The organism is Roseateles sp. YR242 (genome assembly GCF_900109745.1).
Lineage (GTDB): Bacteria > Pseudomonadota > Gammaproteobacteria > Burkholderiales > Burkholderiaceae_C > Roseateles.
This window is the reverse complement of record NZ_FOAV01000017.1, coordinates 1-56653: the sequence shown is the minus strand read 5'-3', so window position 1 is coordinate 56653 and position 56653 is coordinate 1. Positions and strand designations below refer to the sequence as shown.

Annotated in this window: 47 protein-coding genes and 1 tRNA gene (1 of these 48 cut by a window edge); 21 read left to right on the top strand and 27 right to left on the bottom strand. The window is 66.0% G+C overall.

Annotation, left to right across the window (positions count from 1 at the left end; all coding sequences use genetic code 11):
- The 3 genes from BMY53_RS22680 to BMY53_RS22670 form a co-directional block, all read right to left on the bottom strand.
- Positions 1 to 1341, bottom strand: partial view of a 3-hydroxyacyl-CoA dehydrogenase gene (locus BMY53_RS22680; protein ID WP_092948985.1) — the 5' portion only. Its footprint begins 192 nt before the window's first position; the window shows 1341 of its 1533 coding nt (coding positions 1-1341); it begins with the start codon at positions 1339 to 1341; the stop codon falls past the left edge of the window.
- Positions 1338 to 2138 carry an enoyl-CoA hydratase-related protein gene (locus BMY53_RS22675; RefSeq protein ID WP_092948983.1) on the bottom strand — a complete coding sequence of 267 codons (801 nt, stop codon included), beginning with the start codon at positions 2136 to 2138 and terminating at the stop codon, positions 1338 to 1340. Before BMY53_RS22675 ends, BMY53_RS22680 begins: the two co-directional genes overlap by 4 nt.
- A gap of 91 nt (positions 2139 to 2229) precedes the next feature.
- A complete protein-coding gene (locus BMY53_RS22670) occupies positions 2230 to 3108 on the bottom strand; it encodes a LysR family transcriptional regulator (protein WP_177201006.1) in 879 nt (292 codons plus the stop codon).
- 127 nt (positions 3109 to 3235) lie between these two features.
- On the opposite strand from BMY53_RS22670, the gene BMY53_RS22665 reads away from it, so the two are divergent.
- Positions 3236 to 4180, top strand: a complete 945-nt coding sequence (locus BMY53_RS22665) for a DMT family transporter (RefSeq protein ID WP_092948979.1) — start codon at positions 3236 to 3238, stop codon at positions 4178 to 4180.
- Between the two features lie 222 nt (positions 4181 to 4402).
- Complete coding sequence (locus BMY53_RS22660; RefSeq protein WP_092948977.1) at positions 4403 to 6421, top strand: M13 family metallopeptidase; 2019 nt, start codon at positions 4403 to 4405, stop codon at positions 6419 to 6421.
- Positions 6422 to 6481: 60 nt separating this feature from the next.
- Here the strand turns inward: BMY53_RS22660 and BMY53_RS22655 are convergent, their stop codons facing one another.
- Together BMY53_RS22655 and BMY53_RS22650 are read right to left on the bottom strand one after the other, a co-directional pair.
- A complete protein-coding gene (locus tag BMY53_RS22655) occupies positions 6482 to 7855 on the bottom strand; it encodes a GH1 family beta-glucosidase (protein WP_092948975.1) in 1374 nt (457 codons plus the stop codon).
- 101 nt (positions 7856 to 7956) lie between these two features.
- Complete coding sequence (locus BMY53_RS22650) at positions 7957 to 10428, bottom strand: TonB-dependent receptor (RefSeq protein WP_092948973.1); 2472 nt, start codon at positions 10426 to 10428, stop codon at positions 7957 to 7959.
- 297 nt (positions 10429 to 10725) lie between these two features.
- Here BMY53_RS22650 and BMY53_RS22645 point away from each other — a divergent pair, with 297 nt between their 5' ends.
- The gene (locus BMY53_RS22645) at positions 10726 to 12282 is read left to right on the top strand and encodes a tryptophan halogenase family protein (RefSeq protein ID WP_092948971.1); all 1557 of its coding nucleotides are present in this window, start codon (positions 10726 to 10728) and stop codon (positions 12280 to 12282) included.
- A 28-nt stretch (positions 12283 to 12310) separates the two neighbouring features.
- On the opposite strand, the gene BMY53_RS22640 is transcribed toward BMY53_RS22645, so the two are convergent.
- From BMY53_RS22640 to BMY53_RS22615, 6 genes are all read right to left on the bottom strand, one after another.
- Positions 12311 to 13378 carry a LacI family DNA-binding transcriptional regulator gene (locus BMY53_RS22640; RefSeq protein ID WP_092948969.1) on the bottom strand — a complete coding sequence of 356 codons (1068 nt, stop codon included), beginning with the start codon at positions 13376 to 13378 and terminating at the stop codon, positions 12311 to 12313.
- A 250-nt stretch (positions 13379 to 13628) separates the two neighbouring features.
- Positions 13629 to 13713 (bottom strand) — tRNA-Leu (locus tag BMY53_RS22635).
- Between the two features lie 136 nt (positions 13714 to 13849).
- A complete protein-coding gene (locus BMY53_RS22630; protein WP_092948967.1) occupies positions 13850 to 15259 on the bottom strand; it encodes an FAD-binding oxidoreductase in 1410 nt (469 codons plus the stop codon).
- Positions 15253 to 16305 (bottom strand): 2-oxoadipate dioxygenase/decarboxylase family protein, encoded by a 1053-nt coding sequence (locus tag BMY53_RS22625; RefSeq protein ID WP_092948965.1) that lies wholly within the window; start codon positions 16303 to 16305, stop codon positions 15253 to 15255. The genes BMY53_RS22630 and BMY53_RS22625 overlap by 7 nt, the downstream gene beginning before the upstream one ends.
- Positions 16298 to 17803: an L-piperidine-6-carboxylate dehydrogenase gene (locus tag BMY53_RS22620; RefSeq protein ID WP_092948963.1), complete on the bottom strand. Its 1506-nt coding sequence runs from the start codon at positions 17801 to 17803 to the stop codon at positions 16298 to 16300. Before BMY53_RS22620 ends, BMY53_RS22625 begins: the two co-directional genes overlap by 8 nt.
- Positions 17804 to 17817: 14 nt before the next feature.
- Positions 17818 to 18912: a saccharopine dehydrogenase family protein gene (locus BMY53_RS22615; protein ID WP_092948961.1), complete on the bottom strand. Its 1095-nt coding sequence runs from the start codon at positions 18910 to 18912 to the stop codon at positions 17818 to 17820.
- A 226-nt stretch (positions 18913 to 19138) separates the two neighbouring features.
- Between BMY53_RS22615 and BMY53_RS22610 the strand changes: the two genes are divergently transcribed.
- The 3 genes from BMY53_RS22610 (at position 19139) to BMY53_RS25715 (ending at position 20119) form a co-directional block, all read left to right on the top strand.
- The gene (locus BMY53_RS22610) at positions 19139 to 19576 is read left to right on the top strand and encodes an Lrp/AsnC family transcriptional regulator (RefSeq protein WP_092949047.1); all 438 of its coding nucleotides are present in this window, start codon (positions 19139 to 19141) and stop codon (positions 19574 to 19576) included.
- A 147-nt stretch (positions 19577 to 19723) separates the two neighbouring features.
- Positions 19724 to 19858, top strand: a complete 135-nt coding sequence (locus BMY53_RS26550) for a hypothetical protein (protein WP_255370337.1) — start codon at positions 19724 to 19726, stop codon at positions 19856 to 19858.
- 36 nt (positions 19859 to 19894) lie between these two features.
- Positions 19895 to 20119: a hypothetical protein gene (locus BMY53_RS25715; protein ID WP_143074194.1), complete on the top strand. Its 225-nt coding sequence runs from the start codon at positions 19895 to 19897 to the stop codon at positions 20117 to 20119.
- Positions 20120 to 20221: 102 nt separating this feature from the next.
- Here the strand turns inward: BMY53_RS25715 and BMY53_RS22605 are convergent, their stop codons facing one another.
- The 3 genes from BMY53_RS22605 to BMY53_RS22595 are packed head-to-tail and all read right to left on the bottom strand — an operon-like array spanning position 20222 to position 22375.
- Positions 20222 to 21109, bottom strand: a complete 888-nt coding sequence (locus BMY53_RS22605; RefSeq protein WP_092948959.1) for a hypothetical protein — start codon at positions 21107 to 21109, stop codon at positions 20222 to 20224.
- Between the two features lie 16 nt (positions 21110 to 21125).
- On the bottom strand, positions 21126 to 21998 hold the full coding sequence (locus BMY53_RS22600; RefSeq protein WP_177201005.1) for an ABC transporter ATP-binding protein: 873 nt from the start codon (positions 21996 to 21998) through the stop codon (positions 21126 to 21128).
- 26 nt (positions 21999 to 22024) lie between these two features.
- Positions 22025 to 22375: a GntR family transcriptional regulator gene (locus BMY53_RS22595; RefSeq protein WP_092948955.1), complete on the bottom strand. Its 351-nt coding sequence runs from the start codon at positions 22373 to 22375 to the stop codon at positions 22025 to 22027.
- Between the two features lie 274 nt (positions 22376 to 22649).
- Here BMY53_RS22595 and BMY53_RS22590 point away from each other — a divergent pair, with 274 nt between their 5' ends.
- The gene (locus BMY53_RS22590; RefSeq protein WP_092948953.1) at positions 22650 to 23903 is read left to right on the top strand and encodes a DUF6161 domain-containing protein; all 1254 of its coding nucleotides are present in this window, start codon (positions 22650 to 22652) and stop codon (positions 23901 to 23903) included.
- Between the two features lie 44 nt (positions 23904 to 23947).
- Here BMY53_RS22590 and BMY53_RS25710 read toward each other — a convergent pair whose 3' ends face one another.
- A complete protein-coding gene (locus tag BMY53_RS25710; RefSeq protein WP_143074193.1) occupies positions 23948 to 24094 on the bottom strand; it encodes a transposase domain-containing protein in 147 nt (48 codons plus the stop codon).
- A 386-nt stretch (positions 24095 to 24480) separates the two neighbouring features.
- On the opposite strand from BMY53_RS25710, the gene BMY53_RS22585 reads away from it, so the two are divergent.
- The 3 genes from BMY53_RS22585 (at position 24481) to BMY53_RS22575 (ending at position 26978) form a co-directional block, all read left to right on the top strand.
- On the top strand, positions 24481 to 25089 hold the full coding sequence (locus BMY53_RS22585; protein WP_143074192.1) for a hypothetical protein: 609 nt from the start codon (positions 24481 to 24483) through the stop codon (positions 25087 to 25089).
- A 5-nt stretch (positions 25090 to 25094) separates the two neighbouring features.
- Positions 25095 to 25472, top strand: coding sequence for a DUF7079 family protein (locus BMY53_RS22580; RefSeq protein WP_143074191.1), 378 nt, complete (start codon positions 25095 to 25097; stop codon positions 25470 to 25472).
- A 639-nt stretch (positions 25473 to 26111) separates the two neighbouring features.
- Positions 26112 to 26978, top strand: coding sequence for a hypothetical protein (locus BMY53_RS22575; RefSeq protein WP_092948947.1), 867 nt, complete (start codon positions 26112 to 26114; stop codon positions 26976 to 26978).
- A gap of 60 nt (positions 26979 to 27038) precedes the next feature.
- Here the strand turns inward: BMY53_RS22575 and BMY53_RS22570 are convergent, their stop codons facing one another.
- The 4 genes from BMY53_RS22570 to BMY53_RS22555 all read right to left on the bottom strand — a co-directional run bounded on the left by BMY53_RS22570 (position 27039) and on the right by BMY53_RS22555 (position 32257).
- Positions 27039 to 27947, bottom strand: a complete 909-nt coding sequence (locus tag BMY53_RS22570; RefSeq protein ID WP_092948945.1) for a S1/P1 nuclease — start codon at positions 27945 to 27947, stop codon at positions 27039 to 27041.
- Between the two features lie 123 nt (positions 27948 to 28070).
- A complete protein-coding gene (locus BMY53_RS22565) occupies positions 28071 to 29534 on the bottom strand; it encodes a lamin tail domain-containing protein (protein ID WP_177201004.1) in 1464 nt (487 codons plus the stop codon).
- 114 nt (positions 29535 to 29648) lie between these two features.
- A complete protein-coding gene (locus BMY53_RS22560) occupies positions 29649 to 30917 on the bottom strand; it encodes a TonB-dependent receptor (RefSeq protein WP_255370343.1) in 1269 nt (422 codons plus the stop codon).
- Positions 30918 to 30943: 26 nt separating this feature from the next.
- A complete protein-coding gene (locus BMY53_RS22555; RefSeq protein WP_177201003.1) occupies positions 30944 to 32257 on the bottom strand; it encodes a TonB-dependent receptor plug domain-containing protein in 1314 nt (437 codons plus the stop codon).
- A gap of 810 nt (positions 32258 to 33067) precedes the next feature.
- Between BMY53_RS22555 and BMY53_RS22550 the strand changes: the two genes are divergently transcribed.
- The 6 genes from BMY53_RS22550 to BMY53_RS26750 all read left to right on the top strand — a co-directional run bounded on the left by BMY53_RS22550 (position 33068) and on the right by BMY53_RS26750 (position 36988).
- Positions 33068 to 33394, top strand: a complete 327-nt coding sequence (locus BMY53_RS22550; protein ID WP_092948937.1) for an ArsR/SmtB family transcription factor — start codon at positions 33068 to 33070, stop codon at positions 33392 to 33394.
- Between the two features lie 13 nt (positions 33395 to 33407).
- Positions 33408 to 33911 (top strand): arsenate reductase ArsC, encoded by a 504-nt coding sequence (locus tag BMY53_RS22545; RefSeq protein WP_092948935.1) that lies wholly within the window; start codon positions 33408 to 33410, stop codon positions 33909 to 33911.
- Between the two features lie 2 nt (positions 33912 to 33913).
- Positions 33914 to 34603 carry an aquaporin gene (locus BMY53_RS22540; RefSeq protein WP_092948933.1) on the top strand — a complete coding sequence of 230 codons (690 nt, stop codon included), beginning with the start codon at positions 33914 to 33916 and terminating at the stop codon, positions 34601 to 34603.
- Positions 34596 to 35327, top strand: a complete 732-nt coding sequence (gene arsH / locus BMY53_RS22535) for an arsenical resistance protein ArsH (RefSeq protein WP_092948931.1) — start codon at positions 34596 to 34598, stop codon at positions 35325 to 35327. Before BMY53_RS22540 ends, arsH begins: the two co-directional genes overlap by 8 nt.
- A gap of 114 nt (positions 35328 to 35441) precedes the next feature.
- Entirely contained in the window at positions 35442 to 35930 is a 489-nt protein-coding gene (locus BMY53_RS22530) for a MarR family winged helix-turn-helix transcriptional regulator (protein WP_092948929.1), read from the top strand.
- Complete coding sequence (locus BMY53_RS26750) at positions 35921 to 36988, top strand: arsinothricin resistance N-acetyltransferase ArsN1 family B (protein ID WP_092948927.1); 1068 nt, start codon at positions 35921 to 35923, stop codon at positions 36986 to 36988. Before BMY53_RS22530 ends, BMY53_RS26750 begins: the two co-directional genes overlap by 10 nt.
- Before the next feature lie 133 nt (positions 36989 to 37121).
- Here BMY53_RS26750 and BMY53_RS22520 read toward each other — a convergent pair whose 3' ends face one another.
- The gene (locus BMY53_RS22520; protein ID WP_218151291.1) at positions 37122 to 38006 is read right to left on the bottom strand and encodes a CPBP family intramembrane glutamic endopeptidase; all 885 of its coding nucleotides are present in this window, start codon (positions 38004 to 38006) and stop codon (positions 37122 to 37124) included.
- 219 nt (positions 38007 to 38225) lie between these two features.
- On the opposite strand from BMY53_RS22520, the gene BMY53_RS22515 reads away from it, so the two are divergent.
- Positions 38226 to 38879 carry an isochorismatase family protein gene (locus tag BMY53_RS22515; protein ID WP_092948923.1) on the top strand — a complete coding sequence of 218 codons (654 nt, stop codon included), beginning with the start codon at positions 38226 to 38228 and terminating at the stop codon, positions 38877 to 38879.
- A 31-nt stretch (positions 38880 to 38910) separates the two neighbouring features.
- On the opposite strand, the gene BMY53_RS22510 is transcribed toward BMY53_RS22515, so the two are convergent.
- From BMY53_RS22510 to BMY53_RS22495, 4 genes are all read right to left on the bottom strand, one after another.
- Complete coding sequence (locus BMY53_RS22510; RefSeq protein ID WP_092948921.1) at positions 38911 to 41955, bottom strand: sensor histidine kinase; 3045 nt, start codon at positions 41953 to 41955, stop codon at positions 38911 to 38913.
- Positions 41956 to 42156: 201 nt separating this feature from the next.
- Positions 42157 to 42885 (bottom strand): hypothetical protein, encoded by a 729-nt coding sequence (locus BMY53_RS22505; protein ID WP_143074190.1) that lies wholly within the window; start codon positions 42883 to 42885, stop codon positions 42157 to 42159.
- Positions 42882 to 43517 carry a hypothetical protein gene (locus tag BMY53_RS22500; protein WP_092948917.1) on the bottom strand — a complete coding sequence of 212 codons (636 nt, stop codon included), beginning with the start codon at positions 43515 to 43517 and terminating at the stop codon, positions 42882 to 42884. The genes BMY53_RS22505 and BMY53_RS22500 overlap by 4 nt, the downstream gene beginning before the upstream one ends.
- A 142-nt stretch (positions 43518 to 43659) precedes the next feature.
- On the bottom strand, positions 43660 to 45216 hold the full coding sequence (locus tag BMY53_RS22495) for a DUF4832 domain-containing protein (protein WP_218151290.1): 1557 nt from the start codon (positions 45214 to 45216) through the stop codon (positions 43660 to 43662).
- Positions 45217 to 45636: 420 nt separating this feature from the next.
- On the opposite strand from BMY53_RS22495, the gene BMY53_RS22490 reads away from it, so the two are divergent.
- Positions 45637 to 46272 (top strand): FMN-binding negative transcriptional regulator, encoded by a 636-nt coding sequence (locus tag BMY53_RS22490; RefSeq protein ID WP_092948915.1) that lies wholly within the window; start codon positions 45637 to 45639, stop codon positions 46270 to 46272.
- 2 nt (positions 46273 to 46274) lie between these two features.
- Here the strand turns inward: BMY53_RS22490 and BMY53_RS22485 are convergent, their stop codons facing one another.
- From BMY53_RS22485 to glnE, 3 genes are all read right to left on the bottom strand, one after another.
- Positions 46275 to 46952 carry a CPBP family intramembrane glutamic endopeptidase gene (locus BMY53_RS22485; protein WP_092948913.1) on the bottom strand — a complete coding sequence of 226 codons (678 nt, stop codon included), beginning with the start codon at positions 46950 to 46952 and terminating at the stop codon, positions 46275 to 46277.
- Between the two features lie 64 nt (positions 46953 to 47016).
- Positions 47017 to 47661 (bottom strand): rhombosortase, encoded by a 645-nt coding sequence (rrtA, locus tag BMY53_RS22480; protein WP_143074189.1) that lies wholly within the window; start codon positions 47659 to 47661, stop codon positions 47017 to 47019.
- Between the two features lie 16 nt (positions 47662 to 47677).
- Complete coding sequence (glnE, locus tag BMY53_RS22475) at positions 47678 to 50413, bottom strand: bifunctional [glutamate--ammonia ligase]-adenylyl-L-tyrosine phosphorylase/[glutamate--ammonia-ligase] adenylyltransferase (RefSeq protein WP_092948909.1); 2736 nt, start codon at positions 50411 to 50413, stop codon at positions 47678 to 47680.
- Positions 50414 to 50616: 203 nt separating this feature from the next.
- On the opposite strand from glnE, the gene BMY53_RS22470 reads away from it, so the two are divergent.
- The 3 genes from BMY53_RS22470 to BMY53_RS22460 all read left to right on the top strand — a co-directional run bounded on the left by BMY53_RS22470 (position 50617) and on the right by BMY53_RS22460 (position 56377).
- Positions 50617 to 54804 carry a YhdP family protein gene (locus BMY53_RS22470; RefSeq protein WP_092948907.1) on the top strand — a complete coding sequence of 1396 codons (4188 nt, stop codon included), beginning with the start codon at positions 50617 to 50619 and terminating at the stop codon, positions 54802 to 54804.
- Positions 54801 to 55649, top strand: a complete 849-nt coding sequence (locus BMY53_RS22465; RefSeq protein WP_092948905.1) for a carbon-nitrogen hydrolase family protein — start codon at positions 54801 to 54803, stop codon at positions 55647 to 55649. The genes BMY53_RS22470 and BMY53_RS22465 overlap by 4 nt, the downstream gene beginning before the upstream one ends.
- Positions 55650 to 55921: 272 nt before the next feature.
- Positions 55922 to 56377, top strand: a complete 456-nt coding sequence (locus BMY53_RS22460) for a hypothetical protein (RefSeq protein ID WP_092948903.1) — start codon at positions 55922 to 55924, stop codon at positions 56375 to 56377.
- Positions 56378 to 56653 lie beyond the last annotated feature (276 nt).

Here is a 56653-nt window from a genome sequence, read left to right as displayed (position 1 = left end):
CTGCCACACGGCATCGGCAGCCTCATTGACCAGCATCGCGATGGTGCGGGCGACGACCAGGCCCGGAATGTCGCGCAGCTCCAACGGCTCCCATCCAAGATGACGGAGCAACTGCCGGGCCGCTTCGCGATGCATGCCGTCCACGCGGGGGGCGAAGGCGATGGCCAGGCCGTCGGCCCGGTCCGGCGCCAGCGGCCAATCGATCACTGCCAGGCTGGGCTGGCGGCGTTGCTGCGCCAGCGCCGCCGCACAGCGGCCATCCGTGAGGTGCAGCTCCAGGCCATGGAGCGCCAGGCCCTGCCAGTCCTGGTCCGGCGCGGCCAAGAAATCCAGGCCGCGATGCGTCAGCCAGCCCGCCAGGCGGTCCACCAGCGGCCCCTGCCCCGCAAGCGTGACGCCAGGCGCGGCGCCGATGGGCGCAGCCACCGGTGGCGGCGCCTCGGGCACACCGTCGTAAAAGCCTTTGCCCACCTTGCGGCCCAGGCGTCCGCCATCCACCAGCGCACGCTGCACCAGCGACGGTTGGAAGCGCTTGTCGCCAAAGTTGGCCTCGAAGACCGACTGCGTCACCAGCGCATTCGTGTCGTGCCCGATCAGGTCCATCAGCTCGCAGGGGCCCATCCGGAAGCCGGCACTTCGCAGGGCACGGTCCACCAGTGCCGGTGGCCCCCCCTGCTCCTGCAGCACCTGCAGGGTTTCGGCGTAATAAGGGCGGGCAATCCGGTTGACGATGAAGCCCGGCGTGGACCTGGCATGCACCGGTGTCTTGCCCCAGCGCCGTGCCAGTTGCTCGATGGCTGACGCGGCCGCGGCGTCCGTCTCGGCGCCCCACACCACCTCCACCAGCTTCATGAGGGGCACGGGGTTGAAGAAGTGCATGCCCACGAGGCGCTGCGGCGTGGCCATGCCGTTGGCCAAGGCGGTGATGCTGATGGAGGAAGTGTTGGAGGCGATGAGTGCGTCCGGTGCCAGCAGGGCATCCAATTCCTTGAGCAAAGCCCGTTTGGGCTCCAGTTGCTCGATGATCACTTCCACCACCAGCGCGGCCCCCGCCAGATCGGCGACGCGGTCCGCAGCCTGCAGCCGGGCCATCACGGCGTCACGTTCCTCGGCGGCCATCCGCCCCTTGGCCACCAAACCGGCCAGGGCCTGGCCGATCTTGCCGATCGCCGCCAGGGCTGCGCCTTCGCGCGCGTCCATCAACTGCACGGGATGTCCGGCCTGTGCCGCCACCTGGGCAATGCCAGCCCCCATCACCCCGGCGCCAATCACCGCGACCGGCGCCTCCGCCGAGACAGCGTTCAGCACGCGCCAGGCCGTGGGGGAGGACGCGGCGCTCATGGCGCTTCTCCCGACGGCGGCAGCCAGGGGGCGGGCTGCTTGGCCAGGAAGGCGGTAAAACCGTCACGCGCCTCCGGCCCGGTGCGCACGCGCGCAATGGTCTGTGCCGTCAGTTCACGCACCTGATGCGTGATCGGGCCCACCGCCAACTGCGCGAGCAAGCGCTTGATCTCCGTCTGTGCCTGCGGCCCGCCGGCCAGCAGATCGGTCACCACAGCTTCCACCGCGGTGTCCATCGCCTCCGCAGCCACCACCTGCTGCACCAGCCCCAGTTGCAGCGCTTCCTGCGCATCGATACGGCTGGCCGTCAGCGCCAGCCGACGCGCTTGCCGAGGCCCGACGGCATTCACCACATAGGGCCCGATGACGGCAGGCAAGATACCGAAGCGGGCTTCGCTCACCGCGAACTGCGCCGTGGTCGTGGCCAGGGCCAGATCACAGGCCAGGGTCAGCCCCACGCCACCGCCCAGCGCCACGCCATGCACCTGGGCGATGGTGGGTTTGGGGCAACGCGCCAGCCCATCCAGCATGGCCGCAAAGCGACGCGCGTCCGCCAGGTTCCACTCCTGGGAGGCCTCGGCGGCCCGCTTCATCCACTGGATGTCCGCACCCGCGCTGAAAGCCTTGCCGGCACCGGCCAGCACGATCACCCGAACAGCGGCGTCTTCACCCAACTGGGCAAACGCCTCGGTGAGGTCGGCGATCATGGCCTCGTTGAAGGCGTTGAACACCTCCGGCCGGTTCATCGTCACGCGCGCCACGCCGCGCGCATCGGTCGCGATCTGCAATGTCTCCACACAAGCTCCTGGGCTTTGCAAGGGCCGCCGTGCCAGCACGCAGCACCCTTGGTGTTCTGTTTGACGGGAGTATCGCAGTCCAGGGAGCGCCTCAGCGCCAGACTTCCGTCACCAGCTCCCTCAGCGCGGTCAGGGCCGGCTCTTCATGGGGCGTGTCCTTTTGCATCCAGCACAGCCAGGTGACGGTGGACCAGTGCGGCCAGAGGCGCAGTTCACCCGCCCGTTCGGCGGCTTCAGCCTGGTCCCGGCGCAGCAGCCCCAGTCCCATCCCGCTGGCCACCATGCCGCGTACGGCACCTTCGGTTTCCGCCATGGGTCCTTGCGGGAGTTCGCGAGACCCACTGGCAAACAGCGCTTCCATGGCCGGGCGCAGCCCGCAGTCCGGCGGCGTGTTGATCCAGGGCAACGCCAGCAGGGCCTGCAGATCCTGGGGCCAGGCAGTCTGCGCCAGTTGAAGCGGCATGGCCACCACCACCTCCAGCCGGCTGAGCCGGTGCAGCCGGATGCCCTCCACCGATTCGTCCGCATTCAGCACGTAGGCGCAGTCCACCTCCCCGCGCCGCAGGGCGTGGATGCTCTGCAGCGACAGGCGCTGGTGAAGCTGCAGGGCCACCTCGGGATGCCGCTGCGCCAGCTGCACCATGACCTCGCCCAGCCGCAGCGCGATCGGGTCGCTCACCGTGCCCATGCGCAACACCCCCTGCACCGCGCCACGGATCTGCGCGGCGGCCTGGCGCATGCGCTGGGCGGCGTCCATCGTGCGACGCGCCTCCTCGGCCAGCCGTTCACCCGCGGGTGTGAGCGCCATGCCGCGTGAGCTGCGCTCGAAGAGCAGCACCCCGAGTTCCTCCTCCAGCGCCTTGATCTGGGCACTGACCGCAGGCACGCTGGTGAACACCTTTTCCGCCGCCCGAGTGAGGTTGCGTTCGGCCACCACGGCCAGGAAACTTTTCAGCTGGTAGAGCTCCATGGCGGCGATTGTGCGGCGCGGCCGCCGGGGGCGCGTTCGGTTTCGCCAAAGCCCCGTTCGGAACAAACGCATGGCCCATGACCGACACGGGCGGGAGACTGCACAGCCGTTCCAACCAAAGGCCGCCATGAACGCCTCTGCTGTTCTCGCCCTTCTCTTCGCCGCCTGCTCCTGGGGCAGCATGTTCCTGGTCTGCAAGCCGGTGCTGGCCCATGTGTCGCCCCTGTGGTTCACCACGCTGCGCTACAGCTGCGCGGTGTTGCCGCTGGCGCTGCTGCTGTGGCGCTTTGGCGACCGGCCGGCGCTCAAGCTGCGCCACCATTGGCGCGCCCTGACCGGCCTGGGGGTGCTGGGTTATGGCTTCTTCGGCGTGTTGACGCTGAGCGGCCTGTCGCTCTCCGTTCCCTCACATGGGGCGGTGTTGATGGCCACCATGCCCCTCACCACCTTGCTGCTTCGGTGGGTGCTGGACGGGCAACGTCCGGGGCTGCGCGTAGCCGGCGCTGCTGTGCTGGCCTTGAGCGGTGTGGTGCTGGTCTCCGGCCTGGCCGGCGGCGGCAACGCCACGCCGCACGCCTTGGCGGGGGACGCACTCACCCTGCTGGGTACGGTGGGATGGGTGCTCTACACCCGGGGCGCTGCGCGGTGGCCGGACTTCAGCGCACTGGAATATTCAGCGCTGACGGCGATCACAGGCGTGCCCTGCCTGTTGCTGGTTGCCATCGGTGCCACCCTGGCCGGGGGGTCGCAGGCGCCGAGCCGGGAGGATCTGGCGGCTGTACTGCCTCATCTGGCCTACGTGGCTGCCATTCCCACGATCGCTGCCGTGCTGGCCTTCAACTACGGGGTCCGACAGCTGGGCGCCGCACGGGCCTCGCTGTTCCTGAACGGCGTCCCGGTCTCCGCCCTGCTGATGAGTGTGGCGCTGGGGCAGCATCCGTCAGCCCAGGAATGGCTGGGGGCACTGCTGGTGATCGCCGCGCTCACGCTGGCCAACCGCTCGGCGCCCACAGCCGCCTCACCCGCGCCCGCACCCTTGCCTGCAGGCGTGCCGCCCTGCCCGACCGCCTGAAGCGCGGCCGCCCGCCAGTTCACGCACCTCGCCCCCCCTTGACCGGGGGGGAGCCTCGCCCCGGCACTCAGCCGCCGCACGCGCCATCCGCCCAGCGGACACGGCAACCGTCGGTGGGCGAATGGGGTGTTTCCCGGGGCTCATGGCTTTTGGCAGGGCGTGCCTTTTGGCATAGGCTGAGCGTTCCGTCGGGCCTGGCCCGCACTCCTTCATGCGCCTGTGATGAAAAAAGCAATTCGTCTGACCCTGCTGGCGGCCGCGATGCAGTTCACCGCCTTTGCCATGGCCGCTCCGCCGCAGTCGGGGCTGGACCTGTCCGGTGCGGACAAGACGGTCCGCCCGCAGGACGATCTGTTCCGCGCCGCCAACGGTCACTGGCTCAGCCACACCGCCATCCCCAACGACAAATCTTCCTTCGGCGCCTTCACCGTGCTGAGCGACCTGTCGGACAAGCGGGTCCGCACCATCGCCGAAGATCTGGCCGCCAAGAAGGCCAAGGCTGGCAATGACCAGAAGATCGGCGATTACTTCAGCGCCTACCTGAACACCAACGCCATCGACAAGGCCGGCCTCGCCGGCGTCCGCCCGCTGCTGGACAGCATCAACGCCATCCAGACCCGCGAACAGCTGGCCACCTGGATCGGCCAGGCCACCGGGGTGGTGAGCACGCCGCTAGGCCTGGACATCGAGGCCGACTACCAGGACCCCGGCACCAACCGTCTGCAGGCTGGCCAGGACGGCCTGGGCCTGCCGGACCGCGACTACTACCTCAAGAAGGATGACGAGCGCCTGGCCAAGGCCCTCGGCGCCTACCGCACCTATCTGGAAACGCTGGCCCGCCAGGCTGGCCTGAAGGACCCGGCGGATGCAGCGCAGCGCGTTCTCGCGCTGGAACACACGCTGGCCGAAGCCCAGTGGGACAAGGTGGACCTGCGTGAACCCACCAAGGTCTACAACCCGATGACGCCCGCCGAGCTGGCCGCCAAGGCGCCCGGCTTCGACTGGAAGGCCTACTTCACCGCCGCCTCGGTGCCCCAACTGGACAAGCTGGTGGTGCTGGAGCCGAGCTACTTCACCGCCGCCGCCAAGCTGCTGGGCGAAGCCTCGCTGGACGACTGGAAGCTCTACCTCACCCTGCATGCGCTGGACGAGCATGCCGAAGTGCTGCCCAAGGCTTTCCGCGACGCGCACTTCGCCTTCCACGGCCAGGCCCTCAGCGGCCTGAAGGTGGACCAGCCGCGCTGGCAGAAGGCCGTGGAGCACGTCAACGGCGCGCTTGGCGAAGCCATTGGCCAGGAATATGTGAAGCGCTACTTCCCGGCGGCGGACAAGGCCCGCATGCTGGCTCTGGTCAACAACCTGCTGGAGGCCTACAAGAGCTCCATCGATGGCCTGAGCTGGATGACCCCGGCCACCAAGGCCCAGGCTCAGGACAAGCTGTCCAAGTACATGATCAAGATCGCGTACCCGGACACCTGGCGCGATTACGCTGCGTTGGACGTGCGCGCCGCCGACGCCCTGGGCAACGCGCAGCGGGCCGCCCGCTTCGAATGGCAGCGCAAGGCCGCGCAGGCCAGCAAGCCGGTGGACCGCCGCGACTGGTTGATGACCCCGCAGACGGTCAACGCCTACTACAACCCCACGATGAACGAGATCGTGTTCCCGGCGGCCATCCTGCAACCCCCGTTCTACAGCCCCCAGGCGGATGACGCGGTGAACTATGGCGCCATCGGCGCGGTGATCGGCCACGAGATCAGCCACGGCTTCGATGACCAGGGCAGCCAGTTCGACGGCAACGGCGCCCTGCGCAACTGGTGGACCGATGAAGACCGCAAGGCCTTCGACGCCATCGGTGCACGGCTGGTGGCCCAGTACGAAGGCTACGAGCCCATCCCCGGCAAGCATGTGAACGGCAAGCTCACGCTGGGCGAGAACATCGCGGACCTGTCCGGCCTGCAGATCGCCTACAAGGCCTACCTGCGCTCGCTGGGCGGCAAGCCGTCCCCGGTGATCAACGGCTACACCGGCGAGCAGCGCTTCTTCCTGGGCTGGGCGCAGGCCTGGCGCCAGAAGCGGCGTGAGGAGCGCGAGCTGACGCTGCTGACCATCGACCCGCATGCCCCGACCGAGTTCCGGGCCAACGGCGCGGCGGTGAACCATGACGGCTTCCATCAGGCCTTCAGGACCAAGGAAGGCGACAAGATGTACAAGGCACCGAACGACCGGATCCGGATCTGGTAATCAAAAAAAGGCGCACCAGACGGTGCGCCTTTTTTCTTTCCGGGCGGTTTGAGCCGCGCGTCAGGTCTGCTTGAACTGCGTGATCAGGTCCTTGTACCAATGGGCGCTGTCCTTCGCCAGGCGCTGCTGGCTGGCGTAGTCCACATGAAAGAGGCCGAAGCGCTTGAGGTAGCCGGAGTTCCACTCGAAGTTGTCGAGCAGGCTCCAGTAGAAATAGCCCCGCACATCCGCGCCAAGCGCCACCGCCTGTGACAAGGCCGACAGGTGCCCCCGCAGGTAGGCAATGCGTGCCTGGTCCGGCACGCTGCCGTCCACCACCGCATCGGCGTTGGCCATGCCGTTCTCGGTGATGTAGATGGGCGGCGGTGTGTATTCGCGGGTGATGCGCAGCAAATGCTGCGTCAGTGCCTGCGGGTAGATCTCCCAGCCCATGTCGGTGAAGCCCAGTTCCCCCGGCGGAGTCAGGCCGGGCTGCTTCGTGCTGATGAAGCTGCGGGTGTAGAAGTTCACGCCCAGGAAGTCCAGCGGCTGCTGGATCAGGGCCAGATCGCCGGGCTGGATCTTGGGGGCGTCCGCTCCGAGGTGCTCGATGATGTCGGCCGGGTACTGGCCCCGGAACACCGGATCCATGTACCAGCGCGTGCTGAGGCCATCATCAATGCGCGCCGCGCGCCGGTCTGCTTCCAGCAGCGGTTCCGCTGGGAAGGAGGGCGTGAAGTTCAGCACGATGCCCAACTGCGCCTTGGGGCCGACCGCACGCATCGCCTGGATGGCCGCGCCATGCGCCATCAGCAGATGATGCGAGACCTGCGCGGCCTCGGCCCGGCTGGTGTGGCCCGGCGCGAACTGCGCGGTTTCGTAGCCCAGTGTGGCGGAGCACCACGGCTCGTTGAGCGTGGAGATGCTGGCCAGCCGGTCGCCGAAGCGGCGCGCCACCTCGGCACCGTATTCAGCAAACAGTGGCACCACGTCGCGGGAGAGCCAGCCGCCGATGCCGTCTTCCAGCGCCTGCGGCAGGTCCCAGTGATAGAGCGTGGCATGCGGGCGGATGCCTGCTTCCAGCAGCTTGTCGATCAACCGGTCGTAGAACGCGAAGCCGGCTTCGTTCCAGGCTCCCCGGCCTTGCGGTTGCACGCGCGGCCAGGCGATGGAGAAGCGGTAGGCGTCCAGGCCCAACCAGCGCATGAGGTCCACATCCTCACCGTAGCGGTGGTAGTGGTCACAGGCCACGTCGATGTTGGAGGCGTCCTTGATGCGGCCGGGCTGGGCGCAGAAGCGGTCCCAGATGGACTCCCCCTTGCCGTCCTCCCGGCCCGCGCCCTCGATCTGCGCGGCGCTGGTGGCCGAGCCCCATTGGAAGTCGGTGGGCAGGGTCGCGATCAGGTCACGGATGAGCGCGGTTTCGGTGGCGGGGGTGGCGTCGGTAGGCTGCATGGTCTTTCTGTTCATGGCAAATACAAAAGCAGGGAGTCGCGCGGCCGTGGCGCGCAGTCTGGCGTGAACGATTCCGGCCGGGCGCTCCCATCACCTGCCCGTCAGAAGTTGTAGCCCGCGTTCAGGCCGAAGGTGCGCGGCGCGGCGTACTGCGCCACCCAGATCGGGTTGGCAAAGGTGCCGGCACTGCCCGCGCTGGTCTTGATCTTTTCGTCGCTCACGTTGCGCACGAAGACATCCGCATACCAGTTGCGCTGCGAGCTGTAGCGCACGCTGATGTCGGCCGTGGAATAAGCCTTCTGGCGGTCGCCATCACCCAGGTTGAACACCGACAGCCAGTTCGCGGTCTGATAGTGGTAGCTGATGCGCGGCGCCACGCTGTCCCCGTTGGAGAGCGGGAAGCTGTGCTCATACATCAGCTGCAGCGCGAACTTGGGCGCGTGCGGCAGTTCGTTGCCCGTGACGTTGACGCAGTTGCCACCCAGCGTGGTGTCGAAGCAGGTGGGCAGGGCGTAGTCGTTGGAGGCCGCCACCAGTTGACCCAACTTGGTCTTGGTGTAGCTGGCGCTGAGCTGCAGCTTGTCGTCCGGCGTGATCAGCACGGCGGATTCCAGTTCCAGCCCGGAGACCTTGGCACCTTCCGCATTGCTGTAGGCGAACTGGCGGTTGCCGTTGACGATGACCGGTGCGCTGAACTGGAAGTCCTTGAACTTCATGTGATAGGCGCTGGCGTTGAACGTCATGCGGCCGTCCCACAGCGTGGTCTTGTAGCCCAGCTCGTAGTTGGTCAGTGTTTCGGGGCCGTAGTGCAGGCCACCGTCGCCGGAGCCGCCCGACTTGTAGCCGGTGGAGACACTGCCGTAGACCATCGCCGTCTTGCTCAGGTCATAGGCGGCGCGGCCCAGCCAGGTGGTCTTGTTGCCGGTGTAATGGGCGTCGTTGATGTTGCCGGCGGTGTAGCCATTGGCCGGGATCGTCGGATCCACCGAGGGGTTCAGCGGCACCTGCGGTGCGGTGGCATCACCGGCCCAGAACCAGCCGCGGCCGCCCTTGTTCTTGCGGTCGTCGTGGGTGTAGCGCAGACCGCCGGTGACGTGGAAGGCCTCGGTCAGGTTCCAGGTGGCCTGGCCGAACACGGCCTTGGAATCCACCGTCTCCTTCGGCTGGATGAAGGAACCCTGCCAGCTGACGGTGCCCTGCTGGGTACCGTTCATGATGGGGATGTCGAAGCGGATGCCGTTGTCTTCAGCGGCGTAGTACAGGCCCAGCACCCAGTCGATGGTCTGGCGCTCATTGCTCTGCAGCGTCACTTCATGGCTGTGGCTGGTGTACTTGCTCCAGACGGTGTTGTCCGCCTGTTGCGGACCACCGGTGGTGAAGCTGGTGGGCACGTTGACACCAAAGTCCTGGTCATAGGTGCCAGAGCCCTTGAAGTGCGTGTAGCCCGCCACGTAGGCCAGGGCCATGCCACCGAGGTCATATTCGAGCCGGCTGCGCAGCGAGGTCGAATCGCGCTTGAGCGACGGTGCCGTGTCGATCAGGGCGGACCAGAACTTCTCGCCTTCGCGAGGCGTCTGCATCAGGCTCATCGATGGCGTGCCACGGTCGGCGAACTGCTCCAGCGAGATGTCCCAACGCAGCTTGTCACTGGGCTTCCACAGGAAGCTCACACGTGCAGCGGTCTGGTCCTGGGCGTTGTACTTGGGGCCGCCCTGCACAAAAAGGGCCGTATTGATCGGCTGGAATCCGACCGCAGTGCCGCCATTGGCCACATAGGTGGCATAAGCGGCCTGCTGGTCCGCCAGGGCGACGTTGGGCGCCTTCTGGTAGGACACGTAGCCGTCGTGCTGTTCATGGATGAAGGCCACGCGTGCCGCGGCGGTGTCGCCCAGCGGGATGTTGACCGCCCCCTTCACGCCCAGGCGGCTGTAGTTGCCAGTGCCGCCTTCGACATAACCGGACGTGTCGCGCAGCACCGGCTTGGCCGTCTTCATGTTGATGGTGCCGACGGTGGAGTTGCGGCCCCACAGCGTGCCTTGCGGGCCGCGCAGTACTTCGATGCCATCGAGGTCAAACAGCATCGTGGCGGCGCCCTCGGGGCGCGGCGCAAAGACGCCATCAACGAACAGGGCCACTTCCGGGTCCGCGTATTCGGTCTTGGCGCTGTCGTTGCCGATGCCGCGCAGCGTGATGCTGACGATGCCGTGGTCCCCCTGCCCCGTGCCCTGCATGCTGGGCACCAGGTTGAAGACGTCCAGCATGCTCTTCACGTGCGCATCTTCCAGCGTGCTGGAGTTGATGGCCGTCACGGACACCGGTGTCTTCTGCAGCGAGGTGCTGCGCTTGGTGGCCGTCACCAGCACCTGCGGCAGGGCCTGCTTGCCGTCGGCCTTCACCTCCGCCGTGGCACTGGTGCTGCCCTGCGGCGCCGATTCCTGCTGGGGTGCCGCCTGGGGTGCCGGCGACTCGGGGGCTTGCTGGGCGTGGACCGCGCCAGCCATCAAGGCCAGTACGGCCATCTGGACGGGAGTGACCAGCCCGATGGCGGGCCGGCGGGACGAAGCTGTTGTCATGTTGTCTCCTGGGTGGCTTTCGAGAAGCTCTTGAAGGGTTTGAGAAAGCACTGCATTCCTGGCCCGAGCTGCGGCTGCAAGGGGTACAGAGCTTCCGTTTCTTCTAATTTGGCTGCATCCTAGGCAATGGCTGACAACGTTGTCAACGGAAAGATTGACATCGTTGTCATTCCGGGCACTATCATTTACCCGTAGTCCGCTTTCGGCCCAGGCCAGGCTCAGAGGGCCGATGGCCACGGTGATCGCGAACGACTGATGCCTTTGCACCACAGACAACAAACACGGAGACAGGCAGGCATGAAGGCAATTGACGACATTCTCATCGTCGGCGGCGGCACCGCCGGCTGGCTGACGGCGGCATTCCTGGCGCAGCAGCTGGGCACGGCGCATGGCGGCGTGCGCATCACGTTGGTGGAGTCCAGCGACATCGGGATCATCGGCGTGGGTGAAGGCACCTTTCCCTCCATCCGCGGGACGCTGTCGGCCATCGGCATTCCAGAAGCGCGCTTCCTGCAGGCCTGCTCGGCCACCTTCAAGCAGGGGGTGCGGTTCAACCATTGGGTACGGCCTCCCGGTGCGGAGGGCAGCGACCACTACTTTCATCCGTTCAGCCTGCCCAGCCAGCGACCCGGTGCGCCCGAACTACTGCCCTACTGGCTGATGGGTGAAGCCGGGCCGGAACGCGCTTTCGCCGAAGCCGTGACGCTGCAGAAGGCCGTGGTGGAAGCGCGCCACGGCCCCAAGCGCGTGACGGATGGCGACTACCTGGGCCCGCTGAACTACGCCTACCATTTCGATGCCGGCCGTTTTGCCGGGCTGCTGGCCGAGCAAGCCCAGGTGCTGGGGGTGCAGCGCCTCATTGCAACCGTGGACCGCGTGGACCTCGATGAACAGGGCGCTATTGCGGCCGTTCACACCCGCGAGGCGGGCGTGCTTCGCGCCGGGCTGTATGTGGATTGCAGCGGCTTCCACGCGCGGCTCATCGGCGAGGCGCTTGGATCGCCCTTCACCTCGCTGAACGATGTGCTCTTCGTCGATCGCGCACTCGCAATGCAGGTGCCCTACGACCGGCCTGATGCTCCGATCGCTTCCTGCACCCTGTCAACGGCCCAGGAGAATGGCTGGATCTGGGACATCGGCCTGCAGGAGCGGCGCGGCATCGGCCATGTCTACAGCAGCCGGCACACCGATGACGACGCGGCGGAGCGTGAGCTGCGCCGTTATATCGGCTCGGCGGCGGAGGCATTGAGCCCTCGCAAGCTCACACTCAACGTCGGTTATCGCGAGACCCAGTGGGTGAAGAACTGCGTGGCTGTGGGGCTGTCCGGCGGCTTCCTGGAACCGCTGGAATCCTCCGGCATCGGGTTGATCGAAACAGCGGCTTACCTGATTGCGCAGCTGTTCCCGTTTGATGGCGACACGGCCCCAGTGGCGCGGCATTTCAATCGTTTCATGGCCGATCGCTACGCCCGCATCGTGGATTTCATCAAGATGCACTACGGCCTCACCCAGCGTCGAGACACCGCCTTCTGGCGGGACAACGCCGACCCAGCCTCCTTCCCCGACAGCCTGCGCGACAAGCTCGCCATGTGGCGCCACCGGCCGCCCCAGCGGCTGGACTTCATCACCGACGTGGAGATGTACCTGCCCGCGAGCTGGCAATACGTGCTGTACGGAATGGAGTACGACACGCTGCTGCAAGGTGCGCGGCACGCGTGGCGCCGTGCGGACGAAGCGCGACGGGAGTTCAGCACGATTGCCCAGTTGGGCGCGCATGCGGTACGGGACATGCCCCGCCACCGCGATCTCATCGACCAGATGTTGAACCGCGCGGGCCTGAAGATGGCGGCTTAGGGTGGCTTACGGCGGCTCGGGGCGGCTCTCAGGCACCCTTGCGCGTCCGGGCCGGCTTGTCCACGGAGGCCGCGGTGGAGTCGCGCACGATGAGCTCGTGCTTGAGCACACGGTGCTGCACCGGCTTGGCCGGGATCCCCGAGGCGTTTTCACCCATTCGCGGCGTGGCCACCAGCAGGTCCACCGCCGCTCGGGCCATCTCGTCCATGGGCTGCCGCACGGTGGTCAGCGGCGGCCAGACCCGGGCGGCGGCAGGCGTGTCATCGAAGCCGGTGATCGAGAGGTCACCCGGCACCTCCAGCCCGAGGCGCTGCGCAGCCACCAGGACACCGAGCGCCATTTCATCGTTGCTAGCGAACACGGCGGTTGGCCGCTGCCGGCGGCTCAGCAGCTGATAGGCCGCCTCCACGCCGGAGGGGAAGGTGAAGTCCCCCTGCACCACCAGATCCTTGTCGAGGGCGATGCCATGCGCCTTGAGCGCTGCGGCATAACCCTGGTAGCGCCGCCTGGAAGCGACCTGCTCTTTCGCCCCCTTGATGATCGCGATGCGTTGATGGCCAAGGCTGATCAGCAGGTTGGTGATCTCTTCTGCGGCATGCACGTCATCCATGCGGACGCTGGGATGCTCGGGGTCATCCGCTGCGGGTGAGATGAGCACACACGGCGTGCGGCTGTCCCGCAGTGCCTTGAGCACCTGGGGGTTGTCGCACAGCGGTGGGGTGAGGATCATGCCGTCCGGCCGCAAGGCGGAGACCATGCGGTCCACCTGCACCGGAAGATCGGGCGCGTCGTTGTGCAGGGACTCCACCACCAGGTGGTACCCGGCCTCCCGGCAGCGCAGCGTGGCGCCCTGCTGGACGCCGCCGACGAAGGCGGCACTGGGGTCGTAATACAGCAGACCGATGAGAAAGGAGCGGCCACCGGCGAGGCTGCGGGCGGACTGCTTGGGGCGGTAGTTGAGCCGATCCACCACCTTCTGCACCTGGTCCCGCGTCTCGGCGTGGACACCGGCCTCCCGGTTCACAACACGGGAGACAGTCTTGATCGACACCCCCGCCTCGCGGGCAACGTCGATGATGGTGGCGGGCTTGGGCATGAGCGCGATTCTGTCGCAATGTGCTGCCCGCCGCAGAAGCCTCATGTCTGCAGAGCGTCACTTGTGCAGCGCATGTGCGGCGCATGCATGACGCGCTTGAATAATGTGGAGCGGTGAGCGTCGGGAGGGAGAGCCGCAAAATCAGCCCCGACATCTGCTTCGACGTCAGCCCCAGCATCAACCCTGAAATTGGCACCGGAAAATTGGCGCCGGAAATGGGAAAGGCCAGCTTGCGCTGGCCTTTCAGATTTGGTGCCCAGGAGAGGACTCGAACCTCCACGGAGTTACCCGCTAGTACCTGAAACTAGTGCGTCTACCAATTCCGCCACCTGGGCTTTCAGGATTTATTCGTTGTTCAACTTCTGGCTACTTGCTACGCAAACATATTCACGAGGAATTTGCTTGAAGCTTTTGCTGCGTCGTTCAACGAAGAATTGGACTGTAGCACAGTTTGATTACTTGGCAAGCCATTTACGGCCCCCAATTCGTTGTTCCCAATCGACCGTGCGGATCGAAGAGCATTTGTACGCGGCCCGCCCAATCCAGGACGGAAGGCGCCACCTGCCGCCAATGCGCCCGGTAAGCCTCCTGCAACTGCGGCCCCACGCCATGTTCTGCGCTGATGGAGCCACCATGCGCGGCCACCAACCGGTACAGACCTTCCCGCAGGGCCAGTTCTTGCGCGGGCTCCAGGGGGCCGGCCTGGGCGGGCCACACCATGTTGAAGTGCATGCCACCGTCGCCCAGATGGCCGAAGTCCGCCAGGCGCAGTTCGGGGTGATTCAGCGCCAGCCATGCCAGCCCCTCCTCGCGAAACACCATGAAGGCCCGGCGTGGCAGCGACAGGTCCAGGCCGATCACCTTGCCCTGCGCGCGCAAGCCTTCGCTGATCCGGTGACGCAGGCCCCAGATCGCTTCATCCGCTTCCAGCACCGCATCCGCCACACGGCCGCTCTCGAATTCACCTTCGAGCCACCCCTGCAGCAGGCCATTCAGATCCAGTTGATCGGCCGGCAGGTCACTGCTGAGTTCAATCAGCAGTGCGTACGCCGGCAACTGCCCGCTGAACCAGCGCGCCAGATCCTGCCCATGAAGTCCGGCCTCCAACGCGGCGCGGCTGATACCTTCAAAGGCCGACACCAGGCCACCCCAACGCTGCATCACCGTCTGATAGAGGGGGAACACCGGTGCGAGCCCGCTGGGTGCCACCAGCGCGACGGCCCGCTGGCGCGGCAAGGGGCTGAGCTTGAGCGTGGCCTCGGTGATCACGCCCAGGCTGCCGGACGAGCCGATGAAAAGCTGCCCCAGCGCGAGCGCAGAGTTGTCTTTCTGCAGACCCTGGCCGCAACGCAGCACCTGCCCCGCAGGCTCCGCCAGCACCACTTCCAGGCCCAGCGTGTTGGCCCGCACGTCGCCATACCGCAGCATGCGCGTGCCGCCCGTGTTGTGGGCCAGCATGCCGCCGATGCTGGGGTCCGCACTGAGGTCCACCGGGAACCACAGGCCATGCTCGGCCAGGCGCTCATTCACCTCGGAGAGCCGGAAGCCGGACGAAAGCCGCAAGGTCCGGTCCAGCACATCCAGCTCAAAAACCTGCTTCAGGCGCTCGGTGCTCAGCAGCACGTCCCGCGTGGCATCGCCGGGCGTGCCGGCCCGCACCAGCCCCGTGTGCGCACCTTGCGGCACCACCCGGGCGTCGTGCGCCACCGCCATCTCCATCAATGCGGACACCTCCGCCACCGTGGACGGACGCACCAGCCCGGCCGCCTGTCCTGCCCCGTACCGGGCCGGCTGCAGATAGCGGGGCTCGATGGACGCCCCTTCCTGCACGTTGGCATCGCCACACAGGATGCGCGCCTGGGCCAGCAGGTCCTTCAGCATGCGGCGGGCTCGTCGGCGGCCGCACTGCCGGCGGTCATCTTGAAGATGCCGGTGGCGTTGCCTGCGTCAAAGGCGAGATCCAGCGCCGACGACCCTGGCATGGGTTCACGCTGGATGAACTCATGGAAGCTGCCCGGCACTTCCAGCATCACGCGTTGGCCACGGTCATGGAACTCGCGCATCACCCGAGCGGCGCGGAAGGCCGTCTGGCGCACCCGCCCGGTCGCGGAGGTCTCCACGCTGTCCTTCACCGGCCGGCCCAGCGCACGCTGCGCCTCGGCCACGGCGGCCACGTCCTTCACCCGGTCGGTCGCATGATTGAAGGCATTGCCCTCCGTGGAGATCCAGGCCATCTCGGCGGATTCGCTCAGCAGTTGCTGATAGTCATCCGCCTCAAAGAGCCCATGGTGGCGGGCAAAGCAGGCCATCAGATGCGGCAGCAAGACTTCCGCAGCTGCCAAGGGCAGTTGCCGGTCTCGCGCCAGTTGTTCCAGCAGTGCCACGTCCGCTGGCGAGAGCGGGTCTCGGGCGCTGGCCAGCACCCGCGACACCGTTGCCTGGAAGCCCGCCGAGAACCGTTCCGGATGCAGCTCGGAGACAAAGTACTGCGCAATGTCCTCCGGCAGATCCACATGCCGCCACGCGCGGCCCGTCATCTTGAGCCGCGTGAGGGGATAGGTGGCCGCCAGCTCGAAGCCCAGCGGACGCAGCACCCGCGTGATGGACGCCTCACCCGGTGGCAAGGCGCCACTGGGCCAGGCCACCGTCCGCAAGGCACCGTGGTCGAACACCAGGCGCTCGCCGGTACGCTGTAGGTCAGCCACATAGGCTGACGCCATCGGCACCCGCCGCGTCACGTCCAGGAACAGCGCCATGTTGAGCGCCTGAGCCAACTCGGCCCGGCTCACCTGCTCGCCCACGGGGCGCAGCAGGGCCGGCACCACCTGCAGCTGCGCGAAGGCCTGCCGCGCCGGCACCTCGCCCAGCGCCACGGTCAGCAGCCGGAAGACGCCCGTGTGTTCAAACGCTGCGCTGGCCTCAGACATCGAACTTCACACCCTGCGCCAGCGGCAGCTCGCGCGAATAGTTGACGGTGTTGGTGGTGCGGCGCATGTAGGCCTTCCACGCATCCGAGCCCGATTCCCGGCCGCCGCCGGTTTCCTTCTCGCCACCAAAGGCCCCGCCGATCTCGGCGCCAGAGGTGCCGATGTTGACGTTGGCAATGCCACAGTCCGAGCCGGTGGCGCTCACAAACGTCTCCGCCTCGCGAATGTCGTTGGTGAAGATGGCGGAGGACAGCCCTTGCGGCACGTCGTTCTGCAGGGCAATCGCCTCCTCCAGCGTCTTGTACTTCAGCGTGTAGAGGATGGGCGCAAAGGTCTCCTGGCGCACCACGGCGGTCTGCGCCGGCATGCGCACCAGCGCCGGCACGGCGTACCAAGCCTCCGGATATTGCGCTGCCAATGCACGCTCACCGCCACTTACCTCGCCGCCCTGTTCACGTGCGGCCACCAGCGCCGCCTGCATGGCGTCAAAGGCCGCCTTGTCGATCAGCGGGCCGATCAGGTGGCCGGGTTCGATCGGGCTGCCGATCTTCAGCTGCGCGCGGGCGCGATCCAGGCGGGCCACCAGCTCGTCATGGATGGATTCATGCGCGATCACCCGGCGGGTGGTGGTGCAACGCTGCCCGGCCGTGCCGTAGGCGCCAAACAGGATGCCGCGCACGGCCAGGTCCAGGTCGGCACTGGGCGTCACGACGATGGCGTTGTTGCCGCCCAGTTCCAGCAGGCAACGGCCGAAGCGCGCCGCCACACGCGGGCCCACGGCGCGGCCCATGCGGGTGGAGCCGGTGGCGGAGACCAGCGCCACGCGCGTGTCGTCCACCAGCGCCTCGCCCACCGCCGCGCCGCCCACCACCACCTGCGACAGGTGCGCGGGCGCGTCGGCAAAACGGGCCACGGCCTTGTCGAACAGTGCCTGCGTGGCCAACGCCGTCAGGGGCGTCTTTTCGCTGGGCTTCCAGATGCAGGTGTCGCCGCAGACCAGTGCCAGCGCCGCGTTCCAGGCCCACACGGCCACGGGGAAGTTGAAGGCGGAGATGATGCCCACCACGCCCAGGGGCAGGTACTGCTCCATCATGCGGTGACCGGGCCGCTCGCTGGCGATGGTCAGGCCATGCAGCTGGCGCGACAGGCCGACGGCGAAGTCGCAGATGTCGATCATCTCCTGCACTTCGCCCTCACCTTCACTGGTCACCTTGCCGGCCTCCAGGGACACCAGACGCGCCAGGTCCGCCTTGTGGGCGCGCAGCTCCTCGCCAAACAGGCGCACCAGTTCACCCCGCTTGGGGCCGGGCACCTGGCGCCAGGCCAGGAAGGCCGCCTGGGCGCGGCCCACCGCCTCGGTCATGTCGCCGGCGCCGGCCTCGGACAGCGCGCCAATCACGGCGCCGTCGATGGGGCTGCGGACAGTCAGGGAGCCCCCGGTGAAGGCGGCGGTCGGCACGCCCAGGGCGGCCAGCAGGTCGGTGCTTGAAATGCTCATGGGTGGATTCTCCTTCAGCCGATGGACTCAACCTGACGGGACTGCTGATAAGCCTGCCCGAAACGGTTGGCCAGGAAGTCCGGCAAGGCCACTTCCTCCTGCCGGATGAAGCCGCGCTGCGGCAGCCGGCCTTCACGGAACAGGTCCACCGCCGCGCAGATGCCGGCCGCCGTGGTGATCTGGATGGCGGACAGCGGCTGCTCGCCGTCGCGCTGGGCGAAGATCTTGCGGGCGAACACCTCCTGCATCAGGGTGCCATTCTTCATCCCGGAGACCGTCACAAACACCAGCACCACATCCTGCATGGTGGCCGGCATGCTGCGGCGCATGATGTCCTTGAGCGTCTGCTGGTCATTCTTTAGCTGCAGGTCGTCCAGCAGCAGCATCATCAGGTCGCGGTGTCCGGGGTAGCGAACGGTCTTGTAGTCCAGGTTGCGCACCTGGCCGGACCAGGTCTCGCACAGCGTGCCCAGGCCACCGGAGGTGTTGAAGGCTTCGTACTCCACCCCGTCCAGCGAGAAATGCTCCAGCCCTTCCAGCGGCAGGGCAGAGATGGCCGTGCCGTCGTGAATGGCTTCGCAGGGGTGGCAGTACTCGTTGATCAGACCGTCCACGCTCCAGGTCAGGTTGTACTTCAGCGCATTGGTCGGGAAGGCCGGCAGTGCACCCACCCGCATCTTCACGTCATGCAGCTCGTCAAAGCGCTTGGCCAGGTGGTGCGCCACGATGCCGATGAAGCCCGGCGCCAGGCCGCACTGCGGCATGAACGCCGTCTTGGCGCCTTCGGCAATGCGCTTGATCTCCTTGGTGGCGGCCACGTCCTCGGTCAGGTCGAAGTAGTGGCAACCTGCCTCCAGCGCCATGTGCGCGGCCGGGATGGCCAGGTGATAAGGCAACGCGTTGACGACGCTGTCCTGCCCACGCAGCGCCACGGCCAGGGCGGCTTGCTGTTCGGTATCCACCTGCTGCGTGCCGATGCCTTCGCGGGCCAGCAGCGCCAGCGCCTGTTCGCTGCGGTCCATCACGGTGACCTGATAGTCGCCGCTGGCGTGCAGCAGGCGTGCGATGGTCTGGCCGATGTGTCCGGCGCCCAGCAGTGCCACTTTCATGAGTCGACTCCTTGTTCCTTGTCCGAGGGATGCGATGTGCAGAAATTCACCGCCAGTCTCCCCAGAGCCACTGACGAAAGAAAGCGCCAGATCGTCGATAAAGCCTGCTAGCCTGACGTTTCGTCATCCAGTTCTGTCAGATCGTCGAAACCAAGGGTTTGTCATGAGTGCTCGCAAGACCACCGCCGCCGCGCCGGCCCCTTCCGCCGCCGAGACCCCCACCCCCATGCTGCGAGACCGGGTGGACCGCGACCTGATCACCCTGCTGCAGGCGAATGCGCGTGAATCCACCGCCAACCTGGCACGCAAATTGGGCATCGCCCGCACCACGGTGGTGGCCCGCCTGGCCCGGTTGGAGGCGGACGGCCTGATTGCGGGCTACACCGTGCGGCTGGGGGGCCAGGCGGTGGAGCGTGGCGTGCAGGCATTTGTGGGCATCACGGTGGAGCCGCGTGCAGGCCGGGAGGTGGTGAAGAAGCTTTCACGGCTGCCCGAGCTGCGCCAGCTCGCCTCCGTCAGCGGCGCCTTCGACTACATGGCCACACTGCGTGCGGACAGCACCGCGCGTCTCGATGAACTGCTCGATGAGATTGGCGAGATCGATGGCGTGATCAAGACCAACACCTCGGTGCTGCTGGCGCTGCGGGTGGACCGAAGTGTCTGAAGTCACGGTGGGGGGCGACAGAAGTCGTAAGCACATCCAACACCCCTGTGAGCGTGCGTAACGCACGGCAAGCACACGTGCGGGCGGTCAACGGATCTTGCTGGCACGGCGTTTGCACGATACGTTGGCAAGCTCAAGGAGCGCACCATGTTGAAGATCGCCCCCACCGCCAAGCGCGGACATCCCGTGATGATCGGACTCAAGGCATTGGGCCTCATGGCCCTGGCCTGGGGTGCCGTCTATCCTGCCCTGCTCTGGGGCCTGGGTACGGTGTTGCCCTGACGCTGGCGATTCACGCCCCACACCCAGGGTCCCATAATGAAAGCCCCCCTCCACCTCCACGCCCCCGTGGCTGACGCCACGTCAGACCGGCGCCGGGCTGCCGCTCGCCGCCTTTGGCGACGACGATTGCTGCGCACCGCCAGCATCGTGCTGGCCGTGGCGGTGGTCTGGGCGGCGATGGCCTTGCTGAATGAAGCCGAGGGGGACCTGCGACAGGTCCGCGCCCCGGATACCTCCGCTGGCGCCACCCGGTTGGCCTGAGCGAATCAACGCTCCGCTCCCGCTTCCAGCGTCGCCATCAAGGGTTGGCCCGGGCAGCGAGCGTCTGCCTGACCGCCGCCCCCGGTTGCTCGCATCACCTGCTCACACCACCCGCCGGCGTTGCCACACCATCAGCCCGAAGCAGGCCGCAGCCACCAGCAGCCCGCCGACGAACTGCGGCGCGGCGGCTGACTGAAGGCCCAGCAGCATGTCCTGAGGCGCCCAATCCGGAAAACGGTACAGCGCTTCGTACAGCTCTTCGATCGGAAAGTCGTGCGTCCCCTCCGGAAATGAGGCCAGGCCAGGCGCACCGCTCACGATCGAGATTCGGGCGCCCTCGAACTGACGCACCAGCACGGTCATCGCGCCTTTGCCGTCATACAGCTTGATAAGGCCGCCCACGCCAAACATCAGCAGCGGCGCCCCCCAACGCTTGAGCCAGGCGCCGGCAGCCATCAAGGCCAGCACGAAGGGCGAGAGCCACAACAGCGCCAGGACCAGGCCCAGCGTCAGGCGTGCCAGCAACCAGAGCGCCGCATGGCCCACGCCCAGCCACTGCATCTGGCGCAGGCCGTCAAGCCCCAGTTCCTTGAAGGTCATCGCCACACCCACCACGGCCCCGCCGGCCATGGCCAGGACGAGTGCACACAGGGGCAGAAGCACGCCATGGGCCAGCAGCGGGGCGGCCAGGCTCTGCGAATCACTGCCGGGCAGCGACTTCCAGAACTCGATGGAGCGGTCCTGCTGATCCCGGCGAGGCATGCTCATCAACTGATAGAAGGTGGACGCCAGGGTCAGCGCCATCACCAGGCCCATGGTCAAGGCGGCGCTGATCAGCGCCACGGGCTCGGGCGTGAGCGCATCCAGCCCGCTCACCTGGCTGAAAGGCACCAGGGCCAACAGCACCACGATCGGGATCAGGATGATCGCCATCCAGCCCCAGCGGTATTGCATCCACTCGCGCAGCAGCAGCGTATTGAAGGTTTTCATGAGGGTCTCCGCGCGGTCAGGCTTCACGCGCCTGGATTTCGGGCTTGCGGGTCAGGGCCATGAACAGGTCCACCAGGTTGGGACGCAGCCGCTGGCCGAGGTGGGCGATGGCTTCCGGCGGAGCGCCGTCGAACAAGGCGGCGGGGCGGCCCTGCACCCGGTAGCGCAGCAGCGGGTGGCTGGCGGCCACGGCGGCGGCGGCATCCGGGTCGTGGGAAAGCGCCACGAAGCGGGAGTCGATCTCCGCCAGGCTGATGTTGAGCACCAGCTTGCCTTCGTCCAGCATCATCACATCCGAGAGCAGCGTCTCCACCTCTTCCACCTGGTGGGTGGAGATGATCACGCTGCGCTCGCCGTCGCACCACTCGTCGATCAGCATCTCGTAGAAGCTCTTGCGGGACATCACATCCAGCCCAAGCGTCGGCTCGTCCAGCACCATGAGCCGGGCGTCGATGGCGGCCACCAGGGCCAGGTGCAGCTGGGTGACCATGCCTTTGGAGAGCTGCTTGACCTTGTCGCGCTCGCCTACCGAGGTACGGCGCAGCAACGTGCGGGCCCGGTCGGCTGAGAACTGGGGCTGCAGCCCACTCATCAGGGTGATGAGATCACTGACACGCGCCCAACGCGGCAGCACGGCCACATCCGGGATGTAGCAGAGCGAATCCAGCAACTGGCCGCGATGGGTGTGCGGGTTCACGCCCATCACCTTCAGCTCCCCCTGGAACGGCTTGATGCCGACCAACGCCTTCATCAGCGAAGTCTTGCCGGCGCCGTTGTGGCCCAGCAGGCCGACCACCCGGCCGGGCGGAATGCTGAAACTGGCATCCTGGAGGGCGACCTTGCGGCCGTAACGGAGGCTGAGGTTGTGGGCCTCGATCAGGTGGGTCATGGGTGCTCCCGTAGCGCTGGCTGTCGTCATGCGTCCTCCCAGGAAAGGTCCTCCGGGCGCAGGCCCAGTCGGTGCAGTTTCTCCCGAACACGCGGCCACTCCTCCTGCAGGAAGTGTTCCCGTTCCGTCTCCAACAGGCGGCCCCGGGCGCCGGCGCGGACATACATGCCCATGCCGCGGCGGCTTTCCAGCAGGCCTTCGTCCACCAGGGACTGGAGGGCGCGGCTGACGGTCAGGGGGTTGATCACATAGCGGCTGGCCAATGCCCGGACCGAGGGCATGGCATCGCCTTCATGAGGGTCGCCGTCCAGGAGCTGCGCGGCCAGTTGGTCGGCAAGCTGCTGGTAGATCGGCGCGTGGTCGTTCCAGCTGGTCATCGGGGGAGGCGCCTCCGCGGAGGGGCGCCGGTGTGTTGGTGAGGTAGCACACCATAACGATAAGGGCGGGGGTGGGGCTAATTGAGGGCGACGAAATGCAGGAAGGAGGGGATGAGATGCAAGTCAGGGACCCGGCTCACTGTGGGTTCTCATTCGATCTCGAAGTTTTTGCATTCGAGTCGGAACCGAAGCCCCAACGTGACTTCCAAGCACGCTTACGATGCTGAGTGGACCTATCCTGTATCAAAACAACGAGATCCTGTAGGGAGGACTCATGACTGAAGCTGCCGCACCTAAGCGCGCAAGACCCGAACCCATCATGGAGCTTGATCTGGGAGGCAACGGGGGCTTGCTGGCGCCGTCGGACCTTGCTGAGCTGCAGCGGTGGATCGACACTGAGGTGCAGTTCTGGGCGTGGCTCCCGCTGCGCAATTTCGGTCAGGCAAGCGCGGCCGCCATCGAGGCGTATTCATACCTCGATGAAGCGCAGAGTCACGTCGACGCAGCGATAAGCAAATCCGGCAGCCAGACCAGCGAGTGGATTGCGTCGCAGCTGGAGACCGTGAAGGCTCACCTAACGAGCGCCTTCATTTCCAGAAGGCTCCCGCATAGCAGCACGCCAATCGGGAAACGGGTTCACGCCTTCATGAAAGGGGCTGGCGACGAAGCGGCAAGCTACTACCTCCTGCCATTCTTGGACAACCTGAATCAGTTGCAGGCCCATAGCTACGCGCCATCCACCCTTCAGGGGTGGCATGGAGCAGTTGCAGGCCAAATTGATCGGCACAACCTCATGCGGACCCTCGAGAAGGGGCGCGCCGATGCCGCGGAGCAAGCGGTAGAGCATCTGCGGCAAAAGACAGAAGCGCTTCTGGGCGAGAAGGGGCGCGCCATCGAGCAACTGCACCGCGCCTACGAGGTGACTGAAGACCTCGCTGGAACTTTGATTACAAGGCACGAAGGCGCCTTCGATGAAGCGCAAGCAGGACGTCACGCTGCCTTCGAAGAACTTCAGACCGAGCACACGACCTCGATGGAGACGATCCGCCAGACCTTCATTGACGGCATGGCCATGCGGGCTCCTGCCACCTACTGGACCACCAAGAGGTCACAGCACGCGGCAGCGAAGGCGATGTTCGCCTGGATTACCTTCCTTGGCATTGCGGCCGCGCTGCTCGCTCTATGTGGCGCCGTGGGATTGATGCTGCACGACTTGCCCGCCACCGCTGCACATCCGCCAGCGTGGCAGATCGCGGTCTTGGCCTTGGGGGGCCTCCTCGTCATCTGGGCGCTGCGCCTCATCGTAAGGATGTACCTCAGCCATATTCACCTGGAGCGGGACGCGGATGAGCGGGTTGTGATGGTCCAGACCTACCTAGCGCTCTTGGAGGCGAAGGCGCTCGATAGCAATGAGCACCGCCAGTTGATCCTCAACGCGCTGTTCCGACCCGCGTCCGATGGAATCGTGAAGGACGAGGCTCTGCCGTTCTCGGTGGCAGAAGTGCTAACGCGCTCCGGCAAGTCGTAGGTAAGTATTCGCCCAATCCACCTTGACAGACGCATTCAATGAAGTCAGTTCATCCATCCGAATGGCGTCCAGCGACACGACGGCAACTGTGCAACCCGGCTGGCCGGCTGCGGTGGCAGCATCTCAATCGCGTCGCGGAGGTAGACGTGGGGATCAAGCCCGTCGAGCTTGGCCGACTGGATGCGGCTCATCGCCGCACCTGGCCGCGGTTGCCCACTACGGTGCACACCGATGCAAACCTGAAGACGTTCTACGGCAGAGTCTTCTAACGTGGTCGGTCCGCAGTCAATGAGCAGTTCCAAAAGGGGCTAGGATCTCGAGATAAGCATTTTGGGGAGGGGTGATGAGCGCAAGAACGCCAGGCCCGTTGTGTCACGTCAGTAATCCGCAGATCATCGACCGAGGAACCAACTGCTTATCGCAGTCTCTCGCTCCGTCCGCTATCGGCCGTCAGGCCCCTGACCTAGTGGGCCTCGATCAGGCGCTTGAAGCGTTGCAGGCTACGGCGCTAAACTTTGCCACGCGATATATCCAGGATGCGAAGGCGCGAGCCACGTATGTCCATCGCATCATTGACATGTCCAAAACCATTCGTGCTGATGTTTTGGCAGGAAAGGTTACAGCCGCAGACGGTGCCGCGTTCGCGGTCCAGGCACGAAATGTAATCATGGAAGAGGTTCGTGCCATCACCTCCGCGATCGGCAAGGCTGGCGCCGAGTCGATTAAGGGACAGGGACTGACTTTGGAGAAGGCCCTCGACAAATCGGTAGATAAGTTGTTCCCCGGGAAGAGTTTCGCGGAGCTATCGACGGTCCAAAAACAACGTGTTTTTGTCGAAATCGTCGAGGCCTCGGGGCGCTCAAGTCCGAAGGTCACCGGGCAGATCCCGCGTTGGAGAACAATGGGAAGAGGCCTGCTTGTTGTGACGGTGGCAATTTCGATCTACAACATCTGGGAAGCAAAGAACAAGCTGCGGCAGGGGATCAAGGAGGGGGCGACGTTGGCGGGTGGCGCACTGGGAGGTGCTGCGGCGACCGCTTCCGCCGGCCTCATTTGCGGGCCGGGTGCGCCAGTGTGCGTCACCGCCCTCTTCATCGTCGGTGGTGTCGTCGGTGCGATCTCAGCGGGTGCAGCCACCGACTTGGTGCTGGATCAGCGCGATGTCGTCAAATGGCTGGGCGAGTAAATGGCATGAGCAGGATGGGCCATCCAGCAGACCGCGCCGCGCAACTGGTCATCTCTCGGCTTTTCCTGGACACAGAGCTTGATGACCTCGATCTGAAGGCGATTGCGCGCGACCTCCGGGCCACTGGTTTGTCGAGGTCGGAGCTGCAGCGCATTTACGAGACGGAAGTGGCACCAGCATGCTGGCGGAATTTGAGAGCATTTCCTGGAGGTGCTTGGGCCGGTTTCGATGAGGCGGCGCTCATGGACGCAATTGAACGGCACCGCATCAGCACACCCAGTGCGAGCGGATTTTTTCGGCGGCTGCAGGTGCGGCGCTGGACTGCAGACACCAGGGACCAGTGGGAGCGGGTCTTAGGTTTCCTGGATTTCGATAGGCTCTGAGCCTCCCGCATCAGAGGGCCCGCAGATCGCGTTGGCTCGCGATTGACGAGACCGGCAATGAGTCCTGGCGCTTCAAGCACGGCAGCACGACCGTCGCGGCGGCACGTGCCCGACCCACTCAGCGCAAGATTGGAGAACCCAAGACCTCAGAGATATCCTCAGACGCAGGCTCCCTCGGGTAGCCTTCAGGGGTTGGTCAGTATTGAACGAGCGCCCCGAAATGTTCGCTGCGAGCCTCAACATGCCTGTCTCCGGCATCAGGAGTCCCCCGCGGATGTGAGAAAAAGCCCACCGCGCGACGCGGCGACGCGGCGACGCGCTGATTTACCAAGAAGGTCTGCTTCGAAGTGAAACGCTTCGTGATCGTGCCGGCCACGAAGAGCACGATATGCAACCCCCTTCGGTTTCACTTTGAACGCGAACCGACACCCGGCTCACCAAAGGCTCTCCTCGTTTCACCGAACGTCGGTCAAGCCGAACTGGCAGGTCCGCGCGCATCCGCGCAACACACCCGCCCCGCTTCACAAGCCCCATACATACCGTCCCTAGCATCCCTGGATCGCAACCTCTGCCGGTGTCTCCATGAGATCGCTCACGCCTCTTGCTCTCGCGCTCGCTCTTGCGCTCGCTCAGCCGCTGATGGCCGTCGCCGCCCCAGGTGAGCCAGCGACACCGCAGACGGTGGCCCTGCTGGCTGCTGTCGGCGATCGAATCGAATTTGTGCGTCAGCTCAAGCTCTCGAGCAGCAAAACCGAGCCCTACAAGCGCCAGACGGTGCAGGTGTCCGGCCAGGCACTTAACTTCGCCGTACTGCGTGGACTGGACCAGGCGCTGACGGAAGAAGAACCCGGGGCCCAGCACGTGCTCCTGCAATGGACCATGCCCGACGACGTGGCCGCCAAGCTGGCCAAGTCACGCAGCGGTGCGCGTCAGGACATCGTGCTCGCGGCGCTGACCGAGCACCTGAGCGGCCTGCCGGAGCGACAGGGCTGGGACCGGATCGAGGTCATTGTCCCGGCGTACGCCGACCTGGAGATGCAGGGCGTCGGCACCAAGCTCAGCGGCATCGGCGTGTACGTGCAGCCGGTGGAGCGCATGGACTTCGACCTCGACAGCATGAATGATGGCTCGGCCGCTGGCTCCCTCATCATGAGCCAGGGCGATGACGGTGACTACAAGACGGTCAATCCGCGCACCGGCGAGACGGCGCACGCGGCGACCTATGTCGCGCCCTACATGTACTTCGAGCGCCTGACCTACGACGCCAAGTCCATGGCGCTGATCAAGCGTGAGCGCCATTTCGACAACACAAAGTACGCCGATCCGGACTCCACAGCCCTGGACGTCGCCAGCCAGATGTCGAACGGTGAACTGATCGGCAAGCTGGTCAAGTCGGTGGAACGTTCGGCCTACAAGTCCATCCGTCAGACCTCGGGTGAGGTGACCGTGAGCGAACCGAAGGCCGTGCCCGCGCCCAAGTCGGAGCCACCAAGCAGCCCTCGCTGATCGGGCCTATCGAGCAACGACGGCCAGGCGCGCAGCGCGCCGGACCGTCGTCCGCTCCAACTACTTCAGCGTTTCATTGAGCACCTCGGCCAGGCGACCGGCGGCGATGCGGATGCGTGCTTCGGCATAGGGGCGCTTGGCGTCAAGGTACCCGCCACCGATCTTGTGCTGCCATTGGCCGTCGTCATCCAGCGGATAGAGGCCCTGCGTGTTGATGCCCTTGCAGGATTCAACGGCCCATTCGGCAGGCGTGCCCAGGGTCTCCGGTGTGGGCAGGGGAATGCCCGCTTGTTGCAGCTTTGCGGCGTAGTCCTCGGGGGGCAGGACCGCCGATTCGAGTTCGTAGTAGTCCCAAACCGCATGCAGGTTGGTGCCGAGGGGGCCGCCCGGCGCGCGTTGCTTGTCGTTGCGCGACTGCGGCGTGACCGCCGTGCGCAGGCTGATCTGGTACTTGTTGCCGCCTGCGTCCGTATGGCCTTCGGCATCCTGGCGTGAGCCGGCGTGCAGCGGTTGATGCACATCCCCGATGAAGTGGACGAGGAACTTGAGCGCATCGCGGCGCGCCTCGGGCGGCTGGGTGGTATCAGCGAGGATCTTGCGTTGGGCGTCGATCGCGTCGATCACGCAATCCCCGTCGGGGCACATGCGCTTGGGCTCGTAGTCACAACGGTTGGGGTCGAGATCGACGTAGTGCCACTTGGCGGACTTCTTGGCGAGCTCTGAACCGCCGCTGCGCATCTCATCGGCCCAGGAGGCCACGCCGGCCAGCGTCGGGGTCGGCTCGTCCTTGAGCAGGAGGTCGACCTGCTGTCGTGCTGCGGGCGTGAGCTGGCCTTGGGCCAGGTCGCCCACCAGCCAATGGCCAAGATGGCTCCAGGCGAAGGCATTGGGCGCCGCAAACAAGGTGGCCGCGGCGAAGGCGGTCAAGGCGCGGCACAGCAGCGGGCGGGAGGGGGTCTGCGGGTTCATGGTCGGTGCTGTGAGACGGCGTGGCACGGCCGCGCCGAAGTAAAAAAGGCCCTGCCAAAAGGAGGCAGGGCCGTGGTTTTGTTCAGGGCCAATGAGACAACGCTGGCCTGAATCACCTGGCGCTCAGCGCGCGCCCAGGCCGGTGAAGGTGTCCTTCACGTACACATCCCACTGCACGGTCGGATCCCAGGTCTCATCCAGGGTCGGCGTGCCGCGGCCGATGCCGGCCTTGCGACGCAGCGTGTGGTCCACCGTCAACATCGTGCCGGACGAGTCGGCCGCGCCCCAGCCCGAGGTCGGTCCGGTGCCGCCCGAGGCGAGGTCGGTCGTCGCGCCGATGGCGTCGATCACCGTGCCCGACTTCAGCAGGAACAACGTGTCATTGCCATTGAAGGAGCTCACCTGGTGGCCGTTGGTGGACGCGTAAGTACCATCCGCCTGCGTCTGGGTGCCGCTGGCGGTGACGGCCGAGGTCAGCGTGGCCGACGACGAGACGTTGTAGATCACCAGCGTCTTGCCCGGGGCCAGCGTGCCCGTCAACGTCAGCGTCTGGCTCGCCGTCGAGGCCACTGGCACACCCGTGGCGCTGCGCGACCACATCTGGACCGTATAGAGGCTCAGGTCCACCGTGCTGGAGGTCGGGTTGTAGATTTCCAGCGCCTTGTTGTTGCTGGAACCTTCCACGTACTCGCTGAAGAACAGCTCGGGCGTGTCGATCGTGATGCTGCCGGTCTGCAGGCTTGGCGAGCTGCTCGGAGGGCCGTCCAGAGTCACGGTGATGGTGAAGGTGCCGGTCGCCGCATAGGTGTGGGACAGGCTGGTCGAGCTGACGTCCGCGCTCTCGGTGGTGCCGTCACCCCAGTTCACGCTCAACGCCGTACCGTTGGAGGTGGAGATGCCCGTCACGCTCACGGCCGTGCCCGTCACGCCGCTGGTGGGCAGCGTTGCGGCCAGCGCTGGATCGGCGGCGGAATTGATGGTGATGCTGCCCTTTTTCTCCGCCGAGGTGCTGTTCGCGCCGGTCAGCACCATGTCGATGGTGTAGCTGCCCGCTGCGGCGTAGGTGTGCGTCAGGCTGGTGGTAGTGGTCGCCGGCGCTTCCTTGGCGCCGTCGCCCCAGTCCACCGACAGCGCCGTGCCATTGGCCGCAGCGATGTCCGAGACGGTGATCGAAGCGCCCGCCGTGCCGATGGTCGGCAGCGTGGCAGTCAGCGTGGGGGCCGGGCTGAGCACCACGGTGCCCTTGACTTCGACGGGCGTGCCCCAGCCGAGAGCCGCCAGGTCGATGCTGCACGACCCGGCCTTCACGCAGGTTGCCGTCGCGGCGTAGGTGTGGGAGAGGCTGGTCGGGATGGTCGCCGGCGCGTCTTGGGTGCCATCGCCCCAGTCCACGGTCAGGGCCGAAGCGTTGGTGGCGGTGATGCCGGAGATGGTCACCGCTACGCCCGCAGTGGCCGTGGTCGGGAGGGTTGCGGACAGTGTGGGCGGCACCTGCGTGCTGCTGTCACTGCCACCGCCGCCGCACCCGGAGAGTGTGGCCAGCACGGCGAGCGCTGCACCGGCCATCCAGAAATTGAAGGTCTTCATGAGGGTTTCCTTAACTCGCCGGTCGCTGTGCCGGCACATCATGGGGGCTGCGCCAGGCGTTCGCGCCGGCAGGTGCCGGTGGGCGACGCCCGTGGCGCTGTTGGACGATCCGAATCAGTTGAACGACGCGCTCAGCGTGACCATCACGGCGCGCGGGGCCTGCAGGTTGTAGGTGGAGGCGCTGGAGTACAGGGCCTTGCCCGTGGTCGCGTCGATCAACTGGGTATCACCCGCCGGGTTCTTGGACATGAAGTTGGTAGCGCTCGCAAAGGTCACCGCCTTCTTGTCGGTCAGGTTGGTCACGTTGACCTTCAGCTTGACCTTATGGGCCCAGGAGGCCACATCGCCGAAGTTCCAGCCGGTATTGAGGTTCACCGTGGTGAAGCCGGGCGCTTGTTCGGTGTTCATCCAGTCGGCCCAGAACGGGCCACGGTACTTGGCGTTCACGCCGATCCAGAACGCACCGTAGCGATAGTTCGTGCCGAGCGCGAAGGTGTTCTTCGGGATGTCCACGAAGGACTTGCCGGTGGTGGGATAGGTGCCGTCGCCCAGCGTGAAGGTGTCGTCCATGATGGTGGACTTGGTGCGCGCGTAGGAGGCGTAGAAGCTCAGGTTGCGGGTCAGCTTGTAGGCGCCTTCGGCATTGATCCCGCGCTGGTGCAGCATCGGCACGGCCAGGTAGATGGTCTGGCCGCTGGCGCTGTCATAGCCGTTGACCTGCTTGTTTTTCAGGTTGGAGCCATAGACGTTGACGCTGCCCGCGAAAGCGCCCTGGTAGTAGCGCCAGCCCAGGTCGACCGTGTCGGCCGTCTCCGGCTTGTTGGAGGCCAGCTTGCTCAGCGCGGCCTGCAATTGCTCCTGCGTGTAGCCGCTGTACGCGACTTCGTTCGGGTTCTGCGCGTAGAAGGCGCTGACGGCATCGCTCTGTGTGACCGTGCCGTTGACGGGCGCGCGGAAGCTGCGGCCATAACCGATGTAGAGCTGGTTGGACTTGTCGACCTGGAACTTCACACCCGCCGACGGGGTGAACTTGTTCCAGGTGTGCGCGCTGTAGCCGCCGTACTGATTGAGGTAGGCCAGGCTGGCCGAGGCCGCGTGCGCGCCGTAATGCTGGTAACCATAGCCCGCGCGTTCCACGCTGGTGTAGGCGCCCGCCAGGGTGACCGTCCACTGGTCGTTCGGCGTCCACTCGTTGCTGGCGAAGGCGCGCTTGAGCGTGGTGGTGGTGCTGTCAAGATAGTTGTACTGCGGGCCACCACCGGCGACGTAGCTGACGAGGTTGCTCTCGCCCCAGACGTCCACGGGGTTGCCATCGGCATCCACCTTGGAATAGGTCTGGCTCTGCTCCTGGCGCGGACGCTCGAACCAGACGCCGTAGGTCAGGGTGTCTTTGTCGCCGAAGTCCTGAATCAGCTGGCCAGCACACCCGGACGCCAGGTTTGCGAACCGCTGTAGGTGTAGGTCATCACCTTCTTGGCGTTGGTGACGACGCCGTCACCGTCCAGGTCGTAGTTGACGTAGCCGAAGCGGCCCACGTTCGCGGCCGTCGTGTTCTCGGTCATGGTGTAGCCGGAGCCACTGCCGCCGGAGCCGTACTGGAAGTACGGGATCACGGTCAGGTGCAGGTTGGGCGTCAGCGTGAACTCGCCGTCCAGGCTCAGCATGTAGTCCTTGAACGGATTGGTGTGCAGCTTGTAGTAGTTGGTGTTGGAACCGGTGTAGGTGGTGTCGTAGTTGGCGTAATAGTTCGACGACGCGGTGTCCTGCGTCTCGTACTGATAGCCGCCGGTGCGGATCAGGTGGTTGTACTGCAGCGAGGCCGAGATCGAGTTGCCGCCGTCGATGGTCCACACCGACTTGCCGTCTACCTTCCAGACCTCGGCGCTGCCTTTGCCACGCCAGATGTCCGTGCTGTTGTGGGAGTAGGACAGCCACGAGCGCACCGGGCCGATATCGCCGGTTTGCACGCGAACGAATGCGCGACGGTAGTTGTTGGTGCCCCCGGACAGCGTCGAATCGAAGCTGAACTTGTGGGACGGGTCGATGGTGGACCAGGCGATCGAGCCCCCTGCCGCGCCCGCCACCGCCTGATCGACATCCGGGTAGCCGTGCAGCACGGTGATGTCGTTCATGTTCTCCGTGTCGCCGTATTCGGTCGGATAGACACGGTAGTTGCCGCTGTCGTTGACCGGCGCGCCGTTGACCGTGACACCGATCTGATCGTTGGTGAAGCCGCGGATCTGGTAGTTGCCGTCGAACAGGCCGCTCGGGTCGTCGGTGACGGCCACGACGCCAGGAATGGTGTCGATCAGTTGCGCGTAGGTCGCGCTGGGCGCGCCTTCCTCGATGGCGGCGCGTGTGATGGTGGACACGGCCTTGGGCGCGACTTGCACCGACATCAGGCCGCCACCGATTTCCTGGCGGCCGTTGACGGTCACCTTCTCCAGGGATTGGATGGTGGCCTTGGTGGAGTTCGTGCTCGTCGTGTTGGACGTGCTGGAGGCCGTGGCGCGCTGCGGCGTCTGGTCCTTCGATGCGTCGGCCGCCTTCTTTTCTGGCTCAGGGGCATTCTTGGCGGTGTCTGTCGCAGGCTTGGAGGTATCGGTTGCCGGCTTCGGTGCATCTGCAATCGTTTGCGCTTTTGCGCTGGTTGCAGCGACCAGGGTGGTTATGGCCAAGCCCAGTGCGGTAAGGGCAAAGCGGTCAAATCTCTGGTGAATCATTCCAATCACTCCTGCTGCGCGCGCGGCGCCAAGTTTCAATATGCAAGCTGCGCCGAAGGAGGCGGCCCAATTTCCCTGCTGGTATCCAAAAGCAATTTGCAAGATGCTCAACGGGCGCGAATTTATCTGCCGCAGCCGCATATGTTTATTGCGGTTTTGGATGGGTGTTGTGGCCGGGTGACGGGCGAAGACGGTCGAATCCGCACGAAAGCGGCCTGCCGCAAGACGTTCGGCGGCTTACCTAGCTGATCGGATCAGAGGGGAAAGGGGCGTTTCGGGCGCCGGTCGTGAATATCGGCGGGCAGTCGATTGAGCGTTTCTTTTGCACCCAGCAAGAAAACTTGACAATCAACCATCAAAGAAACACGTGCTTAATGTAGGAGGGGCTAGATTATTTTTGTAATGCCCCAATTATTTTCATAATGCCCCAATATGCACCGTGTTGTGAGGAATGCACTTCATTGGTGCTGATTGAATCGGCGTCGCTGCGGACCCTCTCCGCCCATTCACATAACCCTGGCCCCGATCTTCACAACGATTCGCCCAGATCCGCGAGCTTCCGCGCCAGATGCAGGCGACTCCATCCCGCGGCGGCGATTCTGCACAGCCCGCTGGCGCGGAAGAACGCCACCGGGATGTCCGCCAGCACGCCGGGCCGGCTCGGCAGAAGCTTCGATCTGATGAGGCGTCAAGGCTTTGTGGGCCCGGCTTCTCCCGGGGGCCTTGTCGTTTCCACGATCACGAATGCGCCCTCATGGGCGACGCCTTTGGGCGCTTGCAAATAGTCCATGATTCCAAAACAATGGAATCATGGAAGATCAAGAAGTCATCAAAGGCCTTGGCGCGCTGGCCCAGCCGCTGCGCCTGCAGGTTTTCCGCGCGCTGGTCGTTGTCGGCGAATCTGGCTTGACGCCAGGTGCCATCCATGAGGCGCTGGGCACGGCCCCGGCGACCCTCTCCTTTCACCTGAAGGAACTGGTCAACGCAGGCCTGGTTACCCAGGAACGCGCCAGCCGCAACCTCATCTACCGCGCCAACTATGAGCAGATGAACGCACTGCTTGGCTACCTGACCCAGAACTGCTGCCAGGGCAAGGTTTGTGCCGTGGAGAACGGCGCGGCTTCCTGCGCTTGCTGACTGAGACCCGCCCATGACGACCCACGTTCTCATCCTCTGCACACACAACTCCGCTCGCAGCGTCCTCAGCGAGGGCATGCTCAATCACTGGGCCAAGAAGCTCGGCAAGGATGTGCAGGCGCACAGTGCCGGAAGCACGCCAAGCGGACGCATCAACCCGTTCGCCGTCGAAGCGCTGCAAAACGCTGGCGTGGACGTCAGCGGGTACTACAGCAAGAGCTGGGATCAGTTCAGTCAGGAAGGCGCGCCGCCGCTGTCAATCGTCATCACCGTTTGCGACAGCGCCGCCGCCGAGCAGTGCCCCGTCTTCTTCGGTGGCGACGGCCACCCGGTGAAAGTGCACTGGGGCTACCCCGATCCGTCCGACGCCGAGGGCGGTGATGAAGGCAAACGCCAAGCTTTCGAGCTGACGCGCCAGGCTATCGGCTATCGCATGCTACAGCTCCTGCAGTTGCCGTTCGAGGGCCTGAGCAAGGCTGAGCTGCAGCAGGCCCTGGCCGAGATTTACAAGAGCTGAGCATGAGCCTGTCACGGAAGCTCCTCGCCGAAGGCCTGGGCACGGCGCTGCTCCTGGCCGTCGTCATCGGTTCCGGCGTCATGGCCGAGCGCCTGGCTGGCGGAAATGTGGCCATCGCGCTGTTGGCCAACACGCTGGCGACCGTGGGCGGCCTCTACATCCTCATCGAGGTCTTCGGCCCCATCAGCGGCGCTCACTTCAACCCGACGGTCAGCGCGGTGATGGCCTGGCGCGGTGAGCTGCCGGTGACGGCACTACCGCCTTACGTCGCGGTGCAGCTCTTGGGCGCGATGCTGGGTGCCTGGTTGGCCCACGCGATGTTTGACATGAGCATCCTGCAGTTTTCAACGAAGTTGCGCCGCGGCACCGGCCAGTGGATCGCCGAAGCCGTGGCCACCTTTGGGCTGCTGCTGGTCATCCTGCGGGCACCTCGGTCGCGCGTGGCGGCGATGGTCGCCGCCTACATCGGCGCGGCCTACTGGTTCACGGCCTCCACGTCGTTTGCCAACCCGGCCGCCGTCTTCGGTCGCATGTTCAGCGAGAGCTTCGCCGGCATCGCCCCGGCGAGCGCTCCGGGCTTTGTGCTGGCTGAGCTGGTCGGCGCCGCGCTCGCAGCCGGTGTCCATCACTTGCTGTCAACGTCGATTGCCACGGCCGCCGCCAAGTCGTCTGGAGAGACCCACCATGTCTGAACTGCTGTTTCCCGACGCGAGCTTCCCGGCGCTTCGCGCAGACCTCCTTGACGTGCCGACCCAGCAGCGGCTGGCGCCGCCAGCGCCGTCCCAACACCGGCCGCGCTTCCTGTTGCTGTATGGCTCGCTGCGAGACCACTCGTACAGCCGGTTGCTGACCTTTGAGGCGGCCCGCCTGCTGGAAGCCATGGGCGCCGAGGTCCGCATCTTCGACCCAAGCGGACTGCCGTTGCCCGATGACGCGCCAGATACGCACCCCAAGGTGCAGGAACTGCGCAAGCTGGCCGTCTGGTCCGAGGGCATGGTCTGGACCTCGCCGGAGCGGCATGGCGCGATGACCGGCATCATGAAAGCGCAGATCGACTGGATTCCGCTGTCGGCCGGCGCGGTGCGCCCGACCCAGGGAAAGACGCTGGCCGTGATGCAGGTGTCCGGTGGGTCGCAATCGTTCAACGCCGTCAACCAGTTGCGCGTGCTGGGTCGCTGGATGCGGATGCTGACCATCCCGAACCAGTCGTCGGTGGCCAAGGCCTTTGCCGAGTTCGATGAGGACGGCCGCATGAAGCCCTCGTCCTTCTACGACCGCGTGGTGGACGTGATGGAGGAGCTCTTCAAATTCACGCTGCTGACCCGTGACCTCGGGCCGTACCTGGTGGACCGCTACAGCGAGCGCAAGGAGAGCGCTGACGATCTGTCCAAACGCGTGAACCAGCGCGCGATCTGACACCGGACGGACGGCGCGGGGCTCTGGCCCCGCTTCTTCGAACCAGGTAGTTGCCATTGACAACGAGGCGCGTCAACCTCAACATCCGCCCAGATAGTTGCTATTCACATCCAAATGACTGAACCCTCGTCCGGCGGCCTATTGCGCGAAGTCGCGCGTCTGTACACGCGCGCCCAACGCGTCGTGGCCGACTGCTGCCACACGACCAACACGCAGTGCCACCTGCTGACCGAGCTGGGGCGCTCCGGGCCGTTGCCGCTGTCCGAGCTGGGCACGCGCGTCAGCCTGGAGAAGAGCTGGGTGTCGCGCGCCGTGGAGGCCATGGCAGCCCGTGGCTTGGTGACCAAGGAGCCGAACCCGTCAGACGCAAGGAGCTGGCTTGTCACGCTCACCGCCGAAGGCGGGCGAACCGTCCGTGAGTTGAACCAGACCCTCGACGACCACGCCCAGCGACTGCTGAGTAGTCTCAACGCAAGCGAGCGCGACGCGGTCGAGAACTCATTGCTGACGCTCCTGAAGGCCTTGCGCGATGACCCGGCAGCCACGTGCTGCCTGCCGCCCGAGCCGAAGGCGCCACCCAGGGACTCCAAACCATGCTGCTGAACACCGTCGCCCTGCGCCAAGCCGCCGCCTCCGACTGGCCCGCCGTCGAAGCGCTGCTGCTGGCCAACAAGCTGCCGACCGATGGTGCGCAGACGCATCTGCCCACCTACCTGCTTGCCGTCAGCAGCGGCGAGGTCGTCGGTTGCGCCGGCGCCGAGCTTTACGGCAGTGTTGCGCTGCTGCGCTCCGTCGCCATCGCGCCTGGCCTGAAGAAGCAAGGCATCGGCCGGCTGCTGGTCGAGCGGATGTTGCACGAGGCCCGCGCGCGCGACATCGCGACGATCTACCTGCTGACCGTCACGCCGGAATACTTCGCGCAGTACGGCTTCACGCACATGAAGATCGAGGACGCACCCCACGCGCTGAAGGCCTCCGCCGAGTTCCACGGCGCCTGCCCGGCCTGCGCCGCGCTGATGGCACTGACGCTCCACGAGGTGCCCGTCGTCGATGCCGCGCTGCCCGTGGCAGGGCTCGGCGCCGGACCTGTGGGCGTGGCGGCAGTCGCCCCGCTCGACGGACACAGCTTGAACATCCGAACCGCCACGCCCGCAGACGCTGCCGCCGTCGCCGCCATCTACGCCCCCATCGTGCGGGACACGACGATTTCCTTCGAGACGGAGGTGCCCGGTGAGACCGAGATGCGGGCGCGCATCGAGAAGACGCTCGCCCACTTGCCCTGGCTGGTCGCCGAGGACACGACCGGCGCTCTGGGCGGCTACGCCTACGCCAGCAAGCACCGCGAGCGCTCAGCCTACCAATGGTCAGTCGATGTGACCGCCTACGTGCGCGACGACATGCGCAGGCAGGGTGTCGGCCGCGCGCTGTACGGTCGCTTGTTGCAGCTGCTCGCTGAGCTGGGCTACTGCCAGGCATTCGCTGGAATCGCGCTGCCAAACGCGGGAAGCGTCGGGCTGCACGAAGCCATGGGGTTCGAGGCCATCGGGGTGTACCGCAATGTCGGTTTCAAGCACGGCGCTTGGCGCGATGTGGGGTGGTGGCAGAAGAGCCTCGCGGCGCCCGATGCTCCGACGCAGCCCCGCCTGTTCGATCGCACGTGAAGCAGGGAAAGCAGGGCATGCCGTTCTTTCTTGTTAAATGCAGACAGCGGGCTCAGCGCGTCAGTGGCCTCATAGCCGTAACGGGTCTCCACCCGATTACGACACTCGGAGCCATCCGATCCGAGGTCCTCGACTATCCGCGCAGCCCCGGATAGGTGAACAGCAGGAAGTGCGCGGCATTGACGCCAAAGTGCACAACGACCGCCACCTCAATACGCCGAAGCCAGGCGTACGTCGCCGCATAGCCAACGCCCGCCAACCCGGCGACAACGATCATCCAGATACCACCGCCCGCGTGGGCCGCTCCGAACAGGGCAGCTGACAGCACCACCGCCAACACGCTGCGATTGTTCCAGGCGCTCGCTCCCCTTGCATTCGAGCCAACCCGTGCACCGCTCAACGGATCCTGCACCAACACCCGAAACAACGCTTCTTCCGCCACGCAAGTCAGGAACAGATTGGCCATCAGAAACTTCGCCGCCTGAGGCGGCCATTTGGGATCCAGCCGGACCATCCCCACCGCAGCTGCAGCGCCAAGCACCACAGCCGCCACGGCTACGGCAAGCACCGCTGAACGCCCCAGCGTTAACGCCACCGCGTCCTGCCTGCCCAACCTCGGTGCCAGCACAGCCAGCAGGATGAGCCCCACCGACCCCTTGTCGAAGTTCAGATACTGCGTGAACGGCCGCGCGTCCTCCGAGAAACGGACACCGTTGATGGCCATCGGGTTGTGGAACCCCGGCACCTGATGCAGCGTCAGTGCCAATGCGAGCACCAGCAGCAGCCCAAACAGCGGCCAGTACAACGCACCCATCGGCCTTCGCCGCACCGCTTCGGCCAACACCGCCATGGCCACCAGCGCCGCCACGCCAACCAGGCCCACACACCCCTGGGCAACGGCCGCCACCAAGGCCGCAGCATAGGCAGGCACCCACAGCGGCACCGACAGCCCACCGCGCAGCCTCAATGAAGGCAGCCACACCGCCGCGATGGCGAAGATCAGAAGGACAAACGGCACGGGCATCTGCATCCCACTTTCGTGGCTGGTCGGATTTGGGGCTGCATCGTAGTGCAGCGCCTGGCGAGGGCAGCACGTCACTTAACCCCGCTTTACTGGCCTCCTGCGCCCCTCGCAACGACGATCCATCCACCGCCTCGGCTCTGCGCGAAACACTCACAGATCCTGCCCCGAGCTGACTGCGGCTCCACCCATTCAGCTTCTCCGAAAGGAACCCCCATGCCCATCATCGCCAAAGCCACCGCCGCCGCTGGCCTGCTGACCCCGCAAGACCATGCGCTGCTGCTCATCGACTTCCAATCCCAGATGGCCTTCGCCACCAACTCCATCGATGGCAACACGCTGCGCACCAACGCCGCCCTCATCGCGCGCGCGGCCGCCGGATTCAAGGTCCCCACCATCCTGAACACCGTCGCAGCCAAGGGCTTCTCCGGCCCGATGTTCACCGAGATCACCGACGCCTTCCCGGGCCAGGAACTGCTGGACCGGACCACGATGAATCCTTGGGAAGACGCCAACGTCATCAAGGTGGTGAACGCCATTGGCAAGCAGCGCCTGGTCTTCGCGGGCCTGTGGACCTCCGTGTGCATCGTGGACCCGGTGCTGTCGGCCATCGAGCAAGGGTTCGAGGCCTATGTCATCACGGACGCCTGCGGCGATATCTCGGCCGAAGCGCATGAGCGCGCCGTCACGCGGATGGTGCAGGTCGGCGCACGGCCAATGACCTCGCTGCAATACCTGCTGGAACTGCAGCGCGACTGGGCGCGAAGCGAGACCTATGGCCTCACCACCGGCATTGCCGAGGAGATCGGCGGGGCGTATGGGCTCGGCATCACCTACGCCAAGGCGATGTTCGGCGCTCACGAGGGCTGAGAAACCTCAACGGGGCCCATGCTGCCCGCCGCTATGCGGGCCGCAGCTTCCGCCACACGCCTCCCCGGGCGTTGCCAGCAAATGCCCGGGCCGCCGGAACCTGAAGCTCGACCTCGGTCCCTCCCTCGGGGAGACGGCTGATGGTGACCGTGCCGCCAATCTGCGCGGCCCGCTCACGCATGCCGACCAGCCCGTAGTGGCCAGGTCGCGTGCCCGCGACCAAGACTTCGTGCTCGATCCCCGGGCCCTTGTCCCGCACACGCAGCACGAATCGACGGCGTTCGAACAGCAGTTGCACACGGACGTCTCCGCCTTCGCCATGCATCACGGCGTTCAGCAGTGCCTCTCGGCCGATCAGATAGATGCGGTCGCGTGCAAGCGGTCTCAGGGGACGGGGTACCCCGTCCTCCACCAGCTCGATACGCGCCATTCCCACCAACTGCCTCACGGCCGATTCGAAGGCCTCCCGCAGGCTTATCGCATCAGCATCCGTGCCGCGCAGATCACGAACCCGATCCCGTGCTTCGCCCAGAAGCTGGTCGGCACGGTCCAATTGACCTTCGATCACGCCACGCGTGCCGCCTTGAGCGGGCATGTTGCTCGCAACAGACTGAAAACTCAGGATCAGGCCTTGCATGCTTTGAAGCAGCGTGTCGTGCAGGTCGCGGGCAATACGTTCACGCTCGCCGGCAATCTCCTGCATACGCACCCGTTCCCGGGCTCGCAGGACACTGACACGCAAGCGGTAGATCCACCACAAGCAGCCGATGACGAGGGCCATCGTGAGCGCACGAAACCAGAGCGTCTGATACCAGGCCGGCAGGATCTCGACCGCCAGAAACGTCGGCGTCTGCGCCCACTCACCTTGCTCATTACTGGCCACCACTTCGAAGCGGTGATGGCCCGGCGGCAGTTGGGTGTAGTAGGCCGTTCTGCGGGTGTCGGCGTCTCGCCACTCAGGGTCGATACCTTCCATCCGGTATCGAAAGTGCACCCGGTCCCCGATAGAGAGGGCCGCTGCGGTGTAGTTGAATTCGACTTGACCCGGATTGGCCGACAGCTGTACGCCGCCCTCCCCCGGCTGGGCCACCCCATCGCTCTTGACCGCGCGGATCAACGCCACGGGTGGCAGCGTCGCCACCGGCTTCATACGGGTATCGATCCAGAACAGCCCCTCGTTGGTCGTCACCCACAGGCGGCCGCTCGCATCCTCGGCCAGCGAAGGCGCATAGGCCGACGGGACGCCGGTTCCCCGCAGCCCGTCGCGGTGGTCGAACGCCTCCGGCGTCAGCGTCTGGCCATTCAGCCCAGCGTTGAGCTGCTCGGCGGAGAGACGAAACACCTTGGTGAGCCCGTGAAGCCAGAGTTCACCCTGAGCCGTCTCAACGATGCCGGTGACGCCCTTGACCCTGTCATCCTTGAACTTCAGGGGGCGGAAGTACTCCCCTTCAAACACGCCCACCCCGCCCCGGCCGCCGATCCACACTCGGGGTCCATGGGCATGTGCGGACCAGGCTTCAATGATCGTGTCCAGGTAGGCCTGGGACTTGATCTCGCGGAAGACGCCCCCCTTCAGCACAAAGGGGCCGCGCCCATTGGTGGCAAACCAGAGTTGCCGCTTCTCGTCGGCGACGAGGGGATAGGGGTCTTTGCTGTGCGGGATCTGCGACTCATCGGGCTGCTCCAGCCGCCCCTCCTTGAGCTGAAGCAGTTCCTGGCCCGCCTGCAACCACACCGTCCCCACGTCGTCTTCAGCAATCTGCTGGATTCGCTCTCTCCAGGACACATCCGGCATGTCAACGGGAGCAAAGGCTGCGCCGGGGTCCTTGCGCCAGAGCGTCCGGTCGGTGGCCAACCAGATCCGGCCATCGGCCCCATCCCGGATGGCTGTCACCCGGCGAATCCTGGGCAGATCGGTGACACGTCCTGCGGACAGATGCATCAGGTTGCGATCCCATGGGCCGATCCAAAGACTCCCATCCGTGTCGGGCTTGATCCTGGCGTCATAGCTGTATTCGGGCAGCGGCGCCCGGTTGAACCGCGTCGTCCGGAACCGCTCAAGGCCCGCCTCGGTGCCCAGCCAGATATTGCCTTCGGCATCCTCATTGATCGTGTTGATGTCGATGGAACCCAGCCCCTGTTTGGGCGTCATGGCGTCGGCCTGCAGCGCGGCAATGCCGCCGGGCTCAAGAATCGATCGCCAGTCCGCCGCATGCTCGATGCCGCCTGCCGAGCAGATCCAGAAACCGCCACGGCTGTCGAAGAACAAGGCGCCGTAGGAAGCTTGAGTCAGAAGCCGCTGGCCCGCCGGGCGGCCGTCCTTCATGCTCACCACGGCCAGGCCCTCCGCGCTGGCGCACCACAAGGCCCCATCAGGTGCAAAGGCGATCTGTGCACAGTGCGCCGCGTCGTACCGTTCGAACTTTCGCGCGCCCCTCGCCAGCCTGAACAGCGTGTCCGTGGCGGCGATCCAGACCGTTCCCTGCGCATCCACCACCGGCCGGTTGGAGGACATGGTGCCCTTCGGAATCCCCCACGCATCGCCCAGGGCCTCCACCTTCAGCCCCTCCAGCCGGAAGAGACCGCCGACCGCGTAATACCAACCAACCCCGTCCTGATCGAAGATGAACCGGGCCCATTGGCTCAGACCATCCTTGTCATGCACCGCCTCCGTTTGTCCTTTCCACCGCCGCATCAGGCGAAGTGTCTCGGGGTGGATGTAATAGACCGCGCCTGTCGGGCTGGTCTGCCCCAACACCTCGGCATAGTCCACAAACGGCCCACCCGACGGGTTGCGCTGCGGCGAATGAAACTCGACGCCGTCGAAGATCTGGTTGCCCAAGGCCGTCCGCAGCCGCAACATGCCGTTGGGCACCTGCGTGATCGACACCACACCGGCGGCAAGCCCGTCCTTCTCGCTCCAGACGGTATGTTCATAGTCCGCCAACGCACCCGCCGCTGCGCTCGAAGCGGCCCCGCCCAGCAGCAACAAGGCCAGGACCGGAAGCAGGCGTTGGCCTGCCAGCCTGAGCAACAGGCCGGCCAGCGAGCTGTGTCGGGGAACTTGGGGCGACATGGTCAGGCGGCGAGCATGGATCAGCAGTTCGGCCGGGTGGCCGATTGGCGGATGATGTTCGAGGAAACGCTTCCTCTCCAGTAGTGGATTCCCAATCTACAGACACGAGAGGGTCGCCTACCCCTCTCTTTGGAGATAGCTCCATGGCAGATGGAGTATCCGCCGCATACAAGCCGCTGATGGTGCAGCGCTTCCCTGAGGCTACCGGCCCGCCTGGCCGGTGAACTCCGCATCCGACGGGAATTCCCCGTCGGACTCCCACAGCTCCGGCTTGGTGCGGAAGGTCGCCACCCACGCCTTGCCCTTGACGAAGAAACGGGCGTAGGTGGTCTTGAAGCCGTCCCCAGCCGGTTGGCTGCTTACCGACCACAGCTCCTCGCCGCCTTTCCCCTGCGCGCGCTTCCAGGCCGCCTTGCCCGTGAGGGCCAGCCGCAGGGGCACGGTCTTGCCTTGCGCAGTGCGGGCGGTGGCCACCTTCAGGCGCCCCGCCTCCACTTCCACCGCCGTGGTCAACGGGCCGTTGTAGCTGCCGGCCTCTTGCGTCAGATCGGCGGAAACGAGATAGGTCGGCCGTGGGGCGCCGCGAACCGGCGTCGTATCCAATTGCGCAAGGGATGACTCCAGCGGCAACTGGTCCACCACCTTGCCGTCGCAACCCACCAGTTCAAGCCTGGCGTTGGCGCCCACGCGGTCCGCCCCGGTGCCCCAGTCGCGTTCGACGATCTCCGCCGTGACCTTTGGGTCCAGCGCCACTCGCAGGCGTTGACAGCCGATAGCCGCCTCCGAAGTCGCTGCAGTTCCCGTCTCGGCTGGCGCGATGGCTTCGGCAGGAGTCGATGCCGATGCAGATGCCGAAACTCCAGCCCAGGCGGCCGCCACCAGGCACAAGGCCATCACGGGCCGTTGCCGTCCCCACGCCCGCTTGCTCATGGAACCCTCTTCACTTCAGTGCCGCTGATCAGGCCTTCGTTGGCCTCCACCCCGGTCATCAGCGTGTCGATCTGGGACTTGACGTCCTTCTCTGTGTCCACGCCCGCCTTGGTCAGTTCAGCCAGGTATTTCTTGGTGTCGTTCTCAGAGGGCGGCGTGAGCTTGTTGATGGCGTCCTTGACCGTCATGTCGCCATACTTGTTCAAATAGAGTGCTTTTTGCGCCTTGCGCCCGTCTTCCAGGGTGGCGAACACGGCAAACTTCCCCACAGCGCCGGTCACTGTGGCGATCTTGGTACCGGCATCGCGCAGATTGCCCGGGTTGTTGGCGCGCCAGGCGAGCGAGCCGCCCACCTTGACGACGTCCGCGTAGGCCACATACCGCTTCCACTGGGCCGGCGTCTTCGCAGCGGCCTTATTCACGGCCGCGATCGTGTTGGGCGACAACGGGCCGCCTGCGGCCACCATGCCGCTGATCGTCAGCGTCTCCGCCGGTTGTTGCTCCACGCCCAGGGAACCCGGCCTGGACCATTTCTCAACACTGCCGTTCGTGCCCAAGGGCCCGGACCCCTTGAAGGTGCCGAGGCCGCCGCCGCCAGCGGGCGCATTGGGATGGTGGTCGTTTTCAGCCATGGACGTCTACCCTTCGTGAACCGGCTCAGCTGCGCGACGCGGGCGCGCTGAACACGGCAAAAGCGTAGCAGCAAGGATGCCGCGCGGTTCAGGCCTTAAGTCATGGCCGGCCCCACCCGGCGCGCGGCACGGATGCCGCCCCTTACTTCACTTCAAGCGACGCCCCCAGCGCAAACGCTCCCAGGGTGGCATCCCATTTCTGGCCTGTGGTGGTGTCGTCCGCATTGGCCACCCGCACCGAGTAGCGTGCGTCGTTGGCCAGGCGGGTATCGCCGTCCGGCAAGGCCAGCCAAAGGGCGTAGGTCCCCACGGCCAGATCGGCGGGGACGGTGGCCGTCAGCGTGGCAGTCTGGTCCGCGCCTGGCACCCAGCTGCGCGGGTCAGCGCCGTCGGCGGTCAGGCGGCGGACCGTGCCGGCGGAATCCCGCAGCAGGACCTGAACACCTCGCGGATTGAACATCCGGGCCCAGCCCGTGTTGCGCACGGTGACGGTCATCGTCAGCGCCTGGCCACGGGTGGCCGTCGTCGGATGCGAAGCGGACACCAGTTGCAACCGGTAACCCATCTTGCGTTTCACCTCCGGCATGCAGCCGTTCTGGATCCAGCGCGTATGGAACAGGTCGCGGTAGTACTCGTCATTCAGGTAGGTGAGGCGATAACGCTCACCTTCCGTCAGGATGTCGTCGCAGGTGGTGCGCGGCACGGCATTGCTCTCGTCCGCCGGGTCGCAGGTTTCACCGCCAAAGGGGGCCAGGTCCCCGAGCTGGGACACATAGGCGCGCTGCTTGGCCTGCGTCGTGGCGTTTTCGTCGTAGGTGCCCACGTCCGTGGCGCTGGCCAGGAAGCAGTCGTTGTGCACGCCCACGCGGTAGCTGCCTGTCAGCACGGAAGCCAGGCTGGGCAAGGTCGGCGTCCAGTCCATCACATACGGCGGGTACCGGACCTGGATGAAACGGTTGGTGGGCACGGCAGCCAGCAGCGCGTCCCGCACGGCGGTGCGGTTGGCGGTGGTCGTCAGTTGGTTGGAGGACGTATGCCACTCACCCCAGGCGCCGATGAACCCGGCCTGCACATAGGCGATGACATCCGCATTGGCCTGCAGCACCGGCTTCAGTTGGCTGATGTGCCCTTGTACACGGGTCAGGCTGGCGTCCTGTGCGTTGAGATATTCCGTTTCCGACGCCGGGTAGTTGTAGACCGCGCGAATCACCAGCTTGATGCCGGACGCACGGGCGTTGGCAAAGGCGGTGGTGAGCTGTGTCAGCAGGCTTGCCGGCAGGTCGGTGGTCTTCCAGCTGGAGAGGTTCAGGGGCGCGTAGACCAGACGGTAGCCATTGTTGTAGGCGTCTTGCGCATCGGCGGCGGTCAGTGCGTCGAGATTGGTCCAGGCCCAGCGGTAAAAGCCGCGCTCGGGGTTGGGGATTTCTGCATCGGTCGCGGTGAAGCTGAGCGAGCGCTGATTCGTGGAGGTATCGGTGCCGGTGCCGGTGCCTGTACCGGAGCCTGTGCCTGTGCCGGTGCCCGTCCCGGTAGACGGCGTGCTGGCAACGGGTGCAGACGGGTCGGCACCAACCGGGGTGGATGCGTCACTGCTGCCCGAACCACCACCCCCGCAGGCGGCCAACACACTGATCACGCACATCGCGGTCACGCGGCACAACCACGGCCAGTGCCGGTTCTTCACATCTGTCAGGGGCATAAGCGGCTCTTGGAGAATCCAGTACAGCCCTCGGGGCGGCTCACGACTGCGACCGGCGGCGAAGGCACCGCCATTGTGTGCAAGCGGCTGTGCTCCGCTTCACGCTGATGTAACCAATCCTTCACGGATTGGGCGGGTCTGGACCTCACACCTGCACCGAGGCCCGCTGCTTGAGACATTCGGCAGGGCTGCCCCATCTCCCGGCGCATGGACGCCTCGCGTCAAGCTGGCAACCGTTGCCAGGGCGCACCATCGCCCAGCGGCACAGCCGGAATCGCTACGCCGGGCTTTGACATGCAGGCCGCTCCAACCGCACATTTTCGGTCTTCGGCGAATGCCCTCATCGCCCTCGCCCCACCTGATTCCCACAATCGCCACGATCGCCACGATCTCCACCAATCGCCACCGCAGGAGCGCCTCATGTACCTTCCCCCGCAGTTCGCCGAGCCGCGCGCCCAGGAGCTTCATCGCATCGTCCGCGAGAACGCCCTGGGCATGCTGGTCACTCACACGGCGGCTGGCCTGGAAGCCCATCACATCCCGTTCCTGCTGGACCCCGCGTCGGACGGTCCCGGCACACTGCTGGCACACGTGGCGCGCGCCAACACCGTGTGGCAGGACGTTGTGAACGGCAGCGAGGTGATGGTCGTGTTCCGTGGCGCCGAGGGCTACATCTCCCCCAACTGGTACCCCGGCAAGCAGGAAACGCATCGCCGGGTGCCCACCTGGAATTACGAGGTAGTCCACGCCCACGGCACCTTCCACGTCCATGAAGACGAGAAGTTCCTGCGCGGTGTGCTGGCCCGCCTCACCCGCCAGCACGAGGCCAGCCAGCCGCAACCGTGGAAGATGGGCGACGCTCCGCCGGACTACCTCGCGGAAATGCTGGGCCACATCGTGGGCATCGAGATCCGCCTGACGCGGCTCGAAGGCAAGCGCAAGCTGAACCAGCACCACGCGGCCGCCGATCGTGAAGGCGCCATTCACGGCCTTGAAGGCCAAGGCAATGCGGCCCTGGCGAAGGCCATGCAAGAGGCGCCACCCTTCACGAAGTGAAGTCAGTCCGACACGCCCCACACGGCCATCGGAATCACATCCGCCAGGATGTGCGCGTACACCGAGGGCCACAGCCGCCCGGTCCTCACATAGACCAGCGTCACCGCCAACCCGAACGCCACCACGCCCAGGGCACCCACCGGCCCCTGGTAGGTGTGATACAGCAGCCGCAGCAGCAAAGGCAGGCTGATCGCCAGGCCCAGCCCCAGCCCGCGAAGGCCGCGCACCAGCACCCCGAGCAGGAACACCTCCTCGAAGAGACCGTTCACCACCGAGAAGCCAATGAGCGTCGCCACCGTCAAGCCGTTGAACGAAAACTCGATGACATCAGGTGTGGGCGATGGCGGCACCATGGCCTGGTAGGCGGAGGTGCACACCGTCTCCAGCATCCAGGCCGCCAGATAGGTCAGTGCGCCCAGCAAGGTGTCCCACCAGGTCGGACGGGGCAGCAATGAGGCCACATCGAACCCGCGCACCCGCAGGAACAGCAGCGCCGCACCGGCCAGCACCAACTCCAGCGCGATCATCTGCAGCACGCCGTCGTTGGAATAACGCGCGGCCGGGAAACCCGCCATCACCGCCTGCACCGACCAGAGGCTGAACAGCCCGAAGCACACGGCGGACACCACCACCGCCTCGGTGGAGGACAGCGTGGACTTGAAGGCGGGCGTTTCTTTCATGTCTGTGAAGTGTGGGGTGCCCGCGCATCTTCGGGGCAGCCCAGGCCCACGCCCATGGGCACTTTTACTGAATCGGCCGAGCTTTTGTCTGCTCTGTTGCTGCCGCAGTGCCGTGCCGGCGCGCCCACCAGGCCGCACCCACCATGCCGATCACCGCCGTCAAGGTGCCGCTCACCACCCCGGTGAGATGGGCCAGCGGCGCGATCGAGATGCTCCAGCCCTCCCAGTGGCGCAGCGGTGGGTCTGCCAGCGGCTGCTCACCCGCGACCTTCACGGCCAGTCCGATCGCGATCAGCAACCCGATCGCCCGGGTACGGCCATGCGCCCTCGGTGCGCGCAGCAGCGCCACGGCCGCCACCGCCACCCCGGCATGCAGCACACCGGAGAGCCCGCCAAAACGCGTCAGCTGCGGCTCCCACAGCAGCCCGAGCTGCGTCAGGGGCCAGGCCAGCAGCCAGGCCAACGCCTCGCGCCTACCCAGCCTCGCCGTCACGCCCAGCAGCCCCACCACGGCACAACCGGCCAGGTTGGCAATCAGGTGTTGCGGGCTCCAGTGCAGCAGCGCCGCCGTGAAGGCACGCCAGGGTTGCTCCCAGGCCCGATCGGGCTGCCATTCCAGGGCGGCCTGCACGGCGGGCGGCTGGACCCAGGTCAGCAGGGCCCCGGCAGCCAACCCGACCGCCAGCAGCAACCATGCACGACCCGGCATCTGCTTCGCTCCGCCGTCAGCCGCCAAACACCGCGTGCCACAAGGTCAGCACGGCGTCCCGCTGTGGGGCCAGGGCCAGCGCGGCTTCGCCGTCCAGCGCGGTGGCCTGCTCGTTCAACCGCGCCCGGTGCTGCACACGCCGCAGCTCACGGTAGGCGTCCGCCGCCGCACGGCCCACACCGGGCGGCAGCAGGTCCATTGCCTCGGCGCGTTGCAGCAGGGCGATGTTGCCGGCATTGGCCAGCAACTCTTCATGCGCGCCCGCATGGGCCAGGATGAGGTATTGCAGCGTGAACTCGGCATCCACCATGCCGCCCGGGCTGTGCTTCACATCGAAGAAGCCCTCCCGCACCGGGCGCGCCGCACGCAGCTTCTCGCGCATCGCCACCACTTCCTGGCGCAACGCCTGCGGGTCACGCGCCGAAGTGATCACCGCCCGGCGTGTGGCTTCAAACCGCTCCGCCAGTGCGGCATCTCCCGCACAGAATCGAGCCCGCGTGATGGCCTGGTGTTCCCAGGTCCATGCCGTATTGCTTCCGCGACCGGTCTGGTAGCGGTCGAACGACGTCAGCGAGGTCACCAGCAAGCCAGAGTTGCCGTTGGGCCGCAAGGCCGTGTCGATATCGAAGAGTTCACCCGCTGCCGTGCGCAGGGTCAGCCAGGTGATCAACTTGCGGACGAAGGTGCCGTAGATCTCCGGCGCGTTCTCGTCGTCGTCGTCGAACAGGAACACCAGGTCCAGGTCGCTGCCGTAGCCCAGTTCCTTGCCGCCGAGCTTGCCGTAAGCAATGACGGCCAGGCGCGGGTCAGGACGATGCTTTTGCTTGTGCCGGTCCCAGGCCCAGGCGATGACGCACTGCAGCGTGGCATCGGCCAGCAGCGAGAGTTCGTCCGCCACCTGCTCCACGCTGAGCTGGCCTTCCACATCACGCACCAGCGTGCGGAAGACCTCAGCATGGTGGGCGCGGCGCAAGCTGTCCAGCAACGCGTCCTCGTCAGCCTCGCCGTGCTCAGCCCAGGCATCGTGCCGGGCCTGCAGGTCCTGGATGAAGGCCGGGCCGTCGAAGCGTTCATGCAGCAGACGGGTATCGGCCAGTTCATCAATCACGCCCGGGTGCTGCATCAGATAACGCATGGGCCAACGCGCCAGCCCCAGCAGGCGCAGCAGGCGGCCCTGCACGGCCGGCCGCTCCACCAGCAGCGCCAGATAACTCTCCCGGCGCAGCAGCGGCTCCACCCAATCCACAAACCGCTGCGCGGCTTCCAGGGTGCACTCCCCCTGCTTGACCGCCAGCGATGCGCGGCCCACCAGCTTGGCCAGCCGAAGGCGGGACTCCTCCCGCAGGCTCTGCACCCGGGGCTGCTGGGCCCAGCGGCGCACGCTCGCGGCCAGATCGGGTTGCAGCTTGTCGAGAAATTCCTCACTGTCGATCGGCAGCGGCGGGCCACCACACATGCCATTGCGGCAACCCCCCGAGGAAGGCGCCACGCCGTCATGCAGCAGGGCATCGAACTCGGTGGCGACCAGCTCACGCACTTCCAGCAGCCGGTCCAGCAATTGGCAGGCATCGCGCTCGCAGGCCATGCCCATGCTGCGGGCAATCCAGCCCAGGTCCTCATCGGCGCTGGGCAGGCAATGGGTCTGCTGGTCGTCCAGGTACTGGATGCGGTGTTCCACCCGGCGCAGGAAGTCGTAGCCCTTGGCCAGTTCGGTAGCAGTCTCGGGCTTCATCAGGCCGCGGGCGGCCAGCCGGTTCAGCGCCTTCAGCGTGGAGCGGGTGCGGATTTCCGGGAACTGCCCGCCGCGCACCACCTGCAGCAACTGCACGATGAATTCGATCTCACGGATGCCGCCGCGCGACAGCTTCACATCATTGGCCCGCTCGGGCCGACCAGCGGCGCGGCGCTGGGCTTCGTCCCGGATCTTGCGATGCAGTTGCCGCAGGCCTTCGAAGACGCCGTAATCCAGATACCGGCGGTACACAAACGGCTGCACCAGGTCCCGCAGCTGCAGCGCCCGGCCATTGGCCACGCTGGCCCGGGGGGCGACCACGCGGCTCTTCAACCAGGCAAACCGCTCCCACTCGCGGCCCTGCACCAGGAAATACTCCTCCAGCATGGCCAGGCTGACGGCCGGCGGGCCGGAATTTCCGTTGGGGCGCAGCGCCAGGTCCACGCGGAAGACCTGGCCGTCCTCGGTCACATCGCCGATCAGGGTGGAGAGCCGACGCGAGAGGTGGGCAAAGTACTCATGCGCGGTGATGCGCTGGCGGCCATCGGCCAAACCGTCGGTCTGGCCATCGTCCTCATAGATATAGATCAGGTCGATGTCGGACGAGACGTTCAGTTCCCGTCCGCCCAGCTTGCCCATGCCCACCACCCAGAAGTCGATCTCCTGGCCCTGGTGATTGCGCGGCTTGCCGTGCAGGGCATCCAGCTCCGCGCGGCAATGGGCCAGCCCGATGTCCAGGCTGATCTCGGCCAGATGGGTCATGGCCTGCGTCACGTGCGCCATGGGCGCGCCCTGCTCCACGTCCAGCACCGCCAGGCGCTCCAGGACCAGTTGGCGCATCACCCGCAGGGCGGCGGGCAGCGGGCGCCCATCTTGCCCTAGACGGTCCACCAGGTCGCGCATCACCGTGTCGTCCGGCAGGCCGGGCGGCAACAGCGACAATTCGGCGCCATAACGGCGTCGGATCCGCTGTACAAAGCGGCTGTGATCTGCGGCGAAAGCCGAGGCAACTGAATCCATCGGTAAAGAAAACTCTTGTTGGCTCATGGCCCGGAATGGCTGTGCTAGATTCGGCGACCGCCGTTACCTCTTACATGTCCTCTCCCGCCGATTCCAGCTCTGACACCGGGTCCCCGGTCGTGTCGCAACGTGCAGGACGTACAACAGAACGTTCAACGCATCGATCCACTCGACGCTTCTGGACCCGCTGCGCACTCTGGATCATGGGGCCGCTGCTGGGCTTGCTGGCCCTGCTCCTGACGGCCTGGCTGGCGTTGCAGTGGGCGATTCTGCCCCACATCGATGACTGGCGCCCCGAGCTCGAAAAGCAAGCCACCCGAGCATTGGGGATACAGGTCCATATCGGCAGCATCAAGGCCAATTCCACCGGCTGGATCCCCGCCCTGGACCTGCGTGACGTCCGCCTGACCGACCCATCCGGCCGGGAAGCCCTGCGTCTGCCCAGGGTCAATGCCGCCCTTTCCGCCCGCTCGCTGCTGGTGCTGGAGCTGCGTTTCTCGCAGCTGCTGCTGGACAGCCCGGAGCTTCTCCTCCGCCGGGATGCCCAGGGCCGGGTGTTCATTGCCGGCCTCAGCGTGGACGGCCCCCAGAACACCTCCACTTCGGACGATGCCTCGGACTGGTTTTTCCAGCAGCACGAGTTCGTCATCCTGCATGGCCGCATCCGCTGGGTGGACGAACTGCGCCAGGCCCCGCCGCTGGAGCTCTTCGACCTGAACCTGGTGCTGCGCAACGGCTTGCGTCGCCACCAGTTGCGACTGGACGCGACCCCGCCGGCGGGCTGGGGTGAACGCTTCAGCCTGCGCGGCCAGTTCACCCAATCCCTGCTGGCACGCCCTGGTGCGGTGCAGCAATGGAGCGGCCAGCTCTATGCCGACCTGCCCCGCACCGATGTTCGGGAACTGCGCCGCTATCTGGATCTCCCGTTTGAACTCAACGAAGGCGATGGCGCGCTGCGCGCCTGGCTGGATGTCAACAAAGGCCAGCCCAGCAGCCTGACGCTGGACATGGGCCTGCGCGCCGTGAAGCTGCGGGTGGCCCCGGCCCTGCCGGAACTGGATCTGGCCCGAATTGAAGGCCGGCTGGTGATGAAGCAGACGCCCGATCAGTTCGTGCTGCAGGCCCGTCAACTGGGTTTCCGTGCGGGTGATGGGCTGGATTGGCCACGATCTGACTGGGCGCTGGAACTCAAGCGTGATGGCAAGACCGGCCAGGTCACGGGGGGGGACTTCGAAGCCCAGCAACTTGACCTGACCCTGGGTGCCCAGATCCTCTCCCGCCTGCCGGTGGGGGAAGCCCCGCGCACCTTGGTGGCGGACATGAAGCCCGCCGGCCTGCTGAACGCGCTGCAGGTGCACTGGGACGGCCCGCTGGAACACCCGCGCAGCTACCGAGCCAAGGGCCAGTTGCAAGGCCTGCACCTGGCGGCGGCCGAATTGGTGGCAGCGGACGATCCGGCTTCGGCGCCAGCCACCGGCCGGCCGGGTGTCAACAACGCCGACCTGCAATTCGACGCCACCGACCAGGGCGGCACCGCCTCGCTCACCATCAAGGATGGCGATATCACCCTGCCTGGTGTGTTTGAGGAGGCCACCCTCCCGCTGCGCCATGCGCAGGCCTCGCTCACCTGGCGCGCCCAGACCCCGGAGGCCAGCACCGGCCCGGGCGGCGGGCTGGCGAGGCTGGCGGCCCAGGCGGCACAACAGTCGGCCGGGCAGCGGGCGTCCTCGGCGTCCTCCGTGGCCTCCGCCGCGCAGGCCCCGGCGGGCCCCGTCTGGACGGTTCAGTTCAATAAGGTTCGCCTCATCACGGACGACCTGCAGGCGGACCTGGACGGCACCTGGCAGAGCAGCGGCGCCGTCAAGCGCCCCCACGACATCGGGCGCCTGGACCTCACCGGCCACATCGAGGAGGTGCGTGCCGACCGGGTGCTGCGCTATCTCCCCGCCAGCATGGGGTCTGACGCCCGCCGTTATGTGCGCGACGCCATCCGTGACGGCACGGTCCACAAGGTGGCGGTGCGCATGCAGGGCGACCTGGCGGACTTTCCGTTCGATGCGCCGCGCAGCAAGGGCATCTTCAAGATCAGCAGCCAGGTGCGCGACCTGACGCTGGCCTATGTGCCCAGCCACCCGGCCGATGAGAGCCATCCCGCCTTCAACTCACCCTGGCCGGCCATGGACCAGCTCAACGCCGAGCTGATCTTCGACCGTGCCAGCATGAGCATCCGCAACGGCCGCGCGCGGCTCTCCGGCGTGGAGCTGTCCAACGTCCAGGGCCAGATCACGGATCTCTACCACCACAGCCCCGTGCTGGACATCTCCGGCGAGGGCCGCGGCGCATTGGCGGACGCCTTGCGTTATGTCCATCACTCGCCCATTAGCGAGCTGACCAGCCACGCGTTGGACAACACAGTGGCGAGCGGCCCGATGTCCCTCAAGCTGGCGCTGAAGCTGCCGCTGGCTCATATTGACGACACCACCGTCAAAGGGCAGGTCCTGCTGACCGGCAACGACATGCGTCTGCGCCCGGACGCCCCGTTCTTCGCCCAGACCCGCGCGCGCATCGACTTCGACCAGAAGGGGGTGCAGATCCGGGGGGGTCAGGCTCGGGTGCTGGGTGGCGACGCCACCTTCGAAGGCGGCTCACTGACGGATGGCAGCATGCGCTTCGTGGCCAACGGCACGGTGACGGCCGAGGCGCTGCGCAATGCGCCGGAGCTGGGCCTGGGTCCGCATGCGGCCTCGGTCATGACGGGCCAGGCGGCCGTGCGGTTCGAGCTGGGCATCAACAAGGGCCAGACCGAGATCGCGCTCACCAGCTCGCTGCAGGGCATCGGTATCGACCTGCCGGCGCCCTTGCGCAAGGGCGCGGATGAGACATGGCCCTTGAAGGTCAGCACCCGCGCCATCGCCGCGCCGGCCGGCGCTCAGCGTGAGGAATTGCGCGTGGAGGCTGGCCCTGTGGCGGCGGTCTACCAACGAGACATCACCGGCGAATCCGCCCGTGTCCTGCGCGGCGCCGTGGCGGTGGGAGAAAAGCTGCCCGACCTGCCCGCCCAGGGCGTGATCGCCCGCGCGGCGCTCAACCAGTTCAATGCGGATGCCTGGCAAAGTGCCCTGCCTCGGCTGATGGGCAGCACCACCACCGGGCTGGGCGCCGGCAACGGCACGGACACGGCAGCGGACTCCGCCGCCGAAGGCGCGTACGCGCCGTCCCAACTGGCCTTGAAGGTGCAGACGCTGCAGATGAACGGGCGCACGCTCAACCGTGTCGTCGCCGGCCTCACGCATGACAGCGCCGCCAACACCTGGAGCGCCTCCATCGATGCCGAGCAGCTCAGCGGCTTCATCCAGGTGCGCCTGGCGCGGCCCAATCAGCCGGGGCGGGTCTTTGCCCGCCTGGCGCGGCTCTCGGTCCCCAAGACGGATGCAGACTCGGTGGAGCAGTTGCTGGACAGCCAGCCCAGTTCCATCCCGACGCTGGACATCCTGGTCGAGAACTTCGAGCTCAAGGGCAAGCGCCTGGGCCGGTTGGAGATCGAGGCGCAGCAGCAGACCGATGCTCGCGACTGGAAGCTCAACAAGCTGCTGCTCAAGAATGAAGACGCCACGCTCAGCGCCACGGGCCAGTGGGCTCCGGAGGCTGCGGGCAAATCCACGCGCCGGACGGACCTGGACTGGAAGCTGGACGTGGTGGATGCCGGCAAGTTGCTGGAGCGTATGGGGCAAGGCCAGGTGCTGCGTCACGGCAAGGGCACGTTGACGGGCCAACTGGCCTGGCAGGGTTCGCCGCTCTCGCTGGATTACCCATCCATGACGGGCAAGCTCAAGGTTTCCATGGATGCGGGCCAGTTCCTGAAAGCGGAGCCTGGGGTGGGTCGGCTGCTGGGCGTGCTGAGCCTGCAGTCCATTCCGCGACGGCTGACGCTGGACTTCCGGGACGTCTTCTCGGAGGGTTTCGCCTTCGACAACGTGGGCGGGGACATCCAGATTGCCAAAGGGGTGGCCCGCAGCGACAACCTGCGCATGCGGGGGTTGGCGGCGGCGGTGCTGATGGAAGGCTCTGCGGACCTGGCGGCGGAGACGCAGGACCTGCACGTGCTGGTCGTGCCCGAGATCAATGCGGGGGGCGCGGCGCTGGCGTATGCCGCCATCAACCCGGCCATTGGGCTGGGCACCTTCCTGGCCCAGTGGCTGTTGCGCAAACCCATCGCTGCGGCCAGCACGGAGGAATTCCGTGTGACGGGCAGTTGGAGCGACCCCAAGATTGAGCAGTTGCCGCGCCGGGCGTTGCCGCAGAGCGCACCGCAGGGCACCACGCCAGACGGCAAGACCGGCACTGCGCAGGCGGCGAGCCCGCCGCACACCGAAGGAGACAGCGCACCATGAAGATCGCCGCCATCCAGATGGTGTCCGGCACCAGCCTCCAGGCCAACCTGGACCGGGCCCGGCACTGGATTGAACAGGCTGCAGCGCAGGGTGCGCGCCTGGTCTCCCTGCCCGAGTATTTCTGCCTCATGGGTCAGCAGGATGGCGACAAGCTCGCCTTTGCCGAGCGGGCGGGTGATCTGGACGCGCCCATTCAGGGCATGCTCAGCCGTGCGGCGCGGGACACGGGCCTGTGGATTCTGGGGGGCACGCTGCCCATGGCGCTGGAGGGCGGGCCTGTCCCGGCCGAGCGGGTGCGCAACAGCACCTGTGTATTCGCGCCGGACGGCTCGGTGGCGGCCCGTTACGACAAGCTGCACCTCTTCCGCTACGACAACGGCCGCGAGCATTACGACGAAGGTCGTGTGCTGGAGGCGGGGGATGCCCCGTCCACGGTGGTGGCCCGGCTGGGCGGTGGTGATCCGGACCTGCGCATCGGCTTGTCCGTCTGTTATGACTTGCGTTTCCCGGAGCTGTACCGGGCCATGAACTTCACCGAGGGCCAGCCGCCGCTGGATCTCATCAGTGTCCCCGCAGCCTTCACCTACACCACGGGCCAGGCTCACTGGGAGCTGCTGCTGCGGGCACGCGCTGTCGAGAACCAGGCCTTTGTCATTGCGGCGGCTCAGGGCGGCCTGCATGAAAACGGGCGCCGCACCTGGGGGCACAGCATGGTGATCGACCCTTGGGGCGAGGTGCTGGCCTGCCTCCCCGAGGGTGAAGGCCTTGCCCTGGCGGACATGGATCCGGCGCGGCTCAAGCAGGTGCGCCAGCAATTGCCTGCGCTGAACCACCGGCGGCTTTGAGGCTTAAGCGTGGGTTTCCAGGCCGATTCCCGCTCACTTCCGGTCACCACGGCGTGCCTGATGAAGGCAAGATCATGGGCATGATCGACCGCAGCCCTGCTCACCTCCGGCGCCCTGGGGCGCATGCCTATGGGCGTGCGCACCGGGCTTTGGCTTCTGCGTGGCGGCCGTTGGCTTCAGCCTGGCAGCCGTTGGCTGCTGCGGCGGTCTTGTCCATGGTGTTGAGCGGCTGTGGGGCACCGGCCCGGCCGTTGGAGCTCACGATCACGGACATGGAGTCGTTGCAGCTCCGTTCCTGGATCAGTCCGCAATTGCGCCGCAATGTGGACCTGCTGCCGGTGAAGGGGGGTGAGGAGACCTCGCGATGGTGGGGAACTCGCATCACCGACATGAGCCTGACGCAGGCTTACCAGGAGTCGTTGCGGCGGTTGGGCCTGATGCCGGACGTGCCGGACACGGGGCGATACCAGCTCAAGGTGGAGCTTTTGGCGCTGGCGCAGCCGCAGGTGCCGGTCTCGCCCGAGGTGGCCATTGCAGTGCGCTACACCTTGACCGAGCGTGGCGCCAAGACGGCGCTGTACCAGCGCACCTTGCGTACCACGCAGAAGGCTGGCATTGACGACAGCCTCAGTCCTACCGAGCAACTTCGCATTGCCACGGAGGGTGCCTTGCGGGCCAATATTGGTGAGCTGATGCGTGAACTGGCGTCGCTGCCTCTGCCGGGCTGAGCGCTCGCCTCCTGCCTCTCGTTCTCCTTTGCTACCCGGGTACCGCACGCGTTGCACTTTGTGATGGACTGGCTCCCGGAATGGCGTTGCCAGGTAGACGGAGTACTGACCGAGGCTGCGCAACGCTGGGTTAATTCGTTGCGGTTCTCGGTTCGGAAGGTGCTGATCCGGGTGCCTTTTGCGGAAGTCAAGACACCGTTCTAAGCGTCAAGTCTCTTCGATCGAGATTTGGTGGGGGTTGAAGGGCTGCTTGGACTTGAGCACGCCGTAGACGAT

What these genes read in the sequence shown, in the direction of transcription:
- BMY53_RS22670 (WP_177201006.1), bottom strand. Translation starts at nt 3,108, where the DNA reads ATGGAGCTCTACCAGCTGAAAAGTTTCCTGGCCGTGGTGGCCGAACGC.
- BMY53_RS22665 (WP_092948979.1), top strand. Translation starts at nt 3,236, where the DNA reads ATGAACGCCTCTGCTGTTCTCGCCCTTCTCTTCGCCGCCTGCTCCTGG.
- BMY53_RS22660 (WP_092948977.1), top strand. Translation starts at nt 4,403, where the DNA reads ATGAAAAAAGCAATTCGTCTGACCCTGCTGGCGGCCGCGATGCAGTTC.
- BMY53_RS22655 (WP_092948975.1), bottom strand. Translation starts at nt 7,855, where the DNA reads ATGCAGCCTACCGACGCCACCCCCGCCACCGAAACCGCGCTCATCCGT.
- BMY53_RS22650 (WP_092948973.1), bottom strand. Translation starts at nt 10,428, where the DNA reads ATGACAACAGCTTCGTCCCGCCGGCCCGCCATCGGGCTGGTCACTCCC.
- BMY53_RS22645 (WP_092948971.1), top strand. Translation starts at nt 10,726, where the DNA reads ATGAAGGCAATTGACGACATTCTCATCGTCGGCGGCGGCACCGCCGGC.
- BMY53_RS22640 (WP_092948969.1), bottom strand. Translation starts at nt 13,378, where the DNA reads ATGCCCAAGCCCGCCACCATCATCGACGTTGCCCGCGAGGCGGGGGTG.
- BMY53_RS22630 (WP_092948967.1), bottom strand. Translation starts at nt 15,259, where the DNA reads ATGCTGAAGGACCTGCTGGCCCAGGCGCGCATCCTGTGTGGCGATGCC.
- BMY53_RS22625 (WP_092948965.1), bottom strand. Translation starts at nt 16,305, where the DNA reads ATGTCTGAGGCCAGCGCAGCGTTTGAACACACGGGCGTCTTCCGGCTG.
- BMY53_RS22620 (WP_092948963.1), bottom strand. Translation starts at nt 17,803, where the DNA reads ATGAGCATTTCAAGCACCGACCTGCTGGCCGCCCTGGGCGTGCCGACC.
- BMY53_RS22615 (WP_092948961.1), bottom strand. Translation starts at nt 18,912, where the DNA reads ATGAAAGTGGCACTGCTGGGCGCCGGACACATCGGCCAGACCATCGCA.
- BMY53_RS22610 (WP_092949047.1), top strand. Translation starts at nt 19,139, where the DNA reads ATGCTGCGAGACCGGGTGGACCGCGACCTGATCACCCTGCTGCAGGCG.
- BMY53_RS26550 (WP_255370337.1), top strand. Translation starts at nt 19,724, where the DNA reads ATGTTGAAGATCGCCCCCACCGCCAAGCGCGGACATCCCGTGATGATC.
- BMY53_RS25715 (WP_143074194.1), top strand. Translation starts at nt 19,895, where the DNA reads ATGAAAGCCCCCCTCCACCTCCACGCCCCCGTGGCTGACGCCACGTCA.
- BMY53_RS22605 (WP_092948959.1), bottom strand. Translation starts at nt 21,109, where the DNA reads ATGAAAACCTTCAATACGCTGCTGCTGCGCGAGTGGATGCAATACCGC.
- BMY53_RS22600 (WP_177201005.1), bottom strand. Translation starts at nt 21,998, where the DNA reads ATGACCCACCTGATCGAGGCCCACAACCTCAGCCTCCGTTACGGCCGC.
- BMY53_RS22595 (WP_092948955.1), bottom strand. Translation starts at nt 22,375, where the DNA reads ATGACCAGCTGGAACGACCACGCGCCGATCTACCAGCAGCTTGCCGAC.
- BMY53_RS22590 (WP_092948953.1), top strand. Translation starts at nt 22,650, where the DNA reads ATGACTGAAGCTGCCGCACCTAAGCGCGCAAGACCCGAACCCATCATG.
- BMY53_RS25710 (WP_143074193.1), bottom strand. Translation starts at nt 24,094, where the DNA reads ATGAGCCGCATCCAGTCGGCCAAGCTCGACGGGCTTGATCCCCACGTC.
- BMY53_RS22585 (WP_143074192.1), top strand. Translation starts at nt 24,481, where the DNA reads ATGTCCAAAACCATTCGTGCTGATGTTTTGGCAGGAAAGGTTACAGCC.
- BMY53_RS22580 (WP_143074191.1), top strand. Translation starts at nt 25,095, where the DNA reads ATGAGCAGGATGGGCCATCCAGCAGACCGCGCCGCGCAACTGGTCATC.
- BMY53_RS22575 (WP_092948947.1), top strand. Translation starts at nt 26,112, where the DNA reads ATGGCCGTCGCCGCCCCAGGTGAGCCAGCGACACCGCAGACGGTGGCC.
- BMY53_RS22570 (WP_092948945.1), bottom strand. Translation starts at nt 27,947, where the DNA reads ATGAACCCGCAGACCCCCTCCCGCCCGCTGCTGTGCCGCGCCTTGACC.
- BMY53_RS22565 (WP_177201004.1), bottom strand. Translation starts at nt 29,534, where the DNA reads ATGAAGACCTTCAATTTCTGGATGGCCGGTGCAGCGCTCGCCGTGCTG.
- BMY53_RS22555 (WP_177201003.1), bottom strand. Translation starts at nt 32,257, where the DNA reads ATGATTCACCAGAGATTTGACCGCTTTGCCCTTACCGCACTGGGCTTG.
- BMY53_RS22550 (WP_092948937.1), top strand. Translation starts at nt 33,068, where the DNA reads ATGGAAGATCAAGAAGTCATCAAAGGCCTTGGCGCGCTGGCCCAGCCG.
- BMY53_RS22545 (WP_092948935.1), top strand. Translation starts at nt 33,408, where the DNA reads ATGACGACCCACGTTCTCATCCTCTGCACACACAACTCCGCTCGCAGC.
- BMY53_RS22540 (WP_092948933.1), top strand. Translation starts at nt 33,914, where the DNA reads ATGAGCCTGTCACGGAAGCTCCTCGCCGAAGGCCTGGGCACGGCGCTG.
- arsH (WP_092948931.1), top strand. Translation starts at nt 34,596, where the DNA reads ATGTCTGAACTGCTGTTTCCCGACGCGAGCTTCCCGGCGCTTCGCGCA.
- BMY53_RS22530 (WP_092948929.1), top strand. Translation starts at nt 35,442, where the DNA reads ATGACTGAACCCTCGTCCGGCGGCCTATTGCGCGAAGTCGCGCGTCTG.
- BMY53_RS26750 (WP_092948927.1), top strand. Translation starts at nt 35,921, where the DNA reads ATGCTGCTGAACACCGTCGCCCTGCGCCAAGCCGCCGCCTCCGACTGG.
- BMY53_RS22515 (WP_092948923.1), top strand. Translation starts at nt 38,226, where the DNA reads ATGCCCATCATCGCCAAAGCCACCGCCGCCGCTGGCCTGCTGACCCCG.
- BMY53_RS22510 (WP_092948921.1), bottom strand. Translation starts at nt 41,955, where the DNA reads ATGTCGCCCCAAGTTCCCCGACACAGCTCGCTGGCCGGCCTGTTGCTC.
- BMY53_RS22505 (WP_143074190.1), bottom strand. Translation starts at nt 42,885, where the DNA reads ATGAGCAAGCGGGCGTGGGGACGGCAACGGCCCGTGATGGCCTTGTGC.
- BMY53_RS22500 (WP_092948917.1), bottom strand. Translation starts at nt 43,517, where the DNA reads ATGGCTGAAAACGACCACCATCCCAATGCGCCCGCTGGCGGCGGCGGC.
- BMY53_RS22495 (WP_218151290.1), bottom strand. Translation starts at nt 45,216, where the DNA reads ATGCCCCTGACAGATGTGAAGAACCGGCACTGGCCGTGGTTGTGCCGC.
- BMY53_RS22490 (WP_092948915.1), top strand. Translation starts at nt 45,637, where the DNA reads ATGTACCTTCCCCCGCAGTTCGCCGAGCCGCGCGCCCAGGAGCTTCAT.
- BMY53_RS22485 (WP_092948913.1), bottom strand. Translation starts at nt 46,952, where the DNA reads ATGAAAGAAACGCCCGCCTTCAAGTCCACGCTGTCCTCCACCGAGGCG.
- rrtA (WP_143074189.1), bottom strand. Translation starts at nt 47,661, where the DNA reads ATGCCGGGTCGTGCATGGTTGCTGCTGGCGGTCGGGTTGGCTGCCGGG.
- glnE (WP_092948909.1), bottom strand. Translation starts at nt 50,413, where the DNA reads ATGGATTCAGTTGCCTCGGCTTTCGCCGCAGATCACAGCCGCTTTGTA.
- BMY53_RS22470 (WP_092948907.1), top strand. Translation starts at nt 50,617, where the DNA reads ATGGGGCCGCTGCTGGGCTTGCTGGCCCTGCTCCTGACGGCCTGGCTG.
- BMY53_RS22465 (WP_092948905.1), top strand. Translation starts at nt 54,801, where the DNA reads ATGAAGATCGCCGCCATCCAGATGGTGTCCGGCACCAGCCTCCAGGCC.
- BMY53_RS22460 (WP_092948903.1), top strand. Translation starts at nt 55,922, where the DNA reads ATGGAGTCGTTGCAGCTCCGTTCCTGGATCAGTCCGCAATTGCGCCGC.